This is a genomic window from Flectobacillus roseus, from assembly GCF_030056595.1.
Lineage (GTDB): Bacteria > Bacteroidota > Bacteroidia > Cytophagales > Spirosomataceae > Flectobacillus > Flectobacillus roseus.
Genome location: NZ_JASHIF010000002.1, coordinates 865,070 through 922,740, shown reverse-complemented (window position 1 = coordinate 922,740; position 57,671 = coordinate 865,070). Strand labels below are relative to the sequence as shown.

The 57,671-nt window shown below is 36.8% G+C and carries 54 protein-coding genes (2 of these 54 running past the window's edge); 15 read left to right on the top strand and 39 right to left on the bottom strand.

What is annotated here, in order from left to right; all coding sequences use genetic code 11:
* The 6 genes from hmpA to QM524_RS03900 form a co-directional block, all read right to left on the bottom strand.
* Positions 1 to 1,034, bottom strand: the 5' portion of a protein-coding gene (gene hmpA, locus QM524_RS03925) for an NO-inducible flavohemoprotein (RefSeq protein ID WP_283343591.1). 154 nt of this gene lie to the left of the window's left edge; the window shows 1,034 of its 1,188 coding nt (coding positions 1-1,034); the start codon lies at positions 1,032 to 1,034; its stop codon lies off the left edge, out of view.
* 182 nt (positions 1,035 to 1,216) lie between these two features.
* Complete coding sequence (locus tag QM524_RS03920) at positions 1,217 to 1,651, bottom strand: RrF2 family transcriptional regulator (RefSeq protein WP_283343590.1); 435 nt, start codon at positions 1,649 to 1,651, stop codon at positions 1,217 to 1,219.
* Positions 1,652 to 1,769: 118 nt separating this feature from the next.
* Positions 1,770 to 3,140, bottom strand: a complete 1,371-nt coding sequence (locus tag QM524_RS03915) for an APC family permease (protein WP_283343589.1) — start codon at positions 3,138 to 3,140, stop codon at positions 1,770 to 1,772.
* 129 nt (positions 3,141 to 3,269) lie between these two features.
* Positions 3,270 to 4,340: a mandelate racemase/muconate lactonizing enzyme family protein gene (locus QM524_RS03910; RefSeq protein ID WP_283343588.1), complete on the bottom strand. Its 1,071-nt coding sequence runs from the start codon at positions 4,338 to 4,340 to the stop codon at positions 3,270 to 3,272.
* Between the two features lie 9 nt (positions 4,341 to 4,349).
* Complete coding sequence (locus QM524_RS03905; RefSeq protein WP_283343587.1) at positions 4,350 to 5,390, bottom strand: DUF1611 domain-containing protein; 1,041 nt, start codon at positions 5,388 to 5,390, stop codon at positions 4,350 to 4,352.
* A 90-nt stretch (positions 5,391 to 5,480) separates the two neighbouring features.
* The gene (locus tag QM524_RS03900; RefSeq protein WP_283343586.1) at positions 5,481 to 8,009 is read right to left on the bottom strand and encodes a serine hydrolase; all 2,529 of its coding nucleotides are present in this window, start codon (positions 8,007 to 8,009) and stop codon (positions 5,481 to 5,483) included.
* A gap of 146 nt (positions 8,010 to 8,155) precedes the next feature.
* Here QM524_RS03900 and QM524_RS03895 point away from each other — a divergent pair, with 146 nt between their 5' ends.
* From QM524_RS03895 to QM524_RS03855, 9 genes are all read left to right on the top strand, one after another.
* The gene (locus tag QM524_RS03895) at positions 8,156 to 8,611 is read left to right on the top strand and encodes an Lrp/AsnC family transcriptional regulator (RefSeq protein ID WP_283343585.1); all 456 of its coding nucleotides are present in this window, start codon (positions 8,156 to 8,158) and stop codon (positions 8,609 to 8,611) included.
* A 266-nt stretch (positions 8,612 to 8,877) separates the two neighbouring features.
* The gene (locus QM524_RS03890) at positions 8,878 to 10,509 is read left to right on the top strand and encodes a M28 family metallopeptidase (protein WP_283343584.1); all 1,632 of its coding nucleotides are present in this window, start codon (positions 8,878 to 8,880) and stop codon (positions 10,507 to 10,509) included.
* A gap of 214 nt (positions 10,510 to 10,723) precedes the next feature.
* Positions 10,724 to 12,100 (top strand): MBOAT family O-acyltransferase, encoded by a 1,377-nt coding sequence (locus QM524_RS03885; protein ID WP_283343583.1) that lies wholly within the window; start codon positions 10,724 to 10,726, stop codon positions 12,098 to 12,100.
* 157 nt (positions 12,101 to 12,257) lie between these two features.
* The gene (locus QM524_RS03880) at positions 12,258 to 13,241 is read left to right on the top strand and encodes a hypothetical protein (protein ID WP_283343582.1); all 984 of its coding nucleotides are present in this window, start codon (positions 12,258 to 12,260) and stop codon (positions 13,239 to 13,241) included.
* A gap of 135 nt (positions 13,242 to 13,376) precedes the next feature.
* Positions 13,377 to 14,522 (top strand): hypothetical protein, encoded by a 1,146-nt coding sequence (locus QM524_RS03875; RefSeq protein ID WP_283343581.1) that lies wholly within the window; start codon positions 13,377 to 13,379, stop codon positions 14,520 to 14,522.
* A gap of 206 nt (positions 14,523 to 14,728) precedes the next feature.
* Entirely contained in the window at positions 14,729 to 15,490 is a 762-nt protein-coding gene (locus QM524_RS03870) for an SEL1-like repeat protein (RefSeq protein ID WP_283343580.1), read from the top strand.
* Positions 15,491 to 15,570: 80 nt separating this feature from the next.
* Positions 15,571 to 16,422, top strand: a complete 852-nt coding sequence (locus QM524_RS03865; protein WP_283343579.1) for a type IV pili methyl-accepting chemotaxis transducer N-terminal domain-containing protein — start codon at positions 15,571 to 15,573, stop codon at positions 16,420 to 16,422.
* A 129-nt stretch (positions 16,423 to 16,551) separates the two neighbouring features.
* A complete protein-coding gene (gene trxA / locus QM524_RS03860) occupies positions 16,552 to 16,875 on the top strand; it encodes a thioredoxin (RefSeq protein WP_095163746.1) in 324 nt (107 codons plus the stop codon).
* A gap of 764 nt (positions 16,876 to 17,639) precedes the next feature.
* Positions 17,640 to 19,553 (top strand): YgiQ family radical SAM protein, encoded by a 1,914-nt coding sequence (locus tag QM524_RS03855; RefSeq protein ID WP_283343578.1) that lies wholly within the window; start codon positions 17,640 to 17,642, stop codon positions 19,551 to 19,553.
* 170 nt (positions 19,554 to 19,723) lie between these two features.
* Here QM524_RS03855 and QM524_RS03850 read toward each other — a convergent pair whose 3' ends face one another.
* The 8 genes from QM524_RS03850 to QM524_RS03815 all read right to left on the bottom strand — a co-directional run bounded on the left by QM524_RS03850 (position 19,724) and on the right by QM524_RS03815 (position 29,542).
* Complete coding sequence (locus tag QM524_RS03850) at positions 19,724 to 20,530, bottom strand: hypothetical protein (RefSeq protein WP_283343577.1); 807 nt, start codon at positions 20,528 to 20,530, stop codon at positions 19,724 to 19,726.
* Positions 20,531 to 20,810: 280 nt separating this feature from the next.
* The gene (locus tag QM524_RS03845) at positions 20,811 to 21,362 is read right to left on the bottom strand and encodes a hypothetical protein (RefSeq protein ID WP_283343576.1); all 552 of its coding nucleotides are present in this window, start codon (positions 21,360 to 21,362) and stop codon (positions 20,811 to 20,813) included.
* Between the two features lie 173 nt (positions 21,363 to 21,535).
* The gene (locus tag QM524_RS03840; RefSeq protein WP_283343575.1) at positions 21,536 to 22,342 is read right to left on the bottom strand and encodes a hypothetical protein; all 807 of its coding nucleotides are present in this window, start codon (positions 22,340 to 22,342) and stop codon (positions 21,536 to 21,538) included.
* A 224-nt stretch (positions 22,343 to 22,566) separates the two neighbouring features.
* A complete protein-coding gene (locus QM524_RS03835) occupies positions 22,567 to 23,337 on the bottom strand; it encodes a hypothetical protein (protein WP_283343574.1) in 771 nt (256 codons plus the stop codon).
* A gap of 386 nt (positions 23,338 to 23,723) precedes the next feature.
* Positions 23,724 to 25,304 carry an efflux MFS transporter permease gene (locus QM524_RS03830; protein WP_283343573.1) on the bottom strand — a complete coding sequence of 527 codons (1,581 nt, stop codon included), beginning with the start codon at positions 25,302 to 25,304 and terminating at the stop codon, positions 23,724 to 23,726.
* Positions 25,305 to 25,369: 65 nt separating this feature from the next.
* Positions 25,370 to 26,419 carry an HlyD family secretion protein gene (locus QM524_RS03825; protein WP_283343572.1) on the bottom strand — a complete coding sequence of 350 codons (1,050 nt, stop codon included), beginning with the start codon at positions 26,417 to 26,419 and terminating at the stop codon, positions 25,370 to 25,372.
* A 22-nt stretch (positions 26,420 to 26,441) separates the two neighbouring features.
* Positions 26,442 to 27,791, bottom strand: coding sequence for a TolC family protein (locus tag QM524_RS03820; RefSeq protein WP_283343571.1), 1,350 nt, complete (start codon positions 27,789 to 27,791; stop codon positions 26,442 to 26,444).
* Between the two features lie 233 nt (positions 27,792 to 28,024).
* Positions 28,025 to 29,542, bottom strand: a complete 1,518-nt coding sequence (locus QM524_RS03815; protein WP_283343570.1) for a succinate CoA transferase — start codon at positions 29,540 to 29,542, stop codon at positions 28,025 to 28,027.
* Between the two features lie 128 nt (positions 29,543 to 29,670).
* Between QM524_RS03815 and QM524_RS03810 the strand changes: the two genes are divergently transcribed.
* Positions 29,671 to 30,477 carry a helix-turn-helix domain-containing protein gene (locus tag QM524_RS03810; RefSeq protein WP_166577844.1) on the top strand — a complete coding sequence of 269 codons (807 nt, stop codon included), beginning with the start codon at positions 29,671 to 29,673 and terminating at the stop codon, positions 30,475 to 30,477.
* Between the two features lie 508 nt (positions 30,478 to 30,985).
* Here the strand turns inward: QM524_RS03810 and QM524_RS03805 are convergent.
* The 3 genes from QM524_RS03805 to QM524_RS03795 all read right to left on the bottom strand — a co-directional run bounded on the left by QM524_RS03805 (position 30,986) and on the right by QM524_RS03795 (position 32,869).
* Entirely contained in the window at positions 30,986 to 31,441 is a 456-nt protein-coding gene (locus QM524_RS03805) for a hypothetical protein (protein ID WP_283343569.1), read from the bottom strand.
* 310 nt (positions 31,442 to 31,751) lie between these two features.
* Positions 31,752 to 32,393 (bottom strand): ankyrin repeat domain-containing protein, encoded by a 642-nt coding sequence (locus QM524_RS03800; RefSeq protein WP_283343568.1) that lies wholly within the window; start codon positions 32,391 to 32,393, stop codon positions 31,752 to 31,754.
* Between the two features lie 83 nt (positions 32,394 to 32,476).
* On the bottom strand, positions 32,477 to 32,869 hold the full coding sequence (locus tag QM524_RS03795) for a DoxX family protein (RefSeq protein ID WP_283343567.1): 393 nt from the start codon (positions 32,867 to 32,869) through the stop codon (positions 32,477 to 32,479).
* Positions 32,870 to 32,985: 116 nt separating this feature from the next.
* On the opposite strand from QM524_RS03795, the gene QM524_RS03790 reads away from it, so the two are divergent.
* On the top strand, positions 32,986 to 33,324 hold the full coding sequence (locus QM524_RS03790) for a winged helix-turn-helix transcriptional regulator (RefSeq protein WP_283343566.1): 339 nt from the start codon (positions 32,986 to 32,988) through the stop codon (positions 33,322 to 33,324).
* 220 nt (positions 33,325 to 33,544) lie between these two features.
* Here the strand turns inward: QM524_RS03790 and QM524_RS03785 are convergent, their stop codons facing one another.
* Positions 33,545 to 34,087: a cupin domain-containing protein gene (locus tag QM524_RS03785; RefSeq protein WP_283343565.1), complete on the bottom strand. Its 543-nt coding sequence runs from the start codon at positions 34,085 to 34,087 to the stop codon at positions 33,545 to 33,547.
* 77 nt (positions 34,088 to 34,164) lie between these two features.
* Positions 34,165 to 34,998, bottom strand: coding sequence for a helix-turn-helix domain-containing protein (locus tag QM524_RS03780; RefSeq protein ID WP_283343564.1), 834 nt, complete (start codon positions 34,996 to 34,998; stop codon positions 34,165 to 34,167).
* A 276-nt stretch (positions 34,999 to 35,274) separates the two neighbouring features.
* On the opposite strand from QM524_RS03780, the gene QM524_RS03775 reads away from it, so the two are divergent.
* On the top strand, positions 35,275 to 35,922 hold the full coding sequence (locus QM524_RS03775) for an NAD(P)-dependent oxidoreductase (RefSeq protein ID WP_283343563.1): 648 nt from the start codon (positions 35,275 to 35,277) through the stop codon (positions 35,920 to 35,922).
* A 165-nt stretch (positions 35,923 to 36,087) separates the two neighbouring features.
* Positions 36,088 to 37,170, top strand: coding sequence for an acyltransferase family protein (locus QM524_RS03770; protein ID WP_283343562.1), 1,083 nt, complete (start codon positions 36,088 to 36,090; stop codon positions 37,168 to 37,170).
* A 100-nt stretch (positions 37,171 to 37,270) separates the two neighbouring features.
* Here QM524_RS03770 and QM524_RS03765 read toward each other — a convergent pair whose 3' ends face one another.
* A complete protein-coding gene (locus QM524_RS03765; protein ID WP_283343561.1) occupies positions 37,271 to 37,708 on the bottom strand; it encodes a DUF1801 domain-containing protein in 438 nt (145 codons plus the stop codon).
* A gap of 105 nt (positions 37,709 to 37,813) precedes the next feature.
* Complete coding sequence (locus QM524_RS03760) at positions 37,814 to 38,428, bottom strand: hypothetical protein (protein ID WP_283343560.1); 615 nt, start codon at positions 38,426 to 38,428, stop codon at positions 37,814 to 37,816.
* Positions 38,429 to 38,610: 182 nt separating this feature from the next.
* Between QM524_RS03760 and QM524_RS03755 the strand changes: the two genes are divergently transcribed.
* Positions 38,611 to 39,471, top strand: a complete 861-nt coding sequence (locus QM524_RS03755) for a ThuA domain-containing protein (RefSeq protein WP_283343559.1) — start codon at positions 38,611 to 38,613, stop codon at positions 39,469 to 39,471.
* On the opposite strand, the gene QM524_RS03750 is transcribed toward QM524_RS03755, so the two are convergent.
* From QM524_RS03750 to QM524_RS03670, 17 genes are all read right to left on the bottom strand, one after another.
* Positions 39,449 to 40,204: an alpha/beta family hydrolase gene (locus QM524_RS03750; RefSeq protein ID WP_283343558.1), complete on the bottom strand. Its 756-nt coding sequence runs from the start codon at positions 40,202 to 40,204 to the stop codon at positions 39,449 to 39,451. The genes QM524_RS03755 and QM524_RS03750 overlap by 23 nt on opposite strands.
* A gap of 235 nt (positions 40,205 to 40,439) precedes the next feature.
* Positions 40,440 to 41,390, bottom strand: a complete 951-nt coding sequence (locus tag QM524_RS03745; RefSeq protein ID WP_283343557.1) for an HTTM domain-containing protein — start codon at positions 41,388 to 41,390, stop codon at positions 40,440 to 40,442.
* Positions 41,387 to 41,929, bottom strand: coding sequence for a hypothetical protein (locus tag QM524_RS03740; RefSeq protein ID WP_283343556.1), 543 nt, complete (start codon positions 41,927 to 41,929; stop codon positions 41,387 to 41,389). Before QM524_RS03740 ends, QM524_RS03745 begins: the two co-directional genes overlap by 4 nt.
* Positions 41,930 to 42,027: 98 nt before the next feature.
* Entirely contained in the window at positions 42,028 to 42,744 is a 717-nt protein-coding gene (locus tag QM524_RS03735) for a hypothetical protein (protein WP_283343555.1), read from the bottom strand.
* 692 nt (positions 42,745 to 43,436) lie between these two features.
* Positions 43,437 to 44,645, bottom strand: coding sequence for an exo-beta-N-acetylmuramidase NamZ family protein (locus tag QM524_RS03730; protein ID WP_283343554.1), 1,209 nt, complete (start codon positions 44,643 to 44,645; stop codon positions 43,437 to 43,439).
* A gap of 91 nt (positions 44,646 to 44,736) precedes the next feature.
* The gene (locus tag QM524_RS03725; protein ID WP_283343553.1) at positions 44,737 to 45,231 is read right to left on the bottom strand and encodes a YdeI/OmpD-associated family protein; all 495 of its coding nucleotides are present in this window, start codon (positions 45,229 to 45,231) and stop codon (positions 44,737 to 44,739) included.
* Between the two features lie 12 nt (positions 45,232 to 45,243).
* Positions 45,244 to 46,197 (bottom strand): hypothetical protein, encoded by a 954-nt coding sequence (locus QM524_RS03720; protein ID WP_283343552.1) that lies wholly within the window; start codon positions 46,195 to 46,197, stop codon positions 45,244 to 45,246.
* A gap of 109 nt (positions 46,198 to 46,306) precedes the next feature.
* Positions 46,307 to 46,720: a lipocalin family protein gene (locus QM524_RS03715; protein WP_283343551.1), complete on the bottom strand. Its 414-nt coding sequence runs from the start codon at positions 46,718 to 46,720 to the stop codon at positions 46,307 to 46,309.
* Between the two features lie 186 nt (positions 46,721 to 46,906).
* The gene (locus QM524_RS03710; protein ID WP_283343550.1) at positions 46,907 to 48,097 is read right to left on the bottom strand and encodes a S41 family peptidase; all 1,191 of its coding nucleotides are present in this window, start codon (positions 48,095 to 48,097) and stop codon (positions 46,907 to 46,909) included.
* A 144-nt stretch (positions 48,098 to 48,241) separates the two neighbouring features.
* Positions 48,242 to 48,787, bottom strand: coding sequence for a hypothetical protein (locus QM524_RS03705; protein ID WP_283343549.1), 546 nt, complete (start codon positions 48,785 to 48,787; stop codon positions 48,242 to 48,244).
* Between the two features lie 62 nt (positions 48,788 to 48,849).
* Positions 48,850 to 49,566 (bottom strand): GNAT family N-acetyltransferase, encoded by a 717-nt coding sequence (locus tag QM524_RS03700; RefSeq protein ID WP_283343548.1) that lies wholly within the window; start codon positions 49,564 to 49,566, stop codon positions 48,850 to 48,852.
* Between the two features lie 107 nt (positions 49,567 to 49,673).
* The gene (locus QM524_RS03695; protein WP_283343547.1) at positions 49,674 to 50,450 is read right to left on the bottom strand and encodes an aminoglycoside 6-adenylyltransferase; all 777 of its coding nucleotides are present in this window, start codon (positions 50,448 to 50,450) and stop codon (positions 49,674 to 49,676) included.
* 101 nt (positions 50,451 to 50,551) lie between these two features.
* The gene (locus QM524_RS03690) at positions 50,552 to 51,094 is read right to left on the bottom strand and encodes a YcxB family protein (protein WP_095163721.1); all 543 of its coding nucleotides are present in this window, start codon (positions 51,092 to 51,094) and stop codon (positions 50,552 to 50,554) included.
* 431 nt (positions 51,095 to 51,525) lie between these two features.
* Positions 51,526 to 52,275 carry a hypothetical protein gene (locus QM524_RS03685; RefSeq protein ID WP_283343546.1) on the bottom strand — a complete coding sequence of 250 codons (750 nt, stop codon included), beginning with the start codon at positions 52,273 to 52,275 and terminating at the stop codon, positions 51,526 to 51,528.
* Between the two features lie 268 nt (positions 52,276 to 52,543).
* Complete coding sequence (gene map / locus QM524_RS03680; protein ID WP_283343545.1) at positions 52,544 to 53,308, bottom strand: type I methionyl aminopeptidase; 765 nt, start codon at positions 53,306 to 53,308, stop codon at positions 52,544 to 52,546.
* 81 nt (positions 53,309 to 53,389) lie between these two features.
* Positions 53,390 to 55,105 (bottom strand): CocE/NonD family hydrolase, encoded by a 1,716-nt coding sequence (locus QM524_RS03675; protein WP_283343544.1) that lies wholly within the window; start codon positions 55,103 to 55,105, stop codon positions 53,390 to 53,392.
* A 131-nt stretch (positions 55,106 to 55,236) separates the two neighbouring features.
* Complete coding sequence (locus QM524_RS03670; protein ID WP_283343543.1) at positions 55,237 to 55,695, bottom strand: DUF1569 domain-containing protein; 459 nt, start codon at positions 55,693 to 55,695, stop codon at positions 55,237 to 55,239.
* A 271-nt stretch (positions 55,696 to 55,966) separates the two neighbouring features.
* Here QM524_RS03670 and QM524_RS03665 point away from each other — a divergent pair, with 271 nt between their 5' ends.
* Positions 55,967 to 56,659, top strand: coding sequence for a hypothetical protein (locus tag QM524_RS03665; protein ID WP_283343542.1), 693 nt, complete (start codon positions 55,967 to 55,969; stop codon positions 56,657 to 56,659).
* A gap of 282 nt (positions 56,660 to 56,941) precedes the next feature.
* Here QM524_RS03665 and QM524_RS03660 read toward each other — a convergent pair whose 3' ends face one another.
* Positions 56,942 to 57,671: the 3' portion of an acyltransferase family protein gene (locus tag QM524_RS03660; RefSeq protein WP_283343541.1), read on the bottom strand. 416 nt of this gene lie beyond the right edge of the window; 730 of the gene's 1,146 nt are visible here — the last part of the coding sequence; its start codon lies beyond the right edge, outside the window; the stop codon is at positions 56,942 to 56,944.

Here is a 57,671-nt window from a genome sequence, read left to right as displayed (position 1 = left end):
TCTGGTGTAAGCAAACCATTATAATCTGGTTGGTCAGTCGATAAGGGTTCGTCGTAGATTGAAATCACTTTCAAACTCTTCTTTTTATCCGCCAACTGACGACTTCTTTGTCCAAAAGCGTGAACTTCGCCATTTTTAGCACACTGAATAAACAAAACTTCATTTTCGGCATGATGAAACAAATCCATATACATACTCATCAATGGGGTAATACCCACTCCACCAGCAATCAAAACAATTGGTTTTTGTGTCGGTTCTAATACAAATTCTCCCGCAGGAATACCCAATTTGATGATATCGCCCACTTGTGCTATTTCGTGCAAATAATTTGAAACAACTCCTGCTGGATGACCAGATTCTTTTTTTACGGAGATTCTTAAAGTATTTTGCGTCGTACAACCCGACAAACTATAATTACGTGTGTGGGTGTGCTCTGCGTCGGGAATAACCACATTAACCGCTACATATTGCCCAGCCTTAAAAGGCGGTATTGCTGAGTTGTCTGAAGGTTTTAGATAGAAACTAGTTATAATACTCGATTCCTCCTCTTTTTTGACAATTGTATAATTTTTCTGTCCACGGTAACCACCCTCCTGTTGCTCAGCTTCTTGGTAGATATTCTCTTCGATGCCAATCAATAAATTTGCTAATTCTTGATAAGCCTCTGCCCAAGCATTGATAATATCAGCCGTAGCAGCATCTCCCAAAACGATTTTGATAGCCTCCAATAAATTGGTACCCACAATGTTATACATTTCTGGAGTAACGGATAAACTGGTATGTTTCTGTGTAATTTGGGTTATTGCTTTTGCCAAAACTGCTGGATTTTCGATGTTGGCAGCATACGCATAAACCGCATTCGCTAAGGCACGCGGTTGTGTTCCGTGTGCTTGGTGCGTCATGTTAAACACATTTTTGAGAGAAGGATTTCTTTCAAATAACAACTGGTAAAAAGTTTTCGTAATTGCCTCACCGTGAACGGCTAACACAGGCACAGTAGCCTTTACGATTTCTATAGTTTTTGCACTTGCCATAATTTTACAATAAAGAATAAAAGACCTTTTAATCTTTTATATGGTTAAAAAATATAATTAAAAAAATGTTTAAAAGGTGATTAATCAAAGTAAACTGCAAACTCTCAAAAGGTTTTAACCCATATTAAAAGGATTACCCATTAGTAAAATTTCAATCAATTTTGGATAAATCACCCATAAGATTAACGCTTCAAAAAAGTCAATCCATCAGCCAAACCTGTTGCTACGTCATACAAAGTGGTAGTTTCAAGAAGTTTAGTAATGTCAGCTCTAATTTTAGCAAATTGATTATGTAAAGGACAAGGATTTGCTCCGGAACATTCCTTTAGACCTAATCCGCAACTTTTGAAAATATCATCACCATCCATTGCGCGAACTACCTCTGCCAATTTTTTCTCTTTCATCGCCGATTCGAGAATTTCAAATCCTCCGTGTGGTCCTTTTACCGAAGCCACAATATGATTTTTTGATAAAACCTGCATGATTTTTCCAGTAAAAGCCTCTGGCGATTCTGTGGCTTGGGCAATATCTTTTATCCCCACCCTCTTTTGTGCTAAAGACTGGGACGCAATGTAAATACTGGCCTTGATGGCATATTCACAAGTTTTAGAAAACATAAATACTATTGTTAATTAACATGACAAAGATAAATCATTAATAAAGGATAAAAAAGTCTTTTATTGTATTTTTTTCACAATGCCGATGTAAAAATTTTAGCAATAGGCATCAATATGTTTAGCCTTTACTTTCTATCTTATTCCAGTAAAAATAAAATGGTATCCCTGAGCCAATTAACGCTAAGCCAGAAAAAGCCTGTACAGGTTGAGTAAACAAGGTGACTGTAACTAATACCAAACAAAACAAGATAAAAACAATTGGTATATATGGATAACCCACTACTTTGTAGACTCGTTTAAGCATTGGTTCTTTTTGACGAAGTAGAATCACTCCGTATGCTGTAGCGCCATAATAGATGAAAGAAGCGAAAACCAACATATCTGTCAGTTGATCAAAACTGCCAGACCAAATCAACAGCACTGACCACAAAGCTTGAAATAGTAAGGCAAAAGAAGGAGTTTGATAATTCGGATGAATATGTGCGGTTTGCGTAAAAAACAGCTTATCTCTTCCCATGGCATAAAACAATCGTGCCGACATCAAAATAGTCCCATTCGTGGCATTAAGGGTCGTGAGCAGAATTAAACACGCCAATAAAATCGTTCCAATTGGTCCCATGATTACCTTGGCAACTTCAATAGCCGCAATAGTATTGGGATTTTCATTTATTTGGATAAATGCCTCAATAGGCAATACTCGAAGATATACAAGATTGAGCGACACATAAATCAGTATAACGGCAAGCGTCCCAAAAGTTAGAGCCAAAGGCAAATTCTTTTGGGGAGATTTGACCTCTTCGCCAATAAATCCAATATGGTTCCAGCCTTCGTATCCCCAAAATGCCCCAAGGCAAGCTGCAAATAAGGCTTTAATCCAAGTGCCAGTTGTACGATGTTGATAAATTTCAAAAGATGATGAATGGCTTAAGTTTTCCCACGAGCCCTGAGGGCTCCATAGTCCCCAAAAAACAAAAATTCCTACTGACAAAAACATCAAAAACGTCAGGCTGTTACTCAATTTCTCAGCAATAGTTAATCCTTTGTAGTTGACATACGTTAACGAAGCAACCAAAAGCGTAGCTATAATTTTGATTAATATTCCTGCATCGATGAAGTACAGCGGTAAATTTTTGGCAAAAATAGAATAAAAAGATTCTGCAAACACATAGGATAAGGCGGCAATAGAGGCTGTTTTCATCACCGTAAAATTGCCCCAACCGTACAAAAAAGCAAAGAATGGATTGTACACTTTTCGGTAATATTGATATTCTCCACCCGAATCAGGAAAGAGACTTGCCATTTCAGCCGTTGTCAGTGCCCCCGCCAAGGTGATAAGCCCTGCGACCACCCAACACAATAACACCAACCAAGGCGAGCCCAACTCGGCTGACATTGGGGCTATTTTCTTGAAAACTCCCGAACCAACAATCACACTTACTACAAGCAAGCTAGCCGAACGAAGCCCTATTTTAGGTTGGAGAAGAGACATAGTTGATTGCGGAGTTAGGAATGTTGAATTTTGAGTTTTTGTAGTATTCGCTTTAGCGTTCTGTAAATATGTCAGAAAACAAGCCAATTCATCGTATTTGTGGTGCTTTTTAAAGATTCTCCCTCCTATTTATAGCTTCAACAAAGAAAATCCAAATCCACTTTTTTCATTGAGATACATGAAACCGTTTTTAACTTCAAAACCTCCTGTTACCAAATCCTCTGCCAAGTCAAAACTGCCATCTAAATCGAGATATTTTGTATTTGGACACGCATAAGCAAGGTGTAAGGCAGCCGTGATACTCGCGATGCTTTCGTCATTACAACCCCAAAATAGACTAATTCCAACATTTTTGGCAATTTGGGCTATTTCCAAAGCGGGCAAAAGTCCTCCACATTTCATGAGTTTGATATTAAAAATACCGAATCTTTTGGGTTCTGAAGCAAACTTGATAGCATACTGTGCATCTTTCAAACTTTCATCTGCCGCTATGCTCGATGCGAAATCTAAGGTTTGATACAAGTTGTTTTCCTGTCCTACTTGAATAGGCTGTTCAACCAACTCGATCTCCAAACTTTGGGTATGTTCAAACCATTTTTGTAAGGTATCTAAGTCATAACCTTGGTTGGCATCTACTCGAATCGTGATAGCATTGCCAAACGATTTACGCAAGGCAACTACTCTTTCCAAATCTTCTTGCCAATCTAGTCCTGTTTTTACCTTCAATGTCGAAAAGCCTAGCGAAAGATACTCCTTTGCTTCTTCGACGGTTTCCTCTACACCCTTAATACCAATCGTCACAGACGTAGGCAAGGCTTCGATTTTTCTTCCGTAATAATCAACCACTGGAATGGCTAAATATTGACAAAACGCGTCATGAAGTGCTAAATCAATCGCTGCCAATGTCCCAGGCAAATACCCAAAATATTGATGAGCTTCAAAAATGAGTTGTTGGAAATGTCGGATATCTCTTCCTACTAATTTTTGCACAAAATCTGTTTGTAAAGAAGCTAAAGTCTGAGTAGGATTTTCACCTACAACTTCTTCGGCAGGACTCGCCGAACCTACGCCAATGATACCATTTTCTAGTTCAATTTCTAGAAATACCAATTCAACATCTGTAAATGTACTGTAAGCAATGGTATAAGGCTTGGTGAGCGCCAAATATTTGATATAGGCACGAATAGCAACGATTTTCATGGGTCAAGGTTAGTTTAGAATCACATTTAATACCTCCTCTACCCCATCCTGAAGTGGTAAAACCACGGGTATGCCTAACTCTTTTTGATAGCTTTCTTTAAAAGCAAGATATTCCTCTTCGGTACAATCTTCTGTATTGAGAGCCAACGCGATTACTTCAGCTCCTAGTTGTTGAATCAATGCTATTTCTGAACTCACACTGGGTATTTCGCCCCAATGCGGGTCATTATCGTAATATTTTCTTTTGGGTGCATGTACCAAAACGACCTTTTGGGCATTTCCTGAAATAATAAACTCAAAGCCGCAAGGACCACTTGGGTTTCTTAAGGCAGATTGTCCTTCCAATAGAATAAAAGCGGGCTTAGTCTCTTTCCAACAGGATACAATAGCATGTTCTAATTCTCCTGAAACAAAATCATTGAGTGTCGAATCAAAGACAAAACCGTATTTTCCACCTTGCAACCAACCTGTTTGACCAGTATAAATCATTTCTGCTGAAATACCTTTTTGTGCTGCACATTGACGTAATAATCTGGCGGTGGTACGTTTTCCCAAGGCACAATCCATGCCCATCACTGCCACAATTGGCACGTCTACTTGATTGATTTCGCCTGTCCAAAAATGTAAATCCTGACGTTTCTTGGGCTTACGAATATCTATGAGCTCCAAGTTTTTTTCCTCCGCTAATTTGACAAAAACAGAATTATCCGTCAAATACTCATGAAGTCCATTTACTACAGAAATACCTGCTTCTAAGGCCTTTTCTACGATTCCAACCATGGCTGGAGGCAACACTCCCCCAACAGTTGCCACACCAATTATTAAATAATGAATCTCTGTTAATTGTTCAATAGCATCTTCCAACGAACCAAATACAGGAATATTTCGATGTTTTCCATCCAAAACTTCTCCAGCATCTTTGCCCGACAACTTAGGCGTATCAATTACACCAACGATATCGAATCGTTCGGTGCCCCTGATTAAGCCATGCGCCGTTTTAGCGTCGTTTGTTTCTAATAAACCGTCGGTTAATACTACAGCTTTTTTCATAAAGAGAGGTAATTAATTACTTGATTAAGGGCAAAAACATACGAATGCATCTGCCCTATTAGGATTAGATATTAAGGTGAAAAATGTAAGTTATCTTTTAATCATTTGTCCTGACAATTTCCCAGTAGGTTTTTGGTCTTGCCAAACCAATTCGCCATTGACCCAAACCATTTTAATACCTGATGATAGAGCTTTAGGATTTCTTACATCAGCATGGTCTACAACCGTTTCTGGGTCAAATAGTACCATGTCTGCATAACAATCTGGTTTGATAAGTCCACGATGTTGGATACCTAGGTTTTCGGCTGTTAGTCCTGTCATTTTATAGATAGCTGTTTCCCAAGAGAAAAGCTTTTTTTCTCGAACATATTTCCCCAATACTCTCGTAAAAGCCCCATGTCCCCTTGGATGTCCGCTTCCTGCTCCATCTGAACAGATATTGGTATGTGGCCAAGCCAATATTGCCTCCACATCTTCATCATCCATAGATTTACCCATGATTGCCTCTATTCCTTCGTCATAATCTGGATTTTTCTTGTCAAATTCTTCCGCTTCAGCTACCAAATCCATCAAGGTTTGAGCTTCTGTTTTCCCCCGTAAACCAGCAATTTCAGCAAGTGTTTTACCTGCATAAGATTTGTTTGGCGCAAAACGAACTATGATAGACTCTTTAGGGTCAAAAAGCTGTTCAGTTGCCATCTGGGCACTCTCAAGATTGGTATAATCTCTTTTAGGAAAAAGAACTCTTAAAGTCGAATGCCAAAAAGTATATGGATAACAATCTGCCGTAACTTGAATTCCTTCTGCACGAGCTTCTTGGAGTTTTGCCAATACTTCGTGAGCAGATTTCCATTGAGAACGAATGGCTATTTTTCCATGTGAAATTTGAACAGGAATCTTTGCTTCTCTGCCTATATCAATAATTTCGTCAATAGCCTCTGTTAAATTTATATCCTCACTTCTGATATGACTCATATAACGTCCGCCGTTGATGGCTGCAACTTTAGCTAGTTCAAGGACTTCATCACGATTCGAGAAAAAGGAAGATTCATATTCAAGACCTGTATTTAAGCCAATGGAACCTTTCTGAAGTTCAGTTTCTAATAAAACTTTCATTTTTTCGACCTCCTCAGGCTTAGCAGTTCGGTACAAACCTCGCGGTCCCATTACTTTCTGTCGGAGCGTCGCATGGCCTGTGTAGGAGGCAACATTAACGGCTACAGGTTTTTCTTTCATCCATTTACTCAAACTATCCATGGCATAGCTACTTCCATCTTGACCGATTACAATGGTAGTAATTCCTTGGCTGAGCATGGGAATGGCTGTGGGGGTCTTGTCTAAACTTCCATAATGATGGCTATGCGAATCAATAAACCCAGGTGCCAGAATTTGTCCATTTCCATCGGTTACAGTCTCGCCAACAAAAGGTTCTAATTTGCCAATTTCCCAAATTTTGTTATCTTTAATCCTAACCTGAACTTGTTGACTTGGCAACCCTGTACCATCTATCAATTTGATATTTTTGATTAAATGTGTTTTAGGTAAATGAAAAGGTTGACCAGCAAGTATTTTTTTGAGAATATTTCTAAAAATTGGGTTTGTTCCATTTGATAGCAGAATGGCAGTTGTTTGGGTTTTGTTATTTCTGAAAATAGCATTTTGAAAACCAACCCATGAGCCATTGTGTTCAAAACCATTCTCGAAAATTCCCCAACCAAAACCATAAGGATAACTTGAGCCATCTTTGAGTTGAACAGGTTTGAAAGCCTCCGCCCAAGTAGCAGGTTTTAACACCTTATTTTCTGTAACCAGTTGAATCCATTTATTCAAATCCTCTGCACTTGAGTAGATATTGCCATCGCCAACAACCCCATCCAAGCGAATGAGGTCATTGGAAATAGCTTTCCCATTTTTTCTTTCAAAACCTAAAACACGTTTTCTGTTTTGATTAGGACCATTTAGAAAATAAACAAAAGTGTTTTTTAGTCCAAACGGCTGGGATATTTGAGTGCTGAAGAAGTGTTCAAAAGAAGTTCCCGATGCTTTTTCGATAATACTTGCCAAAAGTAAATATCCCGTATTACAGTATTCCCATTTTGTACCAGAAGCAAAATTGAGTGGTGGGTGTTTTTCGGCGAGTAATTGAATGAGCTTATCGTTGGTAAGAGTATCTAAGGTATTGAGATGGCTCATAGCCAAATCAAAATATTCTGGCAAACCAGAAGTATGGGTCAGTAGTTGACGAATGGTAATCTCTTGATAAGGGAAATTTGGAATAAAATGGATAACCTTCTGGTCATATTCCAATTTCCCTTGCTCAAAGAGTTTCATAGTCATCGTTGCTACGAATTGTTTAGTAATTGAGGCAAGATTGAAGGGCTGAGCCGCATCTAGCGCATTGCGCTGTAAGTAATCTGTATATCCGAGTGCCTTTTGAAACTTGATTTTCCCTTTCTCAGACAAAAGAACCACTCCGCTAAATTGACCCTGAGCGTGTAGCACTCTCATGGCGCTATCCACTTGAGCAATTTTCTGAGGAGTCAGTTGAGCTGTTGTCCTACAAAAAGGATAAAACACTGCCAAAAGCAGCAAAAACAAGTTTCTTTTTAGAGGCATCATATCAGATGTTTATGCTGATTACTTAGTTTAAATTTATATTTTATTCTTTAAAGTACTCAAAAATGCCTTGCTAATTTTTGTCATTTTCAAAAAAATAAGCATATTTTGCTTTATCAAGATAAAATTAAATTATTAAACAGAATATTATGCTGGACTCGACCGACCAACAAATTCTTCAGTTATTACAGCAAAATGCCAAACTAACCATTAAAGAATTAGCCGAAATGTTGAATCTAACCACCTCGCCTGTATTTGAGCGAATCAAGCGGTTAGAAAAAGACGGTGTTATATCTGGATATGTAGCCTTAGTAAACCCTGAAAAAACTGGACGTGGACAAGTAGTTTTCTGTAATGTTTCCATGCCGATTTATACCCACGAGAATATTGATACTTTTGAGCAAATTGTTCAAAATATGCCAGAAGTAATAGAGTGCTATCATTTGGCGGGTACGGTGGATTATCAGCTAAAAGTATACGTCAAGGACATTAAAGAGTATGATAGTTTTTTGCGCAGAATGGCCGAAATTCCCACGATTAAGGTGCATAGCAGTACGGTGGTGCTTCATCATGTTAAATACACAACGGCAGTACCAGTGGACTAAATCTTGTATCTCTGTAAATCAAACTAAGAGTATGTTTTAAAATTTTATTTGGCATTTATCCAAAAAAGCAAAATTTCCTTTCGCAACTCCTTACTTTTCTTGTCTTGACACAAGAAAAGTAACAAAAGAAAGTCAAGAAATCCTAAACTCGCCTGCGGCTCAAACAACAGGATTTCAGAAAACAAATACAGACTTTTTTATTTTTTTTACCTGTAAAATTCAAACATGTTCTAAATTTTTTCATAAAATCGTCAACACAAAAACCAATGAAATTATCCTTTCTTTCGGCAAGTACTATGGCTTGCCTTTTGGGCTTTTCAGCTATTGGACAAAAAGGTGGTCCAGAAGTGAAAAACTTAAAAAATATCAATCCTAATGCCATCAAAGCGACCATGACCTTTTTGGCAGATGATTTGGTCGAAGGTCGTCAGCCTGGAACTAGAGGCTTTTCTGTTGCGTCAAAATTTGTAGAAACACAAATGATGCGAATTGGCCTGAAACCAGCCATGCCCGATGGTGGTTATCTACAACCCGTTCCTTTGAAAAAAGGGATTGTTAGTGAAAAACTCACTGCCATGACCCTCGGAGAAGAAACTTTGACTTACGGTCAAGAGTTTATCGCGAGTCCGTATATGCCACAAGCGGAATCGTCAGTATCAGCTCCCTTGGTATTTGTAGGCTATGGTATTTCGGCACCAGAAATGCAATATGACGACTACAAGGGTATTGATGTGAAAGGCAAAATCGTTGTATTATTCAACGCGGCGCCTGAAAGTTTTCCTTCAAATCAAAGAGCCTATTTTACCACAAACCCTGTCAAATATAACGAGGCCATCAAACGTGGTGCCGTTGGAGTTATCTCAGTAAATTTTCCTAACGACAAACGTTCGACTTGGGAGGCTACTGTTCGCAGAACTAAACAAGGGACTTTCAAATGGTTGAATAAAGAAGGTCAACCCAACGATGCCTTTCCTGCCTTGAAAGCGGTGGCAACCTTTAATCCTGACAAAGCAGAAAAACTATTTGCCAAATCGGGAAAAACCTTTGCTTCGGCTGTAGAAAGTACCAAAGCTGGTAAAGCCGAGTCATTTGACCTCAACATTCAGGCAACTATTAAAGTAAATACGCAATTTACCTCAGTAGCAGGTTCAAATTTGGTGGGTATGATCGAAGGTTCTGACCCCAAGCTGAAAGACGAATATATTGTGTACACAGCACACCTCGACCATTTTGGCATCGGTGCACCTGTCAAAGGTGATTCAATTTATAATGGTGCGCATGACAATGCTTCTGGCGTTGCTATTCTGTTAGAGATTGCTCAAACCTTCAAAAATTTACCTGAAGCGCCAAAACGTTCAATTGTTTTCACCATCGTTACAGGTGAAGAGTTTGGTTTATTGGGTTCTGATTATTTTGCAAGTAACAGTCCACTCAATGGAAAAATCGTAGCAGATTTGGCCATTGATATGCCATTCTTCTTCCATCCTATTTTGGATATTGTGCCTTATGGTGCACAGCATTCGAGTTTGAATCAGCAGGTAGAAAAAACAGCAAAGATTTTAGGCTTAGGCATTAGTCCAGATCCATTCCCAGAGCAAGTGGTATTTATTCGTAGCGACCATTTTAGTTTTATCAAAAAAGGTATTCCAGCCTTGTTTATCAAAAGTGGTTTTAAAACTGTCCCAAGTGACACGATTGATAGAAGCAAATCTGACGTTGGTTGGAGAAGCACCATCTATCACACGCCGCAAGACGATATGTCACAACCATTCGACTTTGATGCGGCAGCCACGCATGTAAAAGTTAATTATTTGATTGGGTACTACGTTGCACAGGATTCAAAATCACCAGATTGGAACGTAGGAGATTTCTTCGGAGGAAAATTTGGCAAGAAATAAGTAAAAAAAGGAATGACGTTTGTCATTCCTTTTTTTATTGGCATTTTTATTGCGTGTTTTTCCTCATCTTCTGCTTATTCATTAGCTTATCTTTACTCACTTCTTGCACCTTTTCAAAATAGAATCATTTGCATCAGGCAACCTTTATCATTTTTTTTCAGTCATTATAATTACGAACCATACCTTACTAAATTATAACACACAAAATTAACGTATGCCGTTTAACTCGATTCATTTTATCTATTTCTTTGTCGTAATATGTCCCATTTATTGGCTTTCTAGAACAAATTACAAAATTCAAAATATCATTCTTCTTGGCGGAAGTCTCTATTTCTATGCGCAAGTAGACCTAAAGCTTTGTTTATTATGGGCTTTTATATCTCTGGGAACGTGGTTGTTGGGTAAAGCCATGGAGACTTTTCAGCAACGAAAAGCCATTCTTACCTTAGGGCTTTTCCTAATTTTTTCACAACTATTCATTGCGAAGTATTACAACTGGCTACTAGGTGATTTTTCGGGCGCGCTTTCAATCTATAAATTTGCCTCCACTATCGGGCTTTCTTATTATACTTTGGCTGCATCTAGTTATCTGGTAGATACTTACCGAAAAAAAATATCGCCTGTAACTAACCCCGTTACCCTAGGAGCCTATTTGTCATTCTTTCCTCAACTTCTGTCTGGTCCTATTCCAATTGCATACAAAGACCTTCCTCAGTATTGCCAATCTAGAATCATTTCAATCACTTCTGTTGAGGAGGCTATTCAGCAGATTTTATGGGGAATATTTAAAAAAGTAATCGTAGCTGGGTTATTAGCTAAGCCTGTCGACTATATCTTTTATAACCATAGCGAACTAGGATTTATTTACCTCTGGCTTGCCATTATTCTCTATAGTTTTCAGGTCTACATGGATTTCTCTGGGTACTCAGATATGGCTTGGGGAATCGCCAAACTATTAGGAATAAAGATAAATAGCAATTTCAACTCCCCGTTTATTTCAAGAACCATAGACGAATTTTGGCGTAGATGGCATTTATCCCTCAGCGCTTGGCTCAAGGAGTATATCTACCTTCCGTTAGGCGGTAGAGGTAGCAGCAAGTGGCAATATATGGTAAATATCTTTATCGTGTTTTTCATGAGTGGTGTTTGGCATGGTGCCAATGCCAACTATATTCTCTGGGGTAGTTTCAACGGACTATTATTTGTTTTGGCAATTTTAATAGGCTGGACTAGAGAAAAAAATGATATTCAATATGGTGTGAAAGGCGTTTTCTCCATGCTTTTAGTTTTTTTATCTATCGCTTTTACAAGAGTCTTTTTCAGGTCACCCGACTTTGTCACTGCCCTCACCTATTATCAAGAAATGTTTAAAACAAGCGACTTTTCTATGCCCGATATAGGAGTCGTGGGACTTGGTTTATCAATATTGATCGTATTGATTGAGTGGTTACAGCGAAAAGAGTTACATCCTGCTGATATTTCCAAATGGTCTTTTCCAGTACGAGTGGGCATCTACGCCAGTGTTATAGGTGTAATTTACTGGATGTGGCCAACTCAAAATCCCACCGAGTATATATACTTTAAATTTTAATATTACAGACTATAATAGATTAATCAATTTAGTAATTGTGTAGAATAAGAGCCGATGAATTTTAAATGCAAAAAACTGATAATCAGAAAATTACATTCACAATTCACAGCTCACAATTCGGCATTAGTACTTACCAACCCGTTAAAACAGTTTTGACATGATGAAAAAAACAAATTTGGCTTTTGCTTTTGCAACAGGAGTTATGATAATGGCTTGTAGCGACAAAAAACAAACTAACGATGCACAAACGACCAATTTAAAAGAAACCGTACAAGCTGAATATCCTGAAATTCCAAGAGAAGAAATTTTGGAAGACGATACTCTTGCCACCAAAGTCTATGAAGAATTAAAACTGCGTTATAAAAACCAGTTAATAGAACTCCACAAGGCTGTTACTGCCAACGGAACACAGCTAATAATTACCTTTTTAAGTCCAGAAGTCGGCGAAAGTTTGACCAAAAGTAACCGTCTTGGCAAAGAACTGGTGGAAGGATATGCCAAAGAGTTGCAGGTTCCTTTTTATGATTTAACACAAAAACTAGCCAATCAAGACCCAAAAGTCGTTACGCAACTTCCCAAAGACGGACACTGGTCAAAAGAGGGTGCTAAAATTATTGCAGAAGAACTAACGCCCATTATTAAACAATATGCTGCGGTAAAATCTACAAAGACTTTTGCAGAAAAGCCTGAAACGTTTGGAGACTTATTTCCATCAAATGATGAAATTTTGGATGGTGGAAAAGGTTTGCCATATCGTGTAAAAACCAATGCCCAAGGTTTGAGAATGGATACTGATGTGTCAAGTACCAAAACCAAACAGCGCATCTTATTTTTGGGGGATTCGGAAATGTATTTTCCATTCTTAGACAACAAAAACATTGGCACCAATCTCCTACAAACTACTTTTCCTGATAAAGAAATGTTGAATACCGCCAATTGGGGCTATTCTATTGACGACTATGTTAGCCTTTACAAAGAAAAGGCTCAATTTGCCGAGCCAGATGTGGTCATTCTTACGGTCAATGGCAATGATTTTTTAGATATGTATTTTTCACATAGAAATCGTTTTTCGAGAAATAAACAACCACAAAATCCATCCGAAGTAGAAAAGAGTTTTTATCAAAAACATTTTTCTAAATAACAAATCGGGGTAAAAAGTCATGCTTTTTACCCCGATTATTCATTTTACCTTTGCATTCTAGGATATTTGAAGAAACTTGACAAAGTTTGCAGTTTTAATAGACCTACAAAACTTTAGAACTCGGATCAAAACTCTATGAATTCAAAACTTTATACAATCTTTCTTGGTGTTGCCTTGACGGCTTGTTCAACAGGAAAAAAAGCATTAGAAAAAGGAAATTTCGACGAGGCTGTTTATACGGCCGTCGAACGACTTCAAAAAAGCCCTACCAATAGCACCTCTCAACAAGTTCTGAAGGAAGCATATCCTTTGGCTCTGAACTATCATCAGGGTCGAGTTAATAATTGGGAAAAATCGACTGAACCTTTTCATTGGGAAAGGGTAATTTCTGAGTATGATGCCATGAATCAGCTCGGTTCGGCTATTGATAACTGTCCGCCCTGCATTAGGGTGGTTGGTGATGGCAAAAAGTTTGTTGAGCCTCTTCAAGCTGCTCGAAATTTGGCCGCTTCTGACCGTTATGACTCTGGAAACTTCCATTTGGGCAACGCCAAAGGAAATCGTCAAGAGGCCAAAATGGCATTCCTTGACTTTGAAAGAGCTTCGCAAATTATTCCGGGATACAAGGACGTTTCCAACAAAATGGATATTGCTTATTCATATGCAGCTGTAAATGTTGTGCTAGAACAAGTAACAGTTACTTCAAAATTATATCAATTGAGTAACGAATATTTTCAGGATAAGGTCAATGAATTTTTGAGGACAAATCCGAAAATGAACATTTTCGTGCAGTTCTATGGTCCACAACAAGCGAGTGATATAAAATTGAAGCCGCATCAAATCGTACGTTTGCAGTTCGATGAATTTATGGTAGGGCAAACCTACGTGAATACCAACACCGAAAATATTACAAGTAAAGATAGTGTAAAAGTGGGCGAAGCGACGGTAAACGGCAAGAAAGTACCTGTTTACAATAAAGTAACAGCTAAATATACCAAAAGTCGTAAAACGGTTACCTCTAATGGCATTTTGGATATGCAAATCATTGATTTTCAAACCAAACAAGTCATTCACAGAGATAAAATCCCTGGTACTTTTGTTTGGGTAAACGAGTGGGCGAATTTTAATGGTGACGAACGTGCCCTGACCAAAGATCAATTGAATCTTTGCAAAAACAAGGAGTTATTGCCCCCAGCACCACAAATATTATTCACAGAATTTACCAAACCAATCTACGATCAGTTAACTCGAAAAATTCGTAAGTATTACGAAAATTATTAATAAACAAATGCTTTCAAATAGTCCAGTATTTCCTCTATCGGAGAAAATACTGGACTATTTTTATTTAAGTATTTATCTGGAATAATTTATGTCATTTTCTCAGAAATTACTTACCAAAACTACTTGATTTATTCAGTCACTTGGGTATATTTACAATAACTCTGTTAATTTTTACTAATATACGTTTTCGTCCTATGCACAAAAAAATGCTGTGGATATTGTTAGCTTGGGGGAGCATCAATATTCAGGCACAAAATCTACGTCCGTCTTCTGTTCACAAACGGAAGGCACGTCCCTCCATTTCTAAAAATCAACCCAAAAAATCTTTTCACAAAAAAACATCGCATCTCAAGCCAAAACGCAAGGTTATGGCCTTAGCACGTCCTACTTATCCAAATAAAATGACCAAAGAGGGCTTGGAGAAAGCAGACTCTTTATTCAAAACTGGACAACATATCAAGGCATTCCCTTTGTATCTTGACTACAAGGATACTCCGCTGATGAAAGCAAGCTCACTAAAAAATCTAGCAATCTGTTTCAAAGAAACGGGGGATTTTCTGAATGCGCAAAGGTATTTCAAAAGAGCCTATTCATATGATTCTGACCCAGAATCGGCCACGGAACTAGGCAAAATACACCTCTCTGGAATATCTTCCATTCCTAAAAATGCACTTCTTGCCAAGGATTACTTTGAAATGGCCTATCGTATGGGTAATCTGGAGGCTGGGTTTCAGCTTGGTAGACTCTATTGGTTTGGCACGAACCAGATTGAAACCAATTTGCCCCGAGCCTTGGATATTCTCACCGATGTTGGTCAAAAAGGAAATTTTGAAGCGCAATGGATGTTAGCCAACCTGTACACTAAAGGCTCGCCCGTAACGCCCAAAAATCTTTCTGAGGCAAAAAAATGGTATCGACTTTACAATCAAAGTATTAGTTCAAAAAACTTAACATTGGTTAACAACTAGTTTATATCTACTTCGTAAGCATCTGTATTTTAGCCCATTCTGTCTTTATAACAATCATTAATAATCCCAACTCCATACCCATGAAATCGATAATTCTGACTCTTCTTATCAGTATCTCAAGTTTAACTCTTTTGATAGCTCAAAATACTACAGCTTCCGAATCTGGCAATCAAATCTCGCTGGGAGCAGCTGTCAACATAGCGGGAAAACAAAGAATGCTTACCCAACGGATGGCAAAAGATTTTGTCTATATTGGGATGAATATCCATACAGAGTTAGCTACCAGAGAGCGAGCATCTTCTATCATTCTTTTTGAAGAAAACTTCAAAGTATTATCAGGTTTTGCACCATCAGAAAAAATCAAAGCACACCTCATAAAAGAAGAAGTATTATGGAAGGAATATAAAAAACTCATTATCGCCGAAACCACCAAAGACAATGCGGCTTTGATTTTAGAGAAAAACACTGCTGTTTTGACCGCTTGCGATGAATTGGTAAAAGCATATGTTGAATATGCTGGCACTCTTCCCAAACAACCAAACTCTGAGGGTGCTACCATACTGTCTATCGCCGAAAATACCAATACCGCTGGTCGCCAACGAATGCTATCGCAACGACTTACCTTTTATTATGCCGCTTATGTTTGGGGAATTACAGAGCAGTTTCCAACCGAAAAAATTAAATCTTTTGCAGAATTTATACAGCAAAATTTTAGCAAACTTATCATTTCAGAAGTAAACACTACAGATATTGACGATGCACTCGCAAACGTAATTGCAGATTGGAGAGAAGTTGAGGAACGATGTACAAAAGACAATTGTTATACTTTTGAGAATAAAGGTATGGATGTAGCTCAGGTGTTTAAGGTCACTAGCAACATTTTACAGAAGATGGATAAGATAACAGGGATGTATGCAAAACTCTTAGAATAAAGCTCTCTTTCCCAAATTGTTAGCAAATCTATTCTCATAACTTAGATTATTTTCCTTCAAAGTGAACCAATATTGTTGAATAAAATGTTTTAACTTTGACGAAATACATTAACTATAACGATTAAAAAAATGGGAAATTACGTAGTAGCTACTGACGCAAACTTTCAGGAGCTTATTAACTCAGACAAACCTGTATTAGTAGATTTTTGGGCAGAATGGTGTGGACCTTGTAAAATGATCGGTCCAGTTGTAGAGGCTCTTGCTGACGACGTAGATGGTCAAGCAGTAGTAGCTAAAATGGACGTTGATGCAAACTCAGTGGTTCCTGCAACTTTAGGTATCCGTTCTATCCCTACTTTGATGATTTTCAAAAATGGTGAATTGAAAGAAAGATTAGTAGGTGGTAATATCCCTAAATCTGTATTGGAACAAACTCTTTTGAAACACGCATAATAGCAACTAGGAAAGTATTTTATGATTTTCCGTTTCGCAATTATTCGATTTCAATTGTTTTTATACAAGGGCGAAGTTAGATTTTTTCTGGCTTCGCCTTTTTATTTTCAAGAAAGAGCAAATAAATAGGAAAAGGTTATTAGTTAACAGTATACTGGTTATTTGAAGATATTCATAATCAAAAGGTTATAGTCAAATTTTACCTCAGTTATACTATTAATTTAATCTTTCATACTACTTAAGTATTAGTGCAAATAAAATATTTAAGTTTTTTATTTTAGGGTCAAGGCAACAGGCACTAGGCAAAGATTGTTAAAACGTTTTTAGTGACGATAGATATATTTTTGCCGAATGCCCATGGCTGAAAGCCGAAAGCTAAAAGATTAAATTTTATTTTGCTCACTAACTTAAGTAATCGTGCAGAATTATATTTAATAGGGGCAAGGCAACAGGCACTAGGCAAAGAGTTTAAATATGTTTTTGCCGAATGCCCAAAGCTGAAAGCCAAAGGCTCGAAAATTAAATTCTATTTTGCCTACTAACTTATTACCAATAACTTGCCATAAATATTCCAATTCTTTCAAACTTTTTTGCTTCTCAGATTGTTTAGCAATCGAGCTACTGAGGTTATTAGCTCATAATCTATCACCACTAATTTGCTTCTGTGCAGATTTTTTGCACCATTTAAAACATTCATACCACTTGTTAGCCTGTATCTCTCAACAGAGTTACGACACACGCATTTTTTTGCGTAATTTTACATTATGTTAGAAAGACCGATTACCGACTGGTTGCCTCTTACCAAAAAAGAGATTGAAAAACGTGGCTGGGAAGATGTAGACGTAGTATTGATTTCGGGAGATGCCTACGTAGATCACCCCGCCTTTGGTACTGCCGTAATCGGCCGTATTATCGAAAGCGAGGGCTTTAGAGTGGCAGTTGTGGCACAGCCCAACTGGAAAGATGATTTAAGAGATTTCAAAAAATTTGGTCGTCCAAAATATTTCTTTGGCGTAACGGCTGGCTGTATGGATTCGATGGTGAATCACTATACTGCCAACAAGCGTTTACGTTCTAATGACTCCTATACCCCAGGCGGCGAAGCTGGCTATCGTCCAGACTACGCTACGACTGTTTATACCAAAATTCTCAAAGAATTATACCCAGATGTACCTGTATTAATCGGTGGTATCGAAGCTTCATTGCGTCGAGTAACACACTATGACTATTGGCAAGACAAATTGATGCCCACTATCTTGGAAGATTCTGGCGCAGATTTGTTGGTGTATGGTATGGGCGAACAACCTCTCAGAGAGTTGTTGAGATTGATAAAACAAGGTATTCCAATGAATACCATCAAAAATGTGAACCAAATTGCCTATTTGCAACCATCAAATGAGCCTTTGCAGGAATTTAATGGATGGGAAACGGTTGAATTGGCAAGTCATGAGGTTTGTTTAAAAGACAAAATTAAATATGCTTCCAACTTCAAAATAGTAGAAGTTGAATCGAATAAATGGCAAGCCAATCGTATTACTCAACAAGTAGGTAAAAAAACATTGGTAATCAATCCTCCTTTTAAGACAATGGAGGAGACCGAAATGGATAAATCTTTTGATTTGCCATACACTCGCCTACCGCACCCGAAATACAAAAAGAGAGGTACGATTCCTGCCTACGAGATGATTAAATTCTCCTTGAATATGCACCGTGGCTGTTTTGGAGGATGTAGCTTTTGTACTATTTCGGCACACCAAGGTAAGTTTATTGCTTCAAGAAGTGAAACCTCTATTATGAAGGAAGTTGAGCAAATTGCACAACATCCTGAATTTAAGGGCTATATCTCTGACTTAGGTGGGCCGTCTGCCAACATGTACCGCATGAAAGGTAAAGATGAGTCGATTTGTGCCAGATGTCAGAGTCCGAGCTGTATTCACCCTGTGATTTGCTCAAACTTGGATACTTCTCATAAGCCTTTGACGCAATTGTACAAAAAAGTAGATGAGCATCCGAAAATCAAAAAAGCGTTTGTAGGTTCTGGCGTTCGTTATGATTTATTGGTTGATGATTTCAACAAAAACAATCAAGACGGAAACCATGATGAATACATGGAGCAATTGATTACTCGTCACGTGTCGGGTCGTTTGAAGGTGGCGCCAGAGCATACTTCTGACAACACCTTGAAAATCATGCGTAAACCTTCTTTCAAATATTTCAGAAAGTTTAAGGAGAAATACGATGAAATTCAGACCAAGCATGGTATGAATCAGCCATTGATTCCATACTTTATCTCGTCGCACCCTGGTTGTGAGGAGGTAGATATGGCAAATCTCGCAGCAGAAACCAAAGATTTGGGCTTCCAATTAGAACAAGTTCAGGATTTTACGCCAACACCAATGACAGTAGCTGAGGTAATTTACTATTCTGGAGTACACCCTTATACTTTACAGCCTATTGCTACGGCTAAAACAAGAGAAGAAAAATTAGCGCAAAACAAATACTTCTTCTGGTACAAACCTGAAATCAAGACTTGGATTAAGCAACGTTTGATTAAACTCAAACGCCCTGATTTAGCAGAAAAATTATTGGCAAATCCTAAAAAACAAGCCGCAGATCAGATTGCCGAATTTGACAAATCTTCTAATAACCAACGAAGAAAGAACAAATTTAGAAGATAAGCGTATGAGTGCTGAGTTGAGAGTGTGCTATGAATTTCGGATTTCTGATTTCGGAAATGTGAAAGTATAAATTGTTTTAGTATAGGGATTTTTCCACAAGTATTCATAAAAAAGCGGTCGAAAATTGATTTTTTCGACCGCTTTTTTATGAATAGGAGAGTTTTATACCGTTACGATTCCAAATATGTTATTTTCAGCGTATCCTTTAGGGTTACAAATTGTTCATATAACGCAAGATATTCTTCTGTAGGTAATTCACAGTATTGATACCCTACCTCTTCTGGCATTTCATAGCTTACGATTTCTTTCGTAAATAAAAGCGTGCCCGCATCTGGTCGCACCATCTGGTCTATATAATATTCATCTACTTCCTCTCCTCTTAATAGAGCTTTTAAGGATTCGATATTCTCTCTATGAAACTCTTCCTGATGAGGCAATAGCGAAGTAGGATTAAATGACCATATTGAAAACGTGTATAATAATAAATCGTATGGTTCTTCAAAACTTGATGTAATGCCATCAAGTTTGCCATCCATAAATCTCACGTGAAATGTATATTTTTTTAAATTCGCAATGTTACGATTCAAACAAGTATTTCTCAATAAATCTATTAAGGTTAAAAATTGTTCATATAACGCAAGATATTCTTCTGTAGGTAATTCACAGTATTGATACCCTACACTTTCAGGCATTTCATAGCTTACGATTTCTTTCGTAAATAAAAGCGTGCCTGCATCTGGTCGCACCATCTGGTCTCTATCATCTTCATTTACTTCCTCTCCTCTTAATAGAGCTTTTAAAGTTTGGATGTTTTTCCTATGCCTTCTTTCCTCGTGAGTCAATAGCGAAGTAGGATTAAATGACCGCATTGAAAACGTGTATAGTAACAAATCGTATGGTTCTTCAAATATTGATGAAATACCATCAAGTTTGCCATCTGTAAATCTCACGTGAAAGGAATAATATTTTAATTTCATTGTAGATGTCCTATAAAAGTTCCTGTGATATTTCCTGTTGTTTTATCTGTGTATCCGTAAATGGATATATTTTTTCCAAGTAGTAAGATTCTTACCTAGCATTTCCTTATTATCAAAAGCTTTTCGTCATTGGTAGTTTATTTCCAACGAATCCGTGTGTAAGAAACAAAACAACATTATATTTCCATTTTCGCTTCATCATTAGCAAGTTGTAAGGACTAAACACTCCCGTCGCTGTTTCAAGTTTAGGAACATGAAACAATAAATCAAGTGCAAAGGATTAATTATCCTCTCCGTATAATAAAATTTGAAACTCGCTATCCCACCATGTTCTTACTTCATATTTCCCATCTTTATATACCGTAAGTTCAGCCTTGTTCCAACGATTTTCAGAAGAGCAGGTTTGATTCCACCAATCCCATAACCACATATTTATATTATCATCTAGCTTCTTCGTGTCTAAAGAGTATTTCGTGATAGCTATATTTTGCAAATCAAAACATATTCCATGATAGCCAAGTCCATCTCCTTGAGTATATATCTCTAATTTAAACTTTACATAATAGGTTTCCTCGTCAAAAACAGATACTATATTTTGACATATTCTTTCCAAAAAATCCATATTATTAATTAAAAATTGTTTTTGTGTAATTAGTATTTCCAATTGTATATGTAACATTAAAGTTGATTGGACTTCTATCCTATCATATTTAACTTCAATCTTTACTCTTAACTTTTTGTCTGCTTTTAGTGCATTTGCCCATTTTCTTTCCATGGTAAACGCACCTTTTCCTGTTGGGTATGTTACTTTTCGATTGAGACTTTTTCTCAACGGCACGATATTTTATTGCTTCATTGGGATACCTTGCTCAAACTGACCATACGAATGTATGCGATCTTTGCGATTGCTTGCACTAGTGGTTCAGTCAAAGACTGCAATTGATTTATGGTTCTATGCTGTTAAACTTGGGATAGCAAGGAAAAAACACTTAGACCAACAAGGGATTACGATTCCAAATAAGTTTTTTTCAGCGTATCCATTAGGGTTACAAATTGTTCATATAACGCAAGATATTCTTCTGTGGGTAATTCACAGTATTGATACCCTACACTTTCTGGCATTTCATAACTTACGATTTCTTTCGTAAATAAAAGCGTGCCTGCATCTGGTCGCACCATCTGATCTATATCATCTTCATCTACTTCCTCTCCTCTTAATAGAGCTTTTAAAGTTTGGATATTTTTCCTATGCCATCTTTCCTCATGAGGAAAAAGTGAATTAGGATTAAATGACCAAATTGAAAACGTATATAGTAATAAATCGTATGGTTCTTCAAAACTTGATGTAATGCCATCAAGTTTGCCATCCATAAATCTCACGTGAAATGTATAATTTTTTAAATTCGCAATGTTACGATTCAAACAAGTATTTCTCAATAAATCTATTAAGGTTACAAATTGTTCATATAACGCAAGATATTCTTCTGTGGGTAATTCGCAGTATTGATACCCTACACTTTCTGGTATTTCATAACTTACGATTTCTTTTGTAAATAAGAGCTTGCCTGCATCTAGTCGAACCAGCTGGCCTATATCATCTTCATCTACTTCCTCTCCTCTTAATAGAGCTTTTAAAGTTTGGATATTTTTCCTACGCCATCTTTCCTCAAGAGGCGATAGCGAAGTAGGACTAAATGACCATATTGAAAAGGTATATGATAACAAATCGTATGGCTCTTCAAGTCTTGATGTAATGCCATCAAGTTTACCATTTGTAAATCTCACGCGAAAGAAATAATTTTCTAATTTCATTGTAGATGTTCTATCAAAGTTCCTATGATATTTCCTGTTGTTTTATCTGTGTATCCGTAAATTGTCAGATAATACCTATTTGATTTTTAAATATTGCTCCTAATAATTTAATTAAGAACTCTTTAACTAAATCAGATGCCTTTATTCGTCTTTTCTCAAAAGATGTGAACTTAATTTATTACTGATGTAATACTCGTTGATAAAATGCTTGAGATAACGCAAGATTACGATTCCAAATAAGTTTTTTTCAGCGTATCCATTAAGGTTACCAATTGTTCATATAACGCAAGATATTCTTCTGTAGGTAATTCACAGTATTGATACCCTACCTCTTCTGGCATTTCATAACTTACTATTTCTTTCGTAAATAAAAGCGTGCCCGCATCTGGTCGCACCATCTGGTCTCTATCATATTCATCTACTTCCTCTCCTCTTAATAGAGCTTTTAAAGTTTGGATGTTTTTTCTATGCCATTTTTCTTGGTGAGGAAAAAGTGAATTAGGATTAAATGACCATATTGAAAACGTGTATGATAATAAATCGTATGATTCTTCAAAACTTGATGCAATGCCATCAAGTTTGTCATCCATAAATCTCACGTGAAATGTATAATTTTTTAAATTCGCAATGTTACGATTCAAACAAGTATTTCTCAATAAATCTATTAAGGTTACAAATTGTTCATATAACGCAAGATATTCTTCTGTAGGTAACTCACAGTATTGAGACCCTACACTTTCTGGTATTTCATAACTTACGATTTCTTTTGTAAATAAGAGCTTGCCTGCATCTGGTCGAACCATCTGGCCTATATCATATTCATCTACTTCCTCTCCTCTTAATAAAGCTTTTAAAGTTTGGATATTTTTCCTATGCCATCTTTCCTCAAGAGGCGATAGCGAAGTAGGACTAAATGACCATATTGAAAACGTGTATGATAATAAATCGTATGGTTCTTTAAAACTTGATGTAATGCCATCAAGTTTTCCATCCATAAATCTCACGTGAAATGTATATTTTTTCAATTTCATTGTATAGCTTCTATAAAAGTTCCTGTGATATTTTCTGTTGTTTTAGCTGTGTATCCGTAAAGGGATATATTTTTCTGCTATAAGAGACTATTTCTTTCCAATTATTACCAGCGATTTTGGTTTCTAACATTTCTTCTGAAGAAAAATGAAGAAGCGTATTATTGTAAGGGACTTTTACAATAGTACGCTTTAAAAGTTAAAAATAAAATAGTCCTTAACTGAAGTAAGTATCCTAAATAGGGTAAAAGTTAAGGCAAGTAAAATTGCAGAAACTATACAGGGTTTTGAAGCTGGCAACTCTTAAGAAATATCGCATAATGACTCAATCTCAACTCACGCCATAAGAACTTCTAAGAAAAGTATTTATTTTTCAGCAAATTAAAGGAAAAACGGAGGTGCTTGTTAAAAGCAATATACAACGCTACCAAGAATAAACCATAGCCCCAGACTGTAAAAAGCTCCATATTCCCTAATAGAAAAGACTGCGTTTGCACTCCTGCATTGACTTTCTTCACAGCCAAGATAGCGGCTGGCGCAAGGTCATATCCTTTTTGAACAAATGATTCTTGAATGGTACTCACGATTCCTGTCGTGGTTGGATTTTCGGGTAACAGTTTTTCCAGAAAAATATACCGATGTTTATTTACAAAATACACTTGAAAATTTTGAACTAAGCAAAAGCCGATATTCGTTCCCCAAAATCTCCCTGCCACACCAATCGCACCTGCAAACGGCGCCAAATAAGCTGGAACAGCCGAAACAGTATTGAGCACCAAAGGCACAAACAATATCCCTACTCCAACTCCTTGCATCATATAAGGAATCCACATCTGCGAAAGTGCCACATCTGGTAAAAATAAAAAAGTAAACCACCAATGGTAAATAGCCATCATCAAAAAACCTAAAATCAATATGAGTTTGGTGGGTAGCTTCTGCACCATCATCATTCCTGCAATTGCCATTCCGATAAAGACGCCTAACAAATTCAAATACTGCACATGCGCCACCCTGAGCGGCTCCCATTGCCAGACTTTACTCATGGTGGTGTGACATATCGTCAGTGTAGCTCTGGAGATATAAAAAACAATAAAAAGCAATAAACTCAATCGCAAGTTTCGGTAAGAAAACACTCGCATATCAAAACAACTACGTCGGTAAGTCATTTGTCGTATGATAAACAATGCACTAAAAATCAAGCTAGTAATGGCGCAAAAAACGATATTCGTAGACTGAAACCAATACAATTTTTCGCCATAATTGAGCACATATACCCCTGTCAAAATGGCAATGGTCAATAACACAAAACTGGTCCAGTCAACTTTGTAAAGCGGTATTTTTCGATGAAAACGATTAGGGGTGAATGTCAACCAAATAAGACTAGCTACCATAATTTGGAAGATAGCCGATCCAAAAGTCATGTATTTCCAATCGTGTGCATCGAGCAACCAAACTGCAATATTGACTATAAAGGGACTTGCGGCCAACAAAGCACCATAGGTAATCGAAAAAACGATAATGGTTGCATTAGGACTTTTAGTTTTGGACAACATCAAAATACGCAATGGTATCCAAGGCAATGCCATTAATATTCCTTCGAGTATTCGCAGAAAGGCAAAAACAACAAAATCGTTGGTATAGGCAGAAGTCACAAATAATACTGCCGAAAGCAGATAAATCGAAATAAGGTAGTTGCGAGGAGGAAAATATTTGAATATTCGACTTTCTATTAATATTGTCGCCAGAAATGTGCCGTAGGTTAGGCTCATACTAAACTGTAAGTCTTCAGGCTCAATGTCGAAATAACTGGCAGCATAAGAAATATTGGAAGTGTATAATCCAAGCAAAGCCATGGTATGCAACATACAAATTACCAGCACCACCTGAATAGCCCAATTAGGCACCCAAGGTTTGAAAATGGATGTTTTCTTCATCTTTAAATATATGTTCAAAGCAAAATACCTCTAAAACCAGCGTTCATAATAAGGTACTTTCACCGCTAATGTTTGGCAAAGACCTCCACATTCAGCCCAGCTCTCAATAAAGGATAGGCGACATCGGTTGTTTCTTGGATAGATATTTTCACAGGAACTCGCTGTTCAATTTTGACAAAATTACCTGTTGCATTATCGGGAGGAAGCAATGAAAATCGAGCTCCAGAGGCAGGAGAAAAGGATACTATTTGTCCATGCCATACCTTATCACCCGTTACATCAGCTTTAAACTCGACGGTTTGTCCAATTTTCAAAAATCGAATTTGGGTTTCTTTAAAATTGGCAACCATCCATTTTTCCTTACTCACCACCGACAAAAGCGTTTGTCCCTCTTTAATCAATTGCCCAGGCTGAATGGTTCGTTTGCCTACCCAACCGTCATAAGGGGCAGTAATTGTGGTGTATGAGTAAAATAATTTGGCATTATCCAGACTTGCCTTTTTCTGCTGAATAATGGTATTGCCAAACGGAATCACCGAATTTGCCTCACGAGCCATCAGTTCAGTACTATGAATTTTTTCGATTATTTCCTGATAATTACTTTGAGCAGACTCATAAGCCGTTTTAGCATTTTCGACTCTTTGCTCGGTGGTAGCCTCCTCTTTCAACAAATTGAGCTGACGTTGATACTCGCGTTCCATTTCCCAAACCTTCGCTTTCATCGCACTCAACTGTGCCTGATGAATAGCCACATTGCTTTGGGTTGTTTGTGCTTTTTTAGTGATAACATTTTCATTTTTTAGGGCATTTTCAAAATCAGCATACGCCATATCTAGTTTTGCACGATACTCACGCTCATCAAGCTGAATCAACGTATCTCCTTTATGAACAAAACTATTATCCTGATAGTTAACCGCCTTTACATATCCCGTCACACGACTCATAACGGGCGTAACATATTGTTCAATTTGGGCATCATTTGTTTGTTCGTGATTACGATAATACATGATATACCAGCCTCCTAAGGCAATGCCTCCAAGGGTAAGTCCGCTGGCAAAAACACTCACTACTGCATTAAAAATTCGACTTGTATCGTTTGGCTTAATTTGATTCATTGTAAAAGTTGCTTAAGCGTATTTAGTTGAGTTGACCTGAAGTGTAAAGAAGATCGTAGTATTTTGCCACAGCCTCTATTTGTGCTGACAAAAGTTGATAGCGAGTTCGAAACAAAGCTGTATCAGCATCCATCAATTCGGTATGCAATGCCATTTGGTTAAAATACTTTTGTTTCAGAATTCTGTAGTTTTCTTGAGCTTGCGTGATTGCTTTTTCGATCACCTTTATCTTATCCTGTGTTTCCAACCATGCCATATATCTGCGATACAACGCATCTTGGATCGCATCTTTTTGAATCCTTTCTTCTACTTGAGAAAGCTCAATCGACTGCTTCGCGATCGCCAATTTAGTCTTGACCTTAAATAAGTGAGAAATACTAAAATTCATATCAATCCCAATTCGACCTAGGCTATAGAGGTATGGATGAGGTGGAAATAAAAACAACATATAATTGGGGTAGTTGTACCCAAAAGTACCAAAAAGACTCAGAATTGGCTTGGTTGAAGCCTTAATGGCTTGATATCCCAATTCATTGATCTCTGTCGTCTGCTGCTTCATTTTTACCTCCTCACGATTTGAGGCACTTTCTTGGAGCTTATCAATCAACAATGTCAAGGAATTGGTATTGAGTGCCGACTTGGTGTCGAGCAACAAGGTATCGCTTTCAGGAATCTGCAAAAGGGTTTTCAAATCATTGAGCAACACTTTTGTATTTCGCTCATTAGTCAAAATATCGAGGGATGAATTTGAGCATTGAAGACTTGCTTGTAAGACTTCTTCTTTGGTGATTGTACCATTTTTTTTGAAAGCACTTACCAAATTAAGTCGCTCGTTTTGTTCTTTGAGGGTTTCCTTCAAAAGTGAGTCAAGCGCAACCAGCTTGCAAATACCCAAGTAGGTTTGTATGACTTCAAGAGCTTTTTCTCGGTAAACTTGTTTCTCTTGAAGTTGCGCAATTTCTACCTTTTTTTCGGCCTGTTTTATGCCAATTTTAATTCTTCCTCCTTGATAAATAGGCATTTTGATATTGACAGTAGCATCGTATATGTCGGGAATTGTCTGGTAGTGAACTACTTGATCGGCATGTTGATACTCGATCATATTGCTCATACGATAATAGGAAGCATGAAAATCCAAATCTGGCAATTGTATTTCTTTTTCTTCCTTTACTTTTTCGTGGGCAATTTCCGTCTGAATTTTTGCTTCTTTAAGATAAGGACTGTTTTCTTTCAAAAGAGCTAAAGCTTCCGACAAATTCAATGAAACTTTATTACTTGTGGTATGGCTAATATGTTGTCCATAAGTGGTTTGGGCAAGCATAAGCAAACCTCCAAGGAAAAAACCCTTTCCTTGAATTGGTTGTTTGTACATTGTCATATATTCAACACAGACACCATAAATGTATCCGATTGCGAGAGTGAAAAATGAAAATATGTATAGGAGAAAGTTTACGACTTCTTCCTTAGATAAATTTTAACTAATATCATTCTTAAAAAACAGGTGCAAAACTATTTTACCCTCATGGCATGGGATATGAGTACCACAATATTGTACCATCCTCATACTCATTGTCCCAATTAACAAGTAATCTAAACCACTATCTTCTACAGGATTGATGCCACTCTTTCTAATTCGGAGGTCATTCTACCCGTTTTTTGTAATCTTTCATGCCAACTAAGTGCTTCGCCAAGTAAATGTGGCGTTTGTCCTCCTCTCTCCAAAGCTCTGGTATAATAATCCATCAAAGCTTCTCGATAGTCGGGATGTGCGCAGTTTTCGATAATAACTTTGGCTCGTTCGCGTGGAGCTAAACCTCGTAGATCCGCTAGCCCAAAGTCTGTTACCAAAATATCAACATCGTGCTCAGTATGATCTACATGGGCCACCATTGGCACTACATGCGAAATTGTATCATTTTTGGAAGCAGCTTGGCACACAAAAATGCTTAAATAGGCATTTCTCGCAAAATCACCCGAACCACCTATTCCATTCATCATTTTGGTACCATAAATATGCGTTGAGTTTACATTACCGTAAATATCAAACTCAATAGCAGTATTAATTGCAATGACGCCCAATCGACGAACGACCTCCGCCGAATTGCTAATATTCTGAGGGCGAAGCAAGATTTTGTCTTTGTATCTTTCGAAATTGATAAAAAGTTTTTGATACCATTCCTTCGAAACCGTAATGGAGGATGCCGAGGCAAAATCCATTTTCCCAGCATCTATCAACTCAAAAGTACTATCTTGTAATACCTCCGAGTACATCGTAAGACCCTCAAAAGGACTATTGACAAAACCTTGTAAAATGGCATTTGCTACCTTACCGATACCAGCTTGTAGCGGCAACAAATGATAGGAAAGTTTGCCTTTATGAACTTCTTTTTCAAAAAATTCAATCAAATGTGCCGCAATAGCATCCGTTTTTGCTTCAGGTGGAGCGATTGTAGCTGCGCTATCCGACAAGTTTGTAAAGACAACCGCCACCACCTTAGCAGGATCAAATTCGATACCGATACTCCCTATACGGTCGTCGACTTTCTCTATCAATATCGGTTTACGAAAAGGATAACGTTCGGGGATATGAATATCATGAATCCCAGCGATACTCGTTGGCACAGCCATATTGACCTCAATAATCAACTGTTTGGCTTGTTGGACAAAGGTTGCTGAATTACCCACCGAAGTCGTCGGAATCAATTGTCCATCGGCTCTAATCATGGCAACTTCAATCACTGCCAAATCGATAGGATGAATATTTTCGGCTTGCAATAATTCCGCTGTTTCTCCCAAGTGTTGGTCTATAAAAAGTACCTCTCCATCGTTGATATGACTTCTTAAGCCGTTATCAGATTGAAAGGGCATTCGCTTATATAGTGCGTGTGATTCTGCCAATAATCCATCGGTATCATGACCCAGAGAGGCTCCCGTTAGCAAGGTTATCTTCAACGGATTAGATTGGGCACGTTCGGCTAATGCTTGCAAAACGGCCTTACTATCGCCTGCACGTGTGAAGCCACTAGAGCCTACAACCATGCCATCTTCTATTAAAGCAGCAGCTTCTTGTGCGGTTTTTACTTTGGCAAGCAAAGTAGGAATTTGGATTCTCTCTGAATTCATGGTTTGTACCATTCGCAATGGGTTATCGTCCTTTGTTTTGTTTTTTGAAATATGGTAAGACAAAATTAGCAAGTATCTTTGTGATAGAAATATCTACAAAAGCCAACTATTTATCAATTTTTGCCAAAATGACTCCCCAAAGATATTATCTCACTGAGGTAGATAAAGTAGAAGACTCTATCTATTGTTTTCACGACGCCATGGGTGAAAATGACATCCAACTGCATCAGCACAAAAAAGCACAGTTGTTATACACAGAAGGAGGAGTGGTACATATCTCTGTACCTAGTAAAACTTACTTCTTGCCTGCCAGACATTATATGTGGATTCCACCCGAAGTGCCACATAGCATTCATGCGAGTTCACCCGAAATCATGATGCGAAATCTATACTTCCCAATTCAGAATTTTGAAATAGACTTTTTCCAGCAAATAGGTATTTATGCAGTGAACGACTTGTTACTTCAACTATTATTGTTTTCTAATCGCTGGCATGGCGATATTCTGACAAGTTCAAAGGAAGATTACATCATTGCTGAGGCGATTAGGGCAATTTTACCACAAATGAGTACGATGAATTTACCACTGGCATTGCCATTTTCTAATAACCAAAGACTTGAGAAAATATTGACCTATATGTCCAACAATCTTCACAACCCAATTGCTTTTCCAGAGCTATGTGAAAGATTTGGATTTAGTCAACGAAGTTTAGCAAGATTGTTTCATGCAGAGTTAGGAATGACATTTATTCAATATTATACCATCTTAAGAATATTGAAGTCCTTGCAATTATTACTTGAAAAAAAACTCCCCGTAAGTGAGGTCGCGATCAGTGTCGGATATTCAAGTATTCCTACATTTAGTAACACATTTAGCAACTTAATAGGTTGTAGACCATCGGAATATTTAAAAATGCAAACCCAAATTTTAAAATAAACGAAGTCCAACTTCAAATAACCTTAAATTTAAAAAATTCAGAGAGTCATAAAATATAACTATTCCAATAAATAATTACACTGACAGCCATTGTTATTGACTTTTGTCAATGATTTTACATTTTCTAAACCAAAAAAACATCAATTATCACTAATTTACATCCAATATCACCAAATCATGTGATATAAATTTTTCCTCAAAAATTTTGATTTTATTTTTTATGGTAATAACTTTCCTGTATAAAAGAAAAACAAACAATTCTTTGCACAAAGAAGCTTCTTTTACCTTAACTAACTAACACCCAATTATATCGACCAATCTTTTTTGTTTCCTATCGGAGACAGATTCTCAAACGGTGTTTTTTAGGAAGTGAAAAAGTTCTTCTACAAGAAGAGACTCAAAACGAATATTGGATTTTATTGATTGTCTAACACATAACAACTTTAACTTTATAGCCTTACTTTGTAAAAAAAGCCTCAGAGAAATCTGAGGCTTTCGATTTTTAGGATTAATAGTTGTTAACCCATTGTAATACTCTTGGTGAATTACTACCATCTTCGGAGTAGGTATTCACCTTATCACCTTCGCGGATACCTGCGGAAAGGTTATTTTTAGTAAAGTCATAAACAATAATAAAGTTGGTAGCTCCACAGTTGTGTTGCTCACATCCACTCGCCGCAAAAATATTGTTTTTTATTTCAATCGGAACCTCAACCGCCCATGTACTTACCATAAACTGGTATCGATTTCCAAGTAATTTTTTAAGACGAGTAGTCAAACTTTGTGAATTAAATAATTTGACATCAAAGGGATACTTTCCGTGCAATTTTCTCAAAAACGCCATCGATGGTTCGTCTCCTACTGTAATTTGTTTTTTAACTGAAACTTTAGCCACTGACTGATGTGATAAGCCCAAAGCAAAAAAGGACATCGTTACGGCGGCACTCAAGGCAAATTTTTTCATTTCTAATAAGTTTACACCAATTTGGGTTCAATATTACTTTTCAAATATAACGGATAAGTTCTGGAAACATGTATTATTTTTTTAGGTCAAAAATGAAAGCTATTAAGCGGAACAGGAAGTTAAAAGTTTCATCCTAAAGTCTAACACATTTTTAATCAGCCACTTAACCTAGCGGCTTTATGCCGTTAGTTAAATTTGAAAAGTATTTTACAAGAATACTAATTGATTTTGTCGACTGCCTTCAACCTATTTACAGCATAATAGCTTTTGGAAAAGAATACTTCGTTTGCAAATCTCGAAAACTCTCCCTTTACTTGGCCTGATTTAGTATCTGTAATACCTCCTCATCTCCATCTGCCAAATCAAAAATGGTATAACCTTCAATGTTTGGAATATTTTTATCCGCACCAGCCTTTACCAACAATTCAATACTTTTTAGGTGTGCGGCTCGGTTCATATATTTATCTTGATAAGTTCCATGCACCGCCCAGAACAATGGTGTTGAAGTAAACTCGAGGCATCTTTGATTCAAATCAAGGTCTTTTTGCAATAAGGCCTCCAACAACTCTACACCTCCACACCATGCTGCCCAATGTAGGGCAGTGCCACCAAAACAACCTTGATGCTGTAAATTTGCACCTTTAGACAGGTAAAATTTTGCCAGCTGATTGGCATACAAACTCGCAGCAGTAATTATTGGTGTATCTTGAAGTGTTTTCAAATCTAGTCCATCGATATTGGCTCCAAAATCGAGTAGAATTCTAGCGAGTTCGATAGCTTTTTCCTCTGAAATATCTTTTGTAAATACCCAATCAGCTATTCTATGTAGGGGATGTGCTAATGCGGGGGTCTTGTCGTCGAGCGGAACGCCTACGTTTGCCAATTCAGGATTGGTTTTGAGAGTTGAGTAAAGCAATTCTGCGTCTCCAGCTTTTAAAATTGACTGTAGCATAGTAAAAAAGGTTAAAGGTTTGTCCTACAAATTTACCATTTTCTGTTACGATATAATACTAGGATTAGAAGATTTATAAAGCGCTACTCTGACTTCCAAAGTTTTAATAAAATCAAGGTCAAAATCATTAGAAAAATATTAAAACCAATGACCTTCCCCTCATCACGTACCACATGAAAGATGATCGCTGAAAGCATTAACCCAAGGATTCCATAGGCAGTCCATCGGCTAAGCTGTGGCTTAATTTGGAAAAGTTTGGGTAGTACAATGCCTACGGCACCCAGCAAGTCCACGATGGCAGTACCCCATAGAAGTTGGCTTGGTACTTGCGAAACCCATGGCCATATTTGAGCTAGTTGGTCGACAGGAGTTACTAATTTCATCAATCCTCCATAGGTAAGGCTTGCTGCTAAAAGAATTTGCAGTATCCAAGTTATCAATGTTTTGAACTTGGTGTTTTGTTTGAATGTTGTCATGTTTGGAAATATTATTTTTGCCAAAACTACCCACTTACCCTTTACAAACAGGGATACTTTCTTGGAGGTAAGGGCTTACCTCCAAGAAAGTATCATGAATCAAAAACTTAAAGACGATGATAAACGGTATTGATTGTCCCAAAAATATACGCTCTATAAAGGATGCCTTAGAAACCTTGCAAGGCAAGTGGAAATTATTAATTCTGTTTGCTTTAAGCGCTGAACCTAAAAGGTTTAAACAAATTTCAACGGAGGTAAAGGGCATTTCCGACAAAGTTTTATCCAACGAGCTCAAAAGTCTTGAAACAAATACCTTAATTACTCGAACAGCTGTAGATACCTATCCTCCAACCGTAGAATATTCCATCACACCGCATGGACAATCGCTGCAAAAAGTGGTTGAGGAATTACATCTTTGGGGAATTGAGCACAGAAAAGTGATTATGGAGAAGTAAGAGTGAAATACGTATTTGAGTGGTTGAGCGAGTGAGTTATTTTGCTAAAATTTATATTCTCGCAGTAGAAAGGCGATGATTTCGTCATAAGCCGAATCATAGCTAACATAGTAGCATCAAAAAGCGGTCGGAAAATAATTTTCGACCGCTTTTTTGACGCATAATTAAATAATATATCTAAGTTCGAAATTCTGGATTACGGTTATTTTACTGCATAAAATTAAAATTGAAGTGGCGGTCCTACCACCTGCATATCGTGTGCAGCAAATATCCGTGCTCCTTCTTCTGGAGTTGGTTGGGTTTTAAGCGCACCTAAAGCACGGAAAAAGTCTTCCATTTTTCCAGAGGGTTGAAACATAAAAAATAGCTTTCCTGCTGAAGAAGTTTGCGCAAAAGCATGAGGAATATTCCTTGGCAGAAATATTGTATCTCCTGCTTTTAATCTATATTGCTCCTTTCCTACCTGAAAAAGATATTCCCCTTCTACAATAAAAAATATTTCATCCTGATTGGGGTGAATATGTAGAGGAGGTCCACCTTTTTCTCTTCCAATGTACTCAAATACAGTAAGCTGCCCATTAGTATCTTTCGATGAGACCTTGATATTATTAGGACTAAGCCCAACTTGGGTGCTTTCCTGAAAACGGCTCTCGCCAGAACGAATCACGAATGGGGCTGTAGGAGCTTGATGGGTTTCTGCTTTAGTTTGTGTTAGCGTAAAGCCAAATACAGCAGTCGTCGAGAGAAAATTTCTGCGTTGCATAGTTGTTTGGGTTGGTTGATTATAACACAAATTTGCAAGGCTGAAAATGTAATTTAGTGGTAAAAAAACGACGTTTTTTAGTAAGTATCCGCCTGCCCAAAGGCTCTTTCGGGTGAGTTTAAATCCATCAAATGAAATTCTGTTGGCGACTTTAAGGTCAACTTTTGATAGGTCTTTGATAAATGTTGGTAATCATAATACCCGCATTGGACAGCAATAGTGAGCCAGTCCAGATGTGGGTGTTTATTTTTCATTCGAAAAGCATTCTCAAAGCGAATCAGTGAGTTGTAATATTTGGCAGAAACGCCCATTCTCTCCAAAAACTTACGTTCAAATTGACGGGTACTTAAACATGATTCTTGTGCAAGCCAGTCAATATCTACTACGGTCAATTGGCTTAAAATCTGATTGGTAATAATATCTAAGCCATGAGAAGGCTTCACTTTTTTGGTTAATAAACCCACTAGAAAGGACTCCACGATGTTTACCATTTCGGTATAATTTTTCGCTTCTTGCAACCGTAAATTAACCTCTCTGATGGCATAAGGAAAAATTGCTTCCGCATTAAGATAGGAGTTATTAAGCTCATAGGAAGGTATTCCAGTAAGACGAAACAAAGCCCCAGGACGAAACACCACTTGAAAAACCAAGAAATCCCGCCCTACATAGCGATGAGTCACCTCTGTTTGCTGACCAAAAACTACCGTTTTCAGTTTTGATTCGGTCTTACCAGAGGCAGCATAAGTTACGGTTTCGGTATCTCGCGGATAAAAGCTCAGACAATGCTCAGGCTTGGGAGGGTATGGTTTATAGGGAATGATTTGATTTGTCGAAAAAACAAAATCTACTATTCGGAAAGTGCGAACAAATTCTTTCAATATGGGCGATGGAGGAAATTCTAACAACACCATAGTTTTACAAAAATATCAGAGTTTTCAGGATGAAATTATTCAACAATTAAATACTCAGCCACCTACGAATCAACGCTATAAGTTTATTAGACTTCTCTGAATAATTGACAAAAATCTTGCTCTAATATACAGTATTTTAGCAAGAAATTGATATTTTTGACCTATTAAACGCTGATTTACATACTGACAATCGAACCTCGCAAGACTTGGTTCTTCCCTTCGCAACACACACTGTGTTGCACTAGTTTTTTGTTGTATTCAAAAATCAGAGAAATCATGACATCCTCTTATAAAATCGCTGTTATCGGCGGAACAGGCAAATCTGGATCTTATCTTATCCAAGAACTTTTTTCGAATAATTTCCCTATTAAAGCATTAGTCCGAAATCCTCAAAAGTACGCTCAATTTCCTGCTGAAGTTGAACTGGTATTAGGCGATGTATCTGACCCAAAAGCGATTAATCGACTATTAAAAGGCTGTACCCACGTGGTCAGTATGTTGGGATTGGGTACTCCTCCTAGCGAACCCATCATTTTTACTCAATCGACCCAGCATATTTTAGATGCAATGCAGGCGGAAGGTATACTTCGATATATCCTCACAACGGGACTAAATGTCGATACATCATATGACCAAAAAGGTGAAAAGACAAAGTTCGGTACGGAATGGATGAAACAAAACTTTCCGACCTCGACTGCCGACAAACAAGCTGAATACGAGCTTTTGGTAAATTCATCGGTCGATTGGACACTAATTCGCCTTCCGATGATTGATTTAACAGATAAGAATCCTCCCATTAGTACGGATTTGCAGGATTGTATTGGAGATAAAATTAGTGCGAAAAGTTTGGCTGAATTTGTCATTAAACAGCTTTTCTCCACTGAATTTTCAAGACTAGCTCCATTTGTGTTCAATCAAATTTAATCATCTATCGACAAGGATTGTCTTTCTCACCACCAAGTTTGAAAGACAGTTCTTGTTGATTTGATTCAATTCTTCTTCGAATTGTTTCAAAAACCTACAAATCCGTGCAAAGAAACCTCTAATCACGGTGTTCTTGTGGTAGATTTTCAATTTATTCATAAACTGATGATTAAACAAACTACAACTAGTACACCGCTAAATACTAAGAATCATTACGAAGTGCTCGATGGCCTTAGGGGCGTTGCGGCAATAGGTGTCGTCATTTTCCACTTTTCAGAATGGCTTTTTCCTGATGCGAGTAAAAACTTCATAGGACACGGTTTTCTAGCCGTGGATTTCTTTTTCTGTCTTTCAGGCTTTGTGATCAGTTATGCCTACGATGACAGAATCCAGCAAATGAGCCTAATCCAATTTTTCAAGTTACGCCTTATTCGTCTTCATCCTTTAGTGGTGATTGGCTCAGTTTTGGGCATAGTTTTCTGGTTTTGGGGACCCTCAGTATTTGATACAAGCAAGTATTCGGTTACACAAATTATTTTGCTTTCTATCACATCTTTATTGTTGATTCCTATGCCAACTATGGCTGACAGATTACTGAACCTATTTGGGTTAAATGCTCCCTCTTGGTCACTTTTTTGGGAATATATCGCCAACATTCTGTATGCAACTATTTTACATAAATTGTCCGAAAAAGCCATAAAAGTACTTTTAATCTTTGCCTTACTATTTCTTGCGTACACAGCATACGTTAAGCAAACATTGACAGGTGGCTGGGGAGGAACAACCTTTTGGGATGGTTTGGCTCGTCTTGGATATTCATTTTTAATAGGTATTTTGATTCAACGAAAACAATGGATTATTCAAAATAAAATTGGATTCATTGGCCTCAGTATTATGCTATTGTGTATGCTGATGATGCCCTATGTTGGGAAATATTGGGTTTCCGAATTATTGGTTGTTCTATTCTATTCGCCACTATTAGTATCACTTGGCGCTGGAACTATTAACTACAAGGCTACTCAAAAGATTGCAAAATTGTCAGGTGAAATATCATATCCACTATATATGTGTCACTACTGGACAAACTGGTATTTCGCAGAATATCTTAGCAAAACAAAACCCAATACCAGTGAGATTGTCTTAGTGGTCATTTTCTCAAGTTTGGCATTGATTCTGTTTGCCTATATCATCATGAAATATGTAGATAAACCTATCCGAACGTATTTATTGCAGAAATATGGAAGGTAAATAGTATTGTAGAGTGATGAGTTGTCCTTTGCCCTTGCCTAAAATAGATTGCCATCCAAAGTAATATTTTGATTCAAAGACAAACCTACAACTCATCACTTTAAATTATATCTGTTAGATAAGTATATTGTTCTAATGTTAATTTGATCGTGTCTTTCAAAATTTCGGACAAAATGTTTAGGTCAATATCGGCTACTTTTTTCACATAAATACAACCCTTTTCCATTTTGAATTTTCCTAATCGTGGCAATAGAGTTGATTCTTCTTTATTGCCACGAAAAACATACAGAGAAAAGGCTGCTTTTCGAGGTGAAAATGCGATTATTGGCGCGTCACCTTCTCGACCGCTCTCATAAACATAATGATAGGAGCCAAAACCTACAATGCTTGGCCCCCACATTTTAGCATCGTATCCCGAAACTTCTGACATCAAATTTATTAGTATTTTACTATCTTCTCGTTTAGCTTCGTCATTAATGAATTCATCAAGAAATTGATAAACACTTTTGTCGGTTTCTTGGGTTTTATTCTTTGCCATTTTCAAGAGGTTTAAACAGCTTTACTCAATATAAACCACTAATATATAACAAATTACAAATTTCACCAAAAAAGTCTTTCGGATTTAGAATCGATGTTTATGTGTTTATTTTTTCAAAAAAACACTTTTATCAAAACCTTGCAAATAACTAATTTTCCAAAATCCATTTTCTTTTTGAAGTCTTACTTTGTAGGAAAATCCTTTTGAAAAATTCTTATCTCCCCATGTCCACCATACATTTGCAGTGGTTCCTACAACCTCCACTTTCTTCAAAACAATTTTATCCCAAGGATTATCACTTGGGTAATCCTGACATCTGCACCAAGGATTTGAATCCTCACCAAATGGAGGCATATCTCCAACCATCCATTCATCTTTTTTTGTTTTGAGTCTGGTATCTATACCTTTTGCAATAGCATCATAATTTTGAAGAAACTCAGCTGAGAAAAAGCCAGTATTTTGTAAGGCTGTCATCCTTTTCTGATGAATTTTGTAATCTAGACCAATATAACGCTCTTCTTTTTTGTCAAGCACTGGCTCAAAATCAACAACTGAAGTACTGGCTTCCTGCCATTTGTAGGTCTTTACCAGCAAATCCCTAATAGCCTTTTTATCGGTGGCTGAGGGCGTATTAACACTTTTGGGAGTTGTGGCCTGAGCATAACTTGAGATTGTAATACAAGTGAGTAGTAAGGATAAAATATACATTGAAGTTTTCATGAGATTATGTGTTGCAAGTTATTGTTTGAATACTAAAAATGGACGGTAATTTAAGTGCTTACAAATGAAATAAAAAACATTTATAAAGAGATATTTGATAAATTTTATTGTCCCTATATGAGACAATAAAATAATTATATCTATATTTACTTAAACTAAAGTATTAAAAATATGTATTAACTATGAAAAAAGTATTTAAAATTATAGGATGGTCGCTACTGACAATTATTATTTTGCTTGGCACAGCGCTAGGGCTTTTTATTTATAAAGTAAAAAATGGCTTTCCAGTATCATATGAAACCGAAAAGCCGTCCATTGATTTTCCTGATAACCAAAAAGCGGTATTGGTATTTTCAAAAACCACTGGCTTCAGACATTCTGCTTCCATATATGCTTCAAAGCCTATTCTGAAGCAATTAGCTCAAAAGAATAATTGGTTTATTTATGAAACAGAGGAAGGTGGCGTTTTTAATCCTGAGCAATTGGCAAAATTTAGCACTGTAATTTTCGATAATTCTACAGGTGAAGTAATTAATGATGAACAAAAAAGAGCCTTAGAACAGTATGTAGAAAACGGCGGAGGCCTGATTGGAATTCATGGTGCTGGCGACGACTCACACCACTGGGATTGGTACGAACAAAATTTATTAGGTGCAAAGTTTTCGCATCATGCTCTTGCTCAGCAGTTTCAAACAGCTGATATTCAAAAAGATAACAAGGCGGACAGTGCAGTGATTAATGGCTTAGCAAGTAGCTGGAAGCATGCAGATGAATGGTATGTGTTCTTTGAAAATCCTCGTGCTAAAGGATTTAATATCATCTATTTTATGGATGGAGATAAAATTGACACCAACGGATCAATACCAATATTGGCTTCCAACAAAAATTTTGGTATGGGGAAAGACCATCCATTAGCATGGTGTAAAAGTATTGGGAAGGGTAAAACATTTTATACCTCATTAGGGCATAATGAAGTTGCTTGGAAAAATGAAAACTTTGTTAAGTTAATAGAAAATGCCATTAGCTGGACACAAAAGAAGTAGTCGAAATCAGGTCAAAGCTTTCCTTAGTTTTGACCTGATTTTTGGGTAAAATCTCCTCCATTTTATGAAATAATACCTGCCATTGATGTTTTTCCATATTAAAACCATGGTCGGTATCCATTAAAAAAATTGAGGTATTGGGATGAAAATGGTATTTTTCTAAAATTTCACTACCTCCATACTCGTCGTTCCTTCCTTGAATAATCAAAAATGGTGTTCTTAGCGCTGGCAGATGTTCATATCGCTCAGGTTCGACGCCATTTTCAGGGTTTTGAAACGGATAACCCAAACAAATAATCTGTTTTACAGCCACATTATCAGCTACCAAAGAAGCAACCCTTCCGCCTGATGATCTTGAAATAACATATACCTCATATTTTTTACTGAGCTCCCCTATTCTTTTAGCCACCCTTTGACTCCTACCATATACGGTGTGACGTTGCTCATCGTTGAATTGTCGAAATAAGTGCTGAGCATAGCGCCAGTTGAAGGAAGCATATAATATTTGTAAACCACGAACTATCAATTTATCCCCAAATTCAGGGAGCCGACACAAACGACTCAGCATGTGTCTGAGCCTCCAAATTGGACCTCCAATTGGGTCTTCCCAAGCAATAGCGATTCCTTTTTTCTGAATATAATGCACTAGCATATAATTCAGGTTTATGTCTTTTTGCCAGTCATCTCTTCCCAGCAATAAGATAAGGGGCGGTTTGGTTGATTTGCTCTGCATGATAATAGTTTTAGAGAAACAAAAATCACCTCCTCCGACAAGATTCATTTCTCTTCAAAACCAAGTCTTCTTTGCGGTTATTGTATTGGTTTTTAGAAGAAAAGCGTAACGGTATTCAAGCGCTTGAGGAGTGCTATTTTCACTTACTCAAGATACTTAATTTTTCTTTCAAAAAATACAAAAATGATGAAAATTCATGAAGAGTGAATAAATTTTCACCTACAAGCTTTTCAACTTAAGATAAGACTGGCCATTCAAAACGTTCAGTAGTAATGCAGAAAGTTTTAAATTTAATCCAGTATTTGGGAAAAATTTGCCACCAAAATGCCCCAATATTGAGCAATAGCATGATGAGGGCAAACATATTTAAACCCATCAATAATCCGATTCCGATGTGTAAAAAAATGATGTTAATTGCCCATACTCGTTTGGTTAGATTCCAATAAATAAACACAGGAAAAGCGGTTTCAACTAATAAAGTCCACCATGTTAAAAGCTTAGGAATTATAGGAATGGAAGCCAAAAAACTTAAATCAAATTGTGAATAATTGGCATTCCCAATTACATACCAAACCGCCTCCCCTTGAAGCCAGTCGTCACCCATCATTTTGGCAATACCAGCATTAAAGTACACCAAACACAAGTGTATCTGAATGATTCGGATTATAAAACCTGCTTCTGGCGTTGCTCCCATTTGAGACACCCGCCCTTGAAGCTTATCAAGGGAAAGATAAAAGTTACAAGGTGCAAAAATGAGATAAAAAAGTCCAACATGTAAGAAAGTTTCGACACCATACCCAAAAGTCATCGCCGTATTACAGAGCATGAAATGACTCAACCAAGCCAAAATGAGCATTTTTTGGGTATGCCATCCTAGTGTGACTCCTATCAATGCCCCTACATAAATACTCGTTATGAGAACCACCACGGCATTATCTGTAACACCCCAAGGCATCAGAAAATTGGCCAAACCAACAATAGAAGGCAATTCTTTGATGGAAAATAAATCGTATGAAATAAACCACTCCACATAGCCATTCACCCCATACAGATTAAACCATTCAGACGATAAGAGCAAACATTGTAATAAGCCAAAAAGACCAATACTGATTCTTAAAAACACCAGTGGAAATTGGTCAACTGGCTTGAAAAAAAATTGATGAAAACTTAGCGTGAGATTTCTCATGGCTGTGAAAGAGATATGGCAGGTTCTGCGGTTTGAAAGACAACTTCTAACATTTTTTCTGGCTTATTTCTTTTGCCTTGGGCAAATTTTGCCATCGCTGGAATTTTATTACGCTCTATCTTCACGGTAATTTGTGCAGCATCTGGATGTAAATCAAGCGTTCTTGCCGCCCAAGATTTTACCATAATATCTTGTAAATCTGGGGGAAGGTTGTTCAAGGCTAATACACAAGTATGGAATCTTTTTTCAACCTCAGTATTCGAAAATTTAAACGAAGCATCTTTATTGTTTCCTGTCAAATCTTTTACGATAATGCTCACAAAAAAATCGGGGGAAATATTGGGAGAAAAAAAGCTATAATCCGCTTGCAAAACAGTCATTTCGGTATAATATTCCGATACATTTCTGAGAGGATGAACCCAAGGTTCAATCGCTTTCATGGCACTATATTCTCTAAAAGATTTAACACAAATCATGGCAAAATGAAATGTAAAAAATAGCAAGAGCAATACCTGTGGTTTGGTAAAAGGATTTTTCATCAGTTGACAATATGTTTTAACTCTTTTAAATAAAAGGTTCACCCCTCCTGAATCTTTTTAATGAAAACTACACTGAAATATCCGCCCTTCTTATGTTACTAGCGTTTGGCGGCGGCTTCCATAATGGCATTAATAGCTTTAACTTTTTCAGGATATTTTGACGCAAATCCGCTCGTCCAGATTGTTTTTATGTAATTACCCACAGAAGTCACAATTTCGTTGGCATTTACCCCAGCTCCCACTTTATGGTAGGCAGAGACTGTACTTAAATTGCGAATACTGGCACTGCCTAAACGTGTGACTTTACCTGACTCTTCGATAGAAATATTGTAGGCAGACGCATCCACATCTTTCAAAATATCCTGAATTTTAGTAAAGTCATCCTTCGAAAAATTGGCTGTTTTTATATTCGGACGAACAGCAATGACACTGGTGTTTTTTGCACTTTTTTCTAAAATTGTGTTGATGGCTTTTACCTTTTCTGGATACATCGAGGCAAACTTACTAGTCCAAACTGTTTTTACGTAATTACCAACCGTCGTAATAATTTCATTTGCAGCATTGGCGGCACCTCCAACCTTGTGATATGCCGAAACGGTACTTAAATTTCTAATACTTGCACTACCTAACCTCGTAACTTTTCCGCTATTTTCTATCGAAACGCTGTAGGTAGAAGCATCAGCTCCTTTCAGGATTTCTTCGATTTGTGCCAAATCCTTATCCGAAAGATTTGCTGATTTTACTTGAGGTGCCTGTGCCATTACAGACATCATTGGAGCGACTATCATCGCAAGATATAAGGCTAATTTTTTCATTTTTAAATAAAGTTATATGAGAATTATTGGAGGGGTGACATATCTTTCTCAAGGCAAACCATTGGTTTTCAATACCATTTTCACAAAAAAATGACAATGAAATATTACCACACCATTCATGCAAATGGATAAGCCTTGGGGTATTATAAGCCCTAAGTTTTCAGTACAAAATCGGTGTATGTATTAAGATTAACTCTTAAATTTTGTGGTGAAATGAATTGTACTTATAGAAATGATATGCTCAAACGTAGTGATTAGTAACAGTGATGAAATGTGTATAATGGAGGTGCAAACGAAGAATTTTTGACAGGGGAAAATTAATGACTCTGAAAGTGTTCACCAAATTTAGAAGCGATATTTGAGTAAACGGCTCGACTTTTTGGCATAATCAACGGCAACAAAACTCTGGTTTACAGACAATTACCTTTATGTCCTAAGGCGATATTGTTGGCATGTAAGCTATTCTAACTAGGGTGCGCCTTGAGTAGCACCCTAGTTAGAATTTTGAAAATAACATCAAAAGCAATTCTAAAATATTATTCAAAAGGGTTCGAAAACAATTTTCGAACCCTTTTTTGATATTACCATGCTCGATATGACTCGGGTTTAGATGCAATCATTGCGTCTAAACTGATAGAGTAAAACAATCAAAATCATCATTCACTCAATTCCAGAATGACTCAAATCTAACTTTATTTATACAATAAATACTTCCTTCTCATTTTTTTGTAATCGCTCAGCCCAGGTTCCCAAGAGGCTCTAATTTCTTTTTCAGATTTGCCTTCTTTTAATTGGTTTTTAAAATCTGCAACACCAATCAAATAGTCTATATTGCCAATTTGTTTACTCATACTTCTGTCAAAAAACTTATCTTTTTCGGGATAATTATTATATAAATCTATCATCCATTTAAGGTTGATTTGACAGTTTTTTCTTAATTCTTTCGTATCATAGTTGCGCAAATCTACACCATAACAAAGCTCATCCATATAAAGCGGTGATTCGCTCATACCTTTGATACTGGTTGGAGTATACGAAAAGTCATAGACTCCTTTATACAAAGGGCTACCCAATATGGTAAAGGCAAAATACGTACCTCGACCGTGATTCAAACGTGTACCTTCAAACAAGCAGGTTGAAGGATATAACAAAATGCTTTGAGGCGTGTTCAAGTTTGGTGATGGATTGACAGGCAATACATATTCCATATCGTGTTTATAGTTCAAAACTTTCACAATTTTGAGCTTACAGGTTTTTTTCTCAGGTAACCATCCCTCCCCGTTAATCATTTGAGCAAATTCGGCGATCGTCATACCATGGGCAATAGGCACAGGAAACTGACCAATACCCGATTTGAGTTTCATGTCCAATATGGGTCCGTCGACTAGATATCCGTTAGGATTTGGACGGTCCAAAATCAGTAGTTCCTTGTCAAATTCGGCGCAAGATTCCATGACATCTCTCAACACATTGATATACGTATAGAAACGACAACCTACGTCCTGGATATCATAAATCATTAGGTCAACATCGGCTAAATCTTCTTTTGAAGGCTTGCGTTTTTTCCCATACAAAGAAATAATTTGAATCCCAGTGGCAGCGTCTTTTTCATCCGAAACCTTGGTACCATTACTGGCATTTCCTCTAAAACCGTGTTCGGGGCCAAATACTTTTACAATATTGATACCACGAGATAAAAGGCTATCCACTAAGTGTTTTTTGCCAATAATTGTGGTTGGATTTGCGAGAATACCTATACGTTTTCCTTTTAGGTAATCGAAATATTGGTCCGTCTGGTCAGCACCAGTAACTATTGTTTTAGGAGTTTTGGAGGTTGGTTCGTTCGAAGCAAATAGTGTCGATGAACCGAGCAATAGCAATACTGAAAGTAAAAATTTCATAGGCTTTCGGATGAAGTAAAATGAAAAATTAAAATTGGGTTTATGAATAAGTTTCAAACATACGAAGATAAATAAAAAACACTATCCCTTTTTAAGGTTTATCTCTTCCAATAAATCGTTCATTTCCTAATAAAAACTGAATAGCCCTGACAATATTTCTTTCTCTGCTTTCTTCTGCTTTTAGGTTTGCAATATATCTTATGATTTCTTTTTGAAGCGATGGCGTTAATTTTTCGAATACTTGCAGAGCTTCAACATTCGAATTGAGTGCCAGTTGCAATTTGGGATGTATCGCTATTTCTCGACTTTCTTGATCAAATGTAATTTCTATCTCGAGCACTTCACCAATCCTTTTGGGTGAATTTTTCAGCATCGAGGTATTAATATAAAATCGCCATTCACCATCATACTTTACCAGAGTTTGTCGAAATTCCTGTTGGTTAATCTTTCCACAGACAGGAATTGGACCTTTTTCTTTTTTTGCCAATTCAAAAATCGATTCCAAAATCTCCTGAGGAATTTCGAGGTATGGGTTGACTCCAATGATTTTTAGTGTACCCGAAAATGAAAACATCTTTGATGCCATAATCGCTTAAATTTAATCAAAAGCAGTATTAAGTTCTGCAAGAAAAAGATTGATATTTTGTTTAATTGAACGTACTACCGACTGAAATTGATTTATCATCTGACTTCTAGCGTGTAGGTCGTCCGCATGGTAAATACCGCCCTTTGAAAAATTCACCGATTTGTTGGCTTTAGTGAGATTTTCATCAAATTGGTACATCAGCCATCGCTCCTTCGTATTCTGTAATAAAGTTGTTTTACCCGAATTACTAAATTTTGGTTCAGTAAGCATATACCACACAAAAGGAGATATTTCATGCTGATTTTGGTTGAGCCAAACATTTTGTAATAGATTCCGCCTAGTACTCATTTCAACCTTTTTACCCTTTGGATTTAAGGTCGCAAATCCAAGACTTGCACCTAAAACACCTGCACCAATCGCTACACCATTGTTTAGTGATTCGTTCGAAATTAATACCGTGGCAATACTCGATGCCGCTCCTATCACGATAGACGCAACCGTAAATTTGGTTGTCTTACCACTATTGGCATTATCCACAAAATTGGCAATTTGGTCTACACGCTCGCCTTCGCAATCAAGCTCGGCGCTGAGTGCATCTATTTCAGAATTTGCTATCCATACACGATTATCAATTTGTTGCTTGAGGGTATTCAAGCGCACCATTGATTCGAGGCTATTTTTGTTGGGCTTATTGACTATTTCATGAACCTCATCATTAATCCTCAAGGCATTCATAATGAGAATACTAGCCTCCGAGAACCTTGATTTTAGTGAAACATTTGCTTTTAAGATAGAATCTGAATTTGTCGAGATACCATAATTAAAATCTGTTGTATTCTGTGGAGGGATACAGTAACTTTCCTTGGCAATAGAGAGTAAGGTAGCGTTTTTTTGAACCGAACAAGAAGAATTCAAAAAGAGGATACTCATATATCCAATCGTACAGACGCCTGACCAAATTTTCATAGCAAAATGACTTCATTGTGAGGATATTATTCAATAATAGGGATAAATATAGACAAAAAATAAAGGGCTTGCATCGAGATACAAGCCCTTTATTTTCTAAAATTTCAACTTATTTCTTGCCTGTTAGCCAAGTCTCAGAAGTAGTGCCACCAGCAGACTCTTTAGAATAGATTAACAAATCTGTTGATGTCAAAGTTTGTAACTCTCCTTCTGACACCTCAGTCTTGTCCTCAGATGTAATTGTAATTTTTGTACCGTTTACTTTATAAGTAAACTTTTCCGTTGTTAATGGTTGTCCATCCATTGCTGACGCTGAGACGCCTGTACCATCTGCATTGAATTGCATATAACTACTTGCACTTAAAGCAACAGTAATATCCATATTCATCGCTCCTGTTACTTTACTACGAAGTTTGGTGAGTGACCATTTGCCAACAACAGTTGCAGGACTTGCATCATCATTTTTCTTACAAGATGTAATGAACAAAAGAAAAAGAACTGGTAAAATTAATTTGATTTTCATAAAAATTTATTTATTGAACATTAGATAGAAATTACAAGTGTAAAAAATATTTTCTTTGCTAATCCATCAAAAAGTGCTTTTACACAATCATAATCGATAAGGAATTTTTCAGAAACATCAAAATTAATACAATTTTCAATACAAATTAATTTAACTTATTAAACGGTTTTGTTAATCTTATTCCTTCTATTTTACCTTCATCACAAACTCCCAAGTCTTCTCAGAGTTTGGCGTGAGGTTCTTTGGAATAAAGCTCTCACGAGGTTTACCGTTGACATGATATAGTCTTTCTGTGGGAATTTGAAAATTGATATTTGTCTCTTTCAAGTTAAAGCCTTCAATGGCGCCTAGCAACCCTGCCATCTTCGTTCCTACGACCAATGGCTTTTTGAAAGAGTCAAAACCAATCGCCATCCCTTCGCCCATGCTTCCTGTCCAATGACCAACAAGAACGATAAGTTTTCCTTGAAAAATTTTCTTGCGGGGATACACATACTCTATCCAATGACGCTTTGTCTCAAAGTCCTTTTCATCATATTCATGCTGTTGATAGGGCATTGGGGCAGTAATAAATCTTCCCATGATGGCTCTCGCAACGGTTGAATTACCTCCACTAGGCGTGTCAGTTAAGTCTAATATTAAGATAGGGTAATTGATTAAAGAGTCAAGCGCTTGGTCAAATGAGCTAATTAAGTCATTGTTCCATAAGCAGTTATTGATTTTTAGATATGCTTTGTTTTTGGATAATAATTTTGCTTCCATCAAGGGTGTAGCATTACCAGAAAATACTTTATTATCCAATTCGATTGTTTGAGGACGTCCCTCAAAAATAACTTCTATCACTCTTGGTTTATCGTGCGTCCCTGCCAACAACATATCCAAAGCAAACTGCTTCATGGCATTGGAGTGATGTTGAGTAAATTTTGGAAGAAAAGCTGGCAACAACTTTCTGAGCGAATCGCCATTAAATTTCACAATTTCTGCGCCGATTTTAAGTCCTGCTTTTTCAGCATTACTTCCTTTTTTTACATCCGAAACCCAAAACTTGCCTCTTTTCTCTTCCGCATAAAGATCTTGTCCCGATGGTACAAGTCTGTTAGAGGACTTCAGATTTACATTCAAAGACGAATGCCCGTTATGAAGCTCAATCAACATATTTTCTAATAATCGGATAAAATCTTGATTAGTAGTAATGGTAGCTACCTGTGGCTTGTATAATTCCTTTACCTTATTCCAATCAATTTGTTGCTGAGACAAATAGGCATAATGTTGGTAGATAGTATCCCAAAAGGTATCAAAATCTTTTGGGTATTTGCTTTGTGCATTTGTATTAAAACACGAAAGAATGAAGAATAGAAGAGGGTAAATACGTTTCATAGATAATTTTTTTGAGGTAAAATAGGCCATACTTGAATTTTGTCATTCAAACTTATTACCAAAGGTAGAATTTCATAGAAAAGCAGCTGAAAGTTTATGACAAAAAAAAGTGTCAGATTTCTCTGACACAATCAATCTATTGAATTATTGGTTAAAAAGCTCTTTCGTGAGTAGTCCAAATCCAAACCACTGACAGCTCCCATCCGTTTTTTGAAGATTATAGGCTCGAGATTTCAGATAATACGTTTCTGAGGTCGAGCACCCTATATCTTTTGCTTTGGTAAGGCTTAATAAGAATTTCATAAAAAATGTAATATTGTCCTCACTCATTAAATGGGTAGATACAAGCTCACCATTATCGACGCTAGAGGCTACTCTTGACATAAATGGCTGAGGACTCATCGAAGGATTCAGGAAATATCTGGATACTAATTTGCCATTTTCCATTGTAAACAACACAAGCCGATTGGTATTCCCAAAGCAATTGTTTGTGTTGACAAGTACCGAAAGCGATTCTCCTTCATCTAAGTCTAATAAAGGATTGGCAAATGCTGCGGTAATAGTGTCAGCTGAAAAATTAGTTGGACAGGTTTGCCTCAAACGAAAATTTGATGCAAATGTGTTGTGAAGGTTTAAAAACCAAATGCAAACAATAGCTAACGAATAGCGAATAAGTGGAGTCTGTATCATATTTGAACTATTTTTTTGATAAAGACTCCGTATTTTTTCAAATGTTGCAAACAAGCAACTATTTATTCTTTCACCGAAAAAGTTTGTAATTCGCCATAGGTCTCAAAGCCTAATTTTGCATAAATCGGCTCACCCATGACTGAGGCATTTAGCACCGCAATCGAACATCCTTCGCTTCTAGCTTGCGTCAATAAGCGCTCTGTGATTTTACGTCCAATTCCTTTGTTTCTGCCCGCAGGAAGTGTACCAATCGTATGTAAACCTGCCACCTTATCAGAATCAATAAAAAGAGTTCCACAACCCAAAATTTCACCCTCCTCTACATATACAAAAGCTTTTACTTGAGCTGATTGATGTAAAACATTGGCAAAAACATCTGCATTGAAATGGTATTTAAAGGCAACTGTGGCCACATGAGCATAAGCTAGGATTTCTTCAGTTTCTATAACTTGATGAATTTCAGGGATTTCTTCAAAAGGAAACTGTGCGTCCAATGACATTGCCATATTTTGAAGACCAAAGTTGAATACAAAGCGCTCATCCTGCTGAATATTGTGCAAACCAGAAGTGGTTATTCTGGCTGGAAAATTAGCAGTAGGTAAAAGCTCAATAACCGCATCCAAAGCCTCCGTTGAGTTCTCTATTTCGAAAACACGTTTTGGCCAATCAGAGTTGGGAATTGGGTTATATTTGAAATAAGGAGTTTGTCTGAGTGACTGATTCAAACTGCCAACAATAGTCCAATATTCGAATAGGTTTTTGACAATAATATCGTTCATAAAAGCTAAAGAGGATGTTTAATATTTGGGAACAATCTTTTTCTAAATCTAGGAATAATGATAACTTTATTTTCAAAAGAAAGATTCCCTTTTGCCTTTATTCAGCTTTAAACTTCAAATGAATCAAAGTATGTTAATACTGCTATTTCTACTTTAGGATTGAGTTGAATAGTTTGATCAAATAGTTCTCTTCTTAGTTTTTGGTACAAAACAACTGCATTTCTCAAACTTTTTAGTAGGTCTGCTTTTTGATAAGTTGGAACTGTACTAATCAAAGCTTGGTAATCAAGCGCCTCTAATTCCATTTCAACTTTTCGAACACCTCTTGGCAAATTACCATTTTTGATATGCAATAATGGCCCTAAAACTACCATTCGCAAAAAGCCTAAAAAATCCAATGCTTCAAGATACTCGCCACGTCCTATTTTGAGTAATGCATAGTGTACCCAAGTCCAAAAACGGTCTTCAATCCACTGATAATCAGGATAAGGAAATTGGGCTTCTGAATCTTGAATGGCTTGTTGGAGCGCTCCATTCTTATCCAATAAAATAAAAGGCGTTTCGACTCGCACCTTAAACTCGTCGAGGGTGACAAATTTTAAATCTACATGCAATAAAGGATTGTCGTAGAGACAGATAAGCAATCGAGGTTCGCCCACATGTTCTCCTGTAAATCCCGACAGAAAATCGCCCAATGATTCTGCGATAGCTGTCATATTTGCCTTATTAGGCGCTATCTTGTGCTTCGTTACAAGCACCAAATCAAGGTCAGAAAATTCATCTATTTGTTGCGCAATCCACGAACCACCAACTGCCACACCAAGAATGCGATCGTCTTTTTCGAGGATATGTTTGACACGGTAAGCAAAATCAGTTTGTATCATGGTTTTGTAGGTAGTTAAGGGATATAAAGCAAAAATCCCAACCACGGAGCTTCAGGAGCATTAGTGATTGGGATTCTGGAGAATTTATAGGTTTACTAATTTTACCAAGTCCAATCTAATTGTTCGTAATAAGGAATTTTCGACTCTTCACAGATATTCAATAAGCGCTGCTTTACAGGACGGGCATTCCCGATACCAACCTTAGGAATGATAATATGCGAGCTTGACTGGATTTTGGCATAAAAATAATCGCTTGTTTCCGTCACATTTTCGATTTGATTATAGGCAATTGTAGCAGCACGCTCTCCATCTCCCATGAGCATATTGTCCATAAAAAACTCACATTCGATTTCTTTGCCATAACTACCACCAAAAGTATTTTGAACATACTTAGTAATCTCATTTTTGTAATACCCACGTACCAAACGTGGTAATGCCATAATCACAGCACCACCCACCACAATAGAAATCAACGCTACAGTCAAGTGATTTTGAGTGTACAAATAATACCCAGAAATCGCAGAAACCGCCAAATAAACACCTAAGATTTTAGAGGGCGAAAACTTAAACAATTTGTTTTCCGAAGCTACAAAAAGCTCATGTTGAAGATAATCTTCTTCTTGAAGTATAAAACGTATATTCATGGTAAATTATATTTTATTGTGTATTGATACTTTGGTATTAGTGCAAAATAAGATTGCATTATTGGGCATTCGGCACTCAGCTATGGGCACTCGGAAAAATAAAATTTATTTAATTTTGAATATGAATGCTAAGTATGAGTACCGAATTGTGAGTGATAAGTTCTAAGTGTAATTTTTTAACTACTAACACTTTATCTCATCAAATTATTAATTATAGAACATTGATAAGCCCTGTCTATAAGGATTTTTTATAGAACCCAATCTTTTCATCTGCTCCTGAGGAGCGACAGGGTTCCAGATTCTAGCTTTCTGTCGCCCCTACGGAGCTTTTACAAAGGGAAACAATATAATTCTCTTTTAATCAAGCTTATTTTGCTCCTAACTAAGTAATTAAAAAATTACATTCACAATTCATAACTCAGCACTCATAATTAATTTATGAGGCATCCATCACCGAACACTTCCCCTCGAAAGCGAATAGGTGTCACATCTATTCCATCTTTTATGACCACCACCTGATCCCAATTTCCTTTGGTATACATATCAGTACTGAAATGGATGGTATCAAACGGAAGTTTATCACCCAAAATATATTTTCTCACCAGCATTTCTGTTTTGTCAGACGATGAAGATTTGTAAAACCTCCCTCTTAAAATATAGGTATTACGATCAACGGTGAAAGGTTTTATATTTTTTGTAATCTGACCAGTATTAGTATTAAAATCTATTTCGTTAAATTCGAAAGTCGCTAATGAAAAGGTTGAATCATTTTTCGACAAATCAAAATCTTCGAGTGACCACTTTACATACTGACCTGCGTGCACGATATTGCAAGTATCTTTGACCAAATCGCTGAGGCTATAGCTAGAGGTTTGTTTTCCTTCATGAAAAAAACGTAGTACCGTTTTTTTGTTCAATTTTGATCCTGAAATTAAATCATCCATTACAACCACATTTTTGCCATCATTGGTGATAAATACAGACATAGCAACGAAACCTTTTTCAGGAATTGAATACAAAAGATTCCCTTTCGAATCTGTCATATTCCAATTATTTTTCTTTAGTTTAAAGGTAAATTGTTCGTTTCTCGAGCGCACAACCGTTTGACTTCTTGGCTCATCAGCCCAAGCATTTCCAATAGTGATACCGATGTAAAAGAGCGTTAAAATTATATTTTTCATGCTTAATTTTGGATAATAATTGCTGTATTTTCTAAACGAATATACAAATTTGTTTCAATTTTGCTCTTTTATAAGTTAAACCAGGTTCAAAAAACATTCATTTTAACCTCTATTGTATCTGATTTCAAAACTAAGACATTTTAATTAATTTGTACCCCTATCTATTAAACTATTTTTTTAGTTACATTTTTAAATACTTAGTTTGAACAAAAAAATCCTCTCGAAAAAGAGAGGATTCATCAACAACATAAAAGCTTTTTCCAAAAAATCAGTCCCAAACACCATTCCCTGTGGTAAGGATCAGCGGAGCGCCATCGGTTACAACAATCGTATGTTCGTGCTGAGTCATATATCCACCTTTATTCCCTACCATAGTCCAGCCATCCGAGAGAGTTTCAGCAATGGTAGAGTGAGTAGAAATAAATGTCTCGATGGCCACTACCGAATTTCTCTTAAATTTCTCAAAATTAAGACGGTTTTTATAATTCAGAATCTCATGAGGAGGCTCGTGCAATCTTCTTCCAACGCCATGACCTGCCAAGTTTTTGATTACTTTATAACCTCTTTTCTTCGACTCTTTTTCAATCATTTCGCCAATATCTGCAATTCTTACCCCTTCTTTGATATGCTCAATAGCTATTTTCAGAATTTCTTTGGAAGCATTCACAAGTGACTGATGATTATGGATATCCTCCCCTACTACAAATGAACAACCGTTATCAGAGTAATATCCACCAAGTTCGGCCGATACATCTATATTAATGAGTTCGCCTTCTCGCAAAATCCTTTTATCTGAAGGAATTCCGTGACAAAACTCTTTATCAATACTAATACAAGCCCAGCCAGGAAATTTGTAGGTTGCATAAGGTGCAGATTTTGCGCCATACGATTTTAGAATCTCTGCCCCAAAATCATCCAATTCTTTGGTTGACATACCTACTTTGGCATATTCACACATCTTTTTGAGTGTTATGGCAACCACTTCACTAATTTTCTTAATACCAACTAATTCTGATTCATTTTTGATGAGCATGTTAATTGCTTGTTGTTTTGATTTGGTAAAACTCGCTAAATAACGTGGCGTCCAAAGGAATACCAGTTATTTATTACAAAACTACTTTAAAAATCTGAAAGTTATGGCACTATCATGGTACCAGCGTATCATAAGTGGATCTTTTGCATCAGATATGTCTTCAAAACTAACATCTTTTCCAGTGCCATAGTTTATCTGCCAGTGTGGGTTTTTATTGACACCTATCATCAGAACCAACTTACTTCCTTTAGCTAACTGCTTACAGGTCATATAGTTGTGACGAATACTGATAGCTTGAATGGTGTTTGGTTTTAGTAAATTTCGTTTTGATATATCCTTGGACATACTTGCTCGTTGTACTACTTCGCTGAGTGCCAAATATTTACCATTAGGAAGTTTTTCATATAAAGTAAAAACAAGATCAACATCTTTTTTAGATATACTTATATTGAGATTCACATCGTAATAGCCACTCAAGATTATCGGTTCTCTAAACTCCTCTGTCTCATAAATAATTTGTTCAGGTAAAGGGCTCAATGAATCAGTTAACAACTTCGGAAACGCGCCAATTTCTTCCCCAGCTGGTCGATAAATACTTCGATCTTTAAAATCAACTTTTTGTTGATGAAAACCCGTCTTTTCTGGTTTTACTGTTGAAAGCTTATTCGGTAGAAGATAATAACGCTGTTCGCTATTGAACATTTGGTTTAGGCTTCCAACATGTCTCCATTCATTTTTACCTATCACTTCAAAATTCACCTTATCACTTAAAAGTTCTGGTGGAGTTTTACCTTTAAAAATCGAATCAAACCATTTAAAAATTATGCTGTTGATTTTAATTTTTGCCACACTATCAATTGGCCATCCTCCTAGACTATCTCTTTTTGTGCCTTGGGCTGAGGCATGATCGTAAGGACCAATTAACAGTTGATGTTGTGCATGAGGGTTATGCTTGAGATGCTCCTTATAATAATACATGGCTCCTGTCTGATCATCATCCCAATACCCAGTAATGGTCAAAACTGGAATATTAATTTTGGCAAATTCAGCACCTTGGGGAGTCATACTTTTCCAGTAATTATCATAGGTTGGATGTTGCAACCAGCGTTGAAAGTTGGCATTAGGTTTTCCATAAAGAGAGTCTATGGAGGCAAACTTTAGCCCCTTTTTATAGTAATCAAAAAATACAGAATCCCATTTTGAGGAATTTAGAAACTCCTCAAAATTTGTAAGCTTATGAACATCAACAAATCTCAGCCATCGAAAGGCGTAGCTCATAAACACTCCGTTATGCATAGGAAAATCAATTCCTGCACCTACTGATACCTGTGGTACAATGGCTTTTAATGCTGGGTGTATTTTTTTGGCACTTGCCCACTGACTAAAACCTAAATAACTACCACCAGTCATGCCTACTCGACCATCGCACCAAGGTTGTTTGCTCAACCAATCTATGATTTCATAGGCGTCTTCAGCATCATTTTCAAAGGGCTTTAATTCATTAGGACTACATTTCTTTCCTCGGGTATTAATAATCGCCAGATTATACTGATACCGTTTGGCGGCATTTGTTATATCCTGTAGTAAATTTTTACTACTGTCCGCATAAATGTCATACCAAATAATACAGGGTTGAGTCTTAGCTTTGGCATATACAAACATCGCACAAACCGTATTTCCATTTTTAAGTGGAATCTGGACATTGTCCTCCATTACAAATAATGAATCTTCAGTTTTTTGTGCACTTAGTTGGAAATAGGATAAAATTCCAAACAAAAAAATTAGAAGTGTTCTCATAGTTATTGATTTAGTATAATGGAATATTAATCTAATCTACTAAAAATCAAAAACATATAATCACCATATACTCATTGAAATATGATTTAGACTTTTGTAAAACCAAGGTATTCCTTTCAATTTCAGAAAAACTAAACACCAAATTGTTTTAAATGATGGTCGAGATGTTTGTAAAACATATTATTCCATTCTGTCTTACTCAATTTGCCAAATGAATGAGATTCTTTCTGGTCAAAATAGCCCTCGCCTAATTGTTGAGTTTGAGAGATATAATTAATCAATCGATTTTTTTCATACTCAAAATCCTTTTGCTCCGTAATGATAAAAGCAGGAGCTGTTTTTAAACTTTGCTTATATGGCACTTCATTTACTACAAAATTTTTCACAAAAGATTTCAAAAAGAATTTAAGCAAGAAATTAGGCTTAGGGTGCTTGTCTTCATAAACCAATTCGTATGTCACACAGCAATGAGCGAGCATTTGCGCTACGCTCATTTGTCCCCATAAAGGTTGTGAGTCCTTCTGAAGTAGATTAATTCTTTGAATTATTTCTTGAGAAACTTCCGAGGTAAAAATATTGGGTAAAGCCATGATGAGATTAGCGTTAGTTAAATGAGGAATTTTTACTAAAAATAGGAAATAGTTTACATAGTATAAAGAAAATTAAATGCTTAAACTAAAGGCAAGTTGCTCGCATATAACTCGCTGGAGAAAACTCTAACGAGGGCTAACTTGCAATACAAATCCTTCATTTAAGTGATATTCTAACCGCTTAACCTTATATTGTTTCGATCAACTATGATTTCCATTTTTATTGAGCTTATTTTTCTACCTTCAAACCAGAAACCAAAACACCTTTTGTATGAACTGTCCCAATTGTAACGCACCTGTATTCAATTACAACCTCAATATCCAAACGGATATCGGCAAATGTGATGCTTGTCAGCAGGTATTTAAGCTTTCAGCCTCGTTTAAATGTCCACCTTCACAAACAACATTTTCTTATGAATTAGATTTATCTCAGGTTCCAGAAGACATGACCATCAACAAGAATGTTGATGGGATTTCTTTACAAATCAAAAACTCCATTGGCTATGGGTTAATAGCCAGCGTTCTTCCTATTTCGGTATTCTTATTTTTTTACTTTTTTGCCACTGAAGTCATCGACTTTGAATCGATAGACGCTAAAATTCTCTACATCATTTGGGGATTTGGGGCAATTTTTGGTGGCTTTATGATTTGGTTATTCCTACAATCAATTTTTGGCGAACTCAATATCAATCTCACCAATCGAGGAGGAAATATCGAAAAAGGAATAAAAATATTTGGTTGGCATTCAACCTATTCTTTCGATTGGAAAACGGTTTCTGGCATTGAAGAAGAGCTTACTTATTACAAGAATAAAAACCAAATGCAGCCATTTTACAAAATAGTCATTTATGCCAATCAAAGAATCGAAATTGGAGAATCACTCACTGATGAGAAACGCTATTTTGTACTCAAATATTTACAATATTATTTAGGGAAAGTTAAAACTACGGGGAAGTTGCAGTAGTCGTTAAGCCTTTGTTGGTTTGTCTTAAACAAATTTAGCGTCGGCAAAACACTACCGAAATCTTGTCCACAATACTTCGCTAACTGCTTTGGCTTGGCTCGTTGGAGAAAACTCCAGAGAGGGCAAAAAATCTCTCTTTTTCCGTTAAACTCTCCTTTCCGATATTTAACAAAATTGCCTTCCATAAAGAAACCCAATGCCTCTATTGGCATTGGGTTTGCTATAATACTCCCAATTTCTAATAATGTCTCCTTGACATTATTAACCAGTTTTCTTCCACTTCTATACTTTCAAAAAAACCTTATTCTTATACAAAACTCTTAGTAATATAATTTGTGTCAATGTAATGGCACAGGCTGTCAGAACGTTGTGCCAACGCTCTGGACAGTGTTGAATAATTCCTCCAAAAAAGAAATTGGCAGTATGTCCAAAATTTACGATACCTTCTGAAGCCATGTAAATCAAGATGGAGTTTGAGCCAATCCAAATAAACGGTGCTGCCCATTTTTGAAAACCCCAAACGTCGATAATCAAATAAAATACGATAAAAAACCAGATTGAAAATCCACCTACTAAGCAAACAAACGAGCTTGACCATAATCGTTTATTAATCGGAAATGACATATCCCAAATTAGGCCAATTAGGACCAAAACAAGTCCCGCAATTGCTAATACCGCAATTTTCCCATAGGAGGAATTATAGTATTTACTTCTTAAAAAAGTAGTGGTAAAAACGCCTAATAGTGCTGTTCCAATGGCAGGAAGCGTTGAGAGTAGACCTTCTGGGTCAAAAACCTTGCTATGTAATCTTCCTGGCAAAAGCAATCTATCTATATAAGATTCTAAAGAACCTTCTTTCGTAAGTACCCCTGCCCCAAAACCTGGCACTGGTACCAGTTTCATTAAAGCCCAATAAAGTATTAGAATAAATACAAACCAATACACTTGTTTTTGGGTATTGGCATTTAGATAAATAAGACCTGCAAAAAACCATGCTAGTCCAATTCTACCC

What these genes read in the sequence shown, in the direction of transcription:
- QM524_RS03920 (WP_283343590.1), bottom strand. Translation starts at nt 1,651, where the DNA reads ATGTTTTCTAAAACTTGTGAATATGCCATCAAGGCCAGTATTTACATT.
- QM524_RS03915 (WP_283343589.1), bottom strand. Translation starts at nt 3,140, where the DNA reads ATGTCTCTTCTCCAACCTAAAATAGGGCTTCGTTCGGCTAGCTTGCTT.
- QM524_RS03910 (WP_283343588.1), bottom strand. Translation starts at nt 4,340, where the DNA reads ATGAAAATCGTTGCTATTCGTGCCTATATCAAATATTTGGCGCTCACC.
- QM524_RS03905 (WP_283343587.1), bottom strand. Translation starts at nt 5,390, where the DNA reads ATGAAAAAAGCTGTAGTATTAACCGACGGTTTATTAGAAACAAACGAC.
- QM524_RS03900 (WP_283343586.1), bottom strand. Translation starts at nt 8,009, where the DNA reads ATGATGCCTCTAAAAAGAAACTTGTTTTTGCTGCTTTTGGCAGTGTTT.
- QM524_RS03895 (WP_283343585.1), top strand. Translation starts at nt 8,156, where the DNA reads ATGCTGGACTCGACCGACCAACAAATTCTTCAGTTATTACAGCAAAAT.
- QM524_RS03890 (WP_283343584.1), top strand. Translation starts at nt 8,878, where the DNA reads ATGAAATTATCCTTTCTTTCGGCAAGTACTATGGCTTGCCTTTTGGGC.
- QM524_RS03885 (WP_283343583.1), top strand. Translation starts at nt 10,724, where the DNA reads ATGCCGTTTAACTCGATTCATTTTATCTATTTCTTTGTCGTAATATGT.
- QM524_RS03880 (WP_283343582.1), top strand. Translation starts at nt 12,258, where the DNA reads ATGATGAAAAAAACAAATTTGGCTTTTGCTTTTGCAACAGGAGTTATG.
- QM524_RS03875 (WP_283343581.1), top strand. Translation starts at nt 13,377, where the DNA reads ATGAATTCAAAACTTTATACAATCTTTCTTGGTGTTGCCTTGACGGCT.
- QM524_RS03870 (WP_283343580.1), top strand. Translation starts at nt 14,729, where the DNA reads ATGCTGTGGATATTGTTAGCTTGGGGGAGCATCAATATTCAGGCACAA.
- QM524_RS03865 (WP_283343579.1), top strand. Translation starts at nt 15,571, where the DNA reads ATGAAATCGATAATTCTGACTCTTCTTATCAGTATCTCAAGTTTAACT.
- trxA (WP_095163746.1), top strand. Translation starts at nt 16,552, where the DNA reads ATGGGAAATTACGTAGTAGCTACTGACGCAAACTTTCAGGAGCTTATT.
- QM524_RS03855 (WP_283343578.1), top strand. Translation starts at nt 17,640, where the DNA reads ATGTTAGAAAGACCGATTACCGACTGGTTGCCTCTTACCAAAAAAGAG.
- QM524_RS03850 (WP_283343577.1), bottom strand. Translation starts at nt 20,530, where the DNA reads ATGAAATTAAAATATTATTCCTTTCACGTGAGATTTACAGATGGCAAA.
- QM524_RS03840 (WP_283343575.1), bottom strand. Translation starts at nt 22,342, where the DNA reads ATGAAATTAGAAAATTATTTCTTTCGCGTGAGATTTACAAATGGTAAA.
- QM524_RS03835 (WP_283343574.1), bottom strand. Translation starts at nt 23,337, where the DNA reads ATGGATGGAAAACTTGATGGCATTACATCAAGTTTTAAAGAACCATAC.
- QM524_RS03830 (WP_283343573.1), bottom strand. Translation starts at nt 25,304, where the DNA reads ATGAAGAAAACATCCATTTTCAAACCTTGGGTGCCTAATTGGGCTATT.
- QM524_RS03825 (WP_283343572.1), bottom strand. Translation starts at nt 26,419, where the DNA reads ATGAATCAAATTAAGCCAAACGATACAAGTCGAATTTTTAATGCAGTA.
- QM524_RS03820 (WP_283343571.1), bottom strand. Translation starts at nt 27,791, where the DNA reads ATGTACAAACAACCAATTCAAGGAAAGGGTTTTTTCCTTGGAGGTTTG.
- QM524_RS03815 (WP_283343570.1), bottom strand. Translation starts at nt 29,542, where the DNA reads ATGAATTCAGAGAGAATCCAAATTCCTACTTTGCTTGCCAAAGTAAAA.
- QM524_RS03810 (WP_166577844.1), top strand. Translation starts at nt 29,671, where the DNA reads ATGACTCCCCAAAGATATTATCTCACTGAGGTAGATAAAGTAGAAGAC.
- QM524_RS03805 (WP_283343569.1), bottom strand. Translation starts at nt 31,441, where the DNA reads ATGAAAAAATTTGCCTTGAGTGCCGCCGTAACGATGTCCTTTTTTGCT.
- QM524_RS03800 (WP_283343568.1), bottom strand. Translation starts at nt 32,393, where the DNA reads ATGCTACAGTCAATTTTAAAAGCTGGAGACGCAGAATTGCTTTACTCA.
- QM524_RS03795 (WP_283343567.1), bottom strand. Translation starts at nt 32,869, where the DNA reads ATGACAACATTCAAACAAAACACCAAGTTCAAAACATTGATAACTTGG.
- QM524_RS03790 (WP_283343566.1), top strand. Translation starts at nt 32,986, where the DNA reads ATGATAAACGGTATTGATTGTCCCAAAAATATACGCTCTATAAAGGAT.
- QM524_RS03785 (WP_283343565.1), bottom strand. Translation starts at nt 34,087, where the DNA reads ATGCAACGCAGAAATTTTCTCTCGACGACTGCTGTATTTGGCTTTACG.
- QM524_RS03780 (WP_283343564.1), bottom strand. Translation starts at nt 34,998, where the DNA reads ATGGTGTTGTTAGAATTTCCTCCATCGCCCATATTGAAAGAATTTGTT.
- QM524_RS03775 (WP_283343563.1), top strand. Translation starts at nt 35,275, where the DNA reads ATGACATCCTCTTATAAAATCGCTGTTATCGGCGGAACAGGCAAATCT.
- QM524_RS03770 (WP_283343562.1), top strand. Translation starts at nt 36,088, where the DNA reads ATGATTAAACAAACTACAACTAGTACACCGCTAAATACTAAGAATCAT.
- QM524_RS03765 (WP_283343561.1), bottom strand. Translation starts at nt 37,708, where the DNA reads ATGGCAAAGAATAAAACCCAAGAAACCGACAAAAGTGTTTATCAATTT.
- QM524_RS03760 (WP_283343560.1), bottom strand. Translation starts at nt 38,428, where the DNA reads ATGAAAACTTCAATGTATATTTTATCCTTACTACTCACTTGTATTACA.
- QM524_RS03755 (WP_283343559.1), top strand. Translation starts at nt 38,611, where the DNA reads ATGAAAAAAGTATTTAAAATTATAGGATGGTCGCTACTGACAATTATT.
- QM524_RS03750 (WP_283343558.1), bottom strand. Translation starts at nt 40,204, where the DNA reads ATGCAGAGCAAATCAACCAAACCGCCCCTTATCTTATTGCTGGGAAGA.
- QM524_RS03745 (WP_283343557.1), bottom strand. Translation starts at nt 41,390, where the DNA reads ATGAGAAATCTCACGCTAAGTTTTCATCAATTTTTTTTCAAGCCAGTT.
- QM524_RS03740 (WP_283343556.1), bottom strand. Translation starts at nt 41,929, where the DNA reads ATGAAAAATCCTTTTACCAAACCACAGGTATTGCTCTTGCTATTTTTT.
- QM524_RS03735 (WP_283343555.1), bottom strand. Translation starts at nt 42,744, where the DNA reads ATGAAAAAATTAGCCTTATATCTTGCGATGATAGTCGCTCCAATGATG.
- QM524_RS03730 (WP_283343554.1), bottom strand. Translation starts at nt 44,645, where the DNA reads ATGAAATTTTTACTTTCAGTATTGCTATTGCTCGGTTCATCGACACTA.
- QM524_RS03725 (WP_283343553.1), bottom strand. Translation starts at nt 45,231, where the DNA reads ATGGCATCAAAGATGTTTTCATTTTCGGGTACACTAAAAATCATTGGA.
- QM524_RS03720 (WP_283343552.1), bottom strand. Translation starts at nt 46,197, where the DNA reads ATGAAAATTTGGTCAGGCGTCTGTACGATTGGATATATGAGTATCCTC.
- QM524_RS03715 (WP_283343551.1), bottom strand. Translation starts at nt 46,720, where the DNA reads ATGAAAATCAAATTAATTTTACCAGTTCTTTTTCTTTTGTTCATTACA.
- QM524_RS03710 (WP_283343550.1), bottom strand. Translation starts at nt 48,097, where the DNA reads ATGAAACGTATTTACCCTCTTCTATTCTTCATTCTTTCGTGTTTTAAT.
- QM524_RS03705 (WP_283343549.1), bottom strand. Translation starts at nt 48,787, where the DNA reads ATGATACAGACTCCACTTATTCGCTATTCGTTAGCTATTGTTTGCATT.
- QM524_RS03700 (WP_283343548.1), bottom strand. Translation starts at nt 49,566, where the DNA reads ATGAACGATATTATTGTCAAAAACCTATTCGAATATTGGACTATTGTT.
- QM524_RS03695 (WP_283343547.1), bottom strand. Translation starts at nt 50,450, where the DNA reads ATGATACAAACTGATTTTGCTTACCGTGTCAAACATATCCTCGAAAAA.
- QM524_RS03690 (WP_095163721.1), bottom strand. Translation starts at nt 51,094, where the DNA reads ATGAATATACGTTTTATACTTCAAGAAGAAGATTATCTTCAACATGAG.
- QM524_RS03685 (WP_283343546.1), bottom strand. Translation starts at nt 52,275, where the DNA reads ATGAAAAATATAATTTTAACGCTCTTTTACATCGGTATCACTATTGGA.
- map (WP_283343545.1), bottom strand. Translation starts at nt 53,308, where the DNA reads ATGCTCATCAAAAATGAATCAGAATTAGTTGGTATTAAGAAAATTAGT.
- QM524_RS03675 (WP_283343544.1), bottom strand. Translation starts at nt 55,105, where the DNA reads ATGAGAACACTTCTAATTTTTTTGTTTGGAATTTTATCCTATTTCCAA.
- QM524_RS03670 (WP_283343543.1), bottom strand. Translation starts at nt 55,695, where the DNA reads ATGGCTTTACCCAATATTTTTACCTCGGAAGTTTCTCAAGAAATAATT.
- QM524_RS03665 (WP_283343542.1), top strand. Translation starts at nt 55,967, where the DNA reads ATGAACTGTCCCAATTGTAACGCACCTGTATTCAATTACAACCTCAAT.